Here is a 57671-nt window from a genome sequence, read left to right on the forward strand (position 1 = left end):
GAGTTTTTCTTTTTCCTACTCATAGCTATAAGCTTTCCGGAACCACAGGTAAAACCTGTGGTATTCTAAAATAAAAATAATTAAATATACCTTCAATAAAAGTATATTTCATATACAGCATATTAATGCCTTTCATAGTAAACCCAAGAAGTGGATGGATACGTTTAATGGTGTTGCAACTAAATATCTTTCTAACTATATGTATTGGTTTAAGTGGCTTGAAATCTTTAATACGGAAAAAGATACTGTTAAAAGTAACAACTTATTAGTTCAATCACATACATCCCATACAGATACAAAATTAAAGGATTTTACAGTAAGAATTAGATGTTAAGACAGGGTGGAACAGATGAAAGGGCTTCGCATAATTTATATTCTGATACCTTTAATTATTATTGTGTTATTAGTAGTTATTGATTTAGGAATAACTCGTGATAAATTTGGAAATATTCAAAGCATAGATTTAGGTAGTGAACATATTAATGGAGTTTCGCTAATGGAGAAACCCGATTTAAATTTGATTAAGAAGGCTTTTGGGAAAAGTAAACAAGTAACCTTAAAAGATACGAATACAAAAGGTTACTCATTTAATTCTGAAAAATGTGTTGGTGTAATTGCTTTAGATAAGAATGATAAGGTTATTTCTATTGCACTTTCTACATTAAAAAATACTTTAAATACTGGGAAAGGCATAATATCAAACAAGAGTTCATTTAATGATATTATAAAAGCATATGGACCTAACTATCTAAAAACAGTTACAAAAGATACTGAAAATGGAAATAGAGAAGTTGGATATTCGGTAACATATACTGATAAACAAAATAACTTCAAATTGGAGTTTGATATACTGAAACTCCAATCAAAAGAAGAAATTCAATATATTAGGTTATGGAAATACAAATAATCTGTTTATAATCACTAGAATATAAATAAAGGGAATTCACAAAGAGTTTCATTTTAAATTTATAACATTATCAATACTATTCTTTAGCATAGCCTAAAAAAAAGAAAAAACAAAGCAAATTATATTATTTAATAACTTCGTTTTTATTTTATATAATTATTGGTATAATAATTCACATTCATAAAGAGGCATATGATATTTAAAACTATAACTCCTCTTAATTAATTTAAATGTTGAATTTGGGGGCAATGAAAACTCTTGTTCATTTAATGCATTTTTACCAACACTCACATAAACTCCTTTTGTTCCTTTAGGCAAATATAGTTTTAGTATACAGTCACACTTACGACTTTTGAAAAATTCTTTAAGCAAGCCAGGAATTAGTGTTGTACTCATAAACATTTTATTAGTAAATGTTTCTCCCTTTTCTATTTTTAAAGATTCAAATCCCTTTTCTAATGTTTTTTTATAAGTATACCGATATGCAATAATATTTTCCTGTAGTTCGAATTTACAAATTTCTTTTGGTATGATTGATATTTCTTTAAGATAGTTTTCAATTTCTTCTCCTCCAAGCTCCTTAGCACATCCCCATAAAATTTTCCTATATATATTATTTTTATTACCTGTATAACAGCATAGTAAATTTGCCATATCACTTTTATCTGAGCTATTTTCATATATTTCAATATATCTTGTCCCCCCTCCAAAGTTATCTGTTACCCATTCATAAACTTCTTCCTCATTTTTAAATTGTCGAAATACTTTTTTATTAAACAATATAACTTCAACTCCTAATTCTATAAATAAATTTATTTTGGGGGATTGCAAACGCCGCAAGGCCCATATCTCTGTGATTGAGCATCTTCCAAACTTATGGGGATCTAGTTTCTAGCCAAATATCTACAATCTGCGGTATGATATTTATATTCTTTACTTCCTTTAATAAACTTTCACACTACATATATTCCCAAAATCCTCCTTAAAATAATAAAAAACTATTTATTAGGAATATATTACTGATGAATAATGTGAATTATAATGTTCTTAAAAAGAATATGATATAATCCTTTTAAGAACATTAATATATTCAATTTATCCACATTAAATAGTTTAAAAAATATTACATAGTAATGTACGTCTAAAGTTAACAGTTTAGGGGATTAAAATTTCACTATAGTGTTGAGTTGAGGTATTTTTATGAATTGAATATACTAATAGAGGTAGTCTATACGAGGTATTACAGAATCTTTGTCTATGTCTACACTAACACCTACAGGCACTTCTAAATTTTCAATTAATGATCCCTTTACTTCTATAAAAGATACAATGAAAATGAGTATTACAATAATAAGCAATAAAGCTTTAAACCTTTTCATAAGCATCACCTTTTTTTAAATGAGTTGCAATTGCTACTGTAGAAACATATATTAAATTAAATACTACATAAATAATAATTATTTTAGCATTAATGGTTCCAACACATCTCTAAAATATATCTAGAATATAGTATAATATTTATCAAGAGAATAAATTGTACTACTTTAAAGCCGGTGAAAAAGATGACTAAAGAAGATTTAAAAGCTATATGGGAGTTATTAAAGGAAGAACTAGAGCCTATTAAAAGCCAATTAAAAGAGAATACACAAATCCTAAAAGCTTTGAAGCATAAATCCACAAAATCCAGATTATACTAAATTATAGAAGGGAATGAATATAATATCTGATACAGATAAAATATTAAAACAAATCCTAAAAGGCCAGGAACAATTTCAAAAATCTCAAGAGAAAATGCAAAATAACATAAATGAAATTCAGGAAGATCTAAGTTTAATCAAGACTCAACAAAAAGAGCATGGTCAAATATTGTCTACTCTTAAATCTGCTTCCGAAGTACATAAAGCCGAAGTTGATAAATTGAATCATCAATTTGAAGAGATGCAAGGCATAATCAAAAATTTATCTAACAAAATGGATGAAAATTTTTCTGAACTAAAGGAAACAAACAAATCTCTATTGGAGATGTACGGCTCTCATGAAGCTGAAATAAGAACTTTACGCCGCAAACCAGTTTAAAATATTTAAGGGATTGGAGAAGAATACATATGGAAAACGATAAAATATTTGAACTCATGACTAAAATGTATACCGAAATGAAAGAAGGCTTTAACAAAATTGATGAATTAGAGGAAAAGGTTAATAAAAACACTTTAATGCTTGAAAAACAAGGGAAGGATATACAATTGTTAGCCGAAGGTCATAAAAATTTATCCGAACAAATGGATCGCAAATTTGAAGAACTTAATAAAACCATAGACAGAAATTATTCTCTTCACGACAGGGCAATTAAAGAAATTTCTAAAACATCATCTAAAGGTGAAAAAGCTTATGATTTTATAAAAGAATTATCTGATAAAAACTTTGGAAATTAACGTTTATTTTAATTTCGTTTTTGTATACAACTATTCAGCCTTAGTATATTTGAAATATTGTGAAAATATATTAATTAGCCCAAATTATAAATCGTTTTTCCAAGACACAATACAATATCTTCTATATAGGGCTGAATAGTTATAACTCATAGTTTAATTAAAGCCAATAATGACTAAACTCTCAATTATTATCTTATAAGTAAGCTATGTTTTTCGCTAGCGATTATATTGTTTGGTAAATATATCATTTCTCAATAAATATTATTTTTTGGAGCTTTTTACTGTTTCTTTGCATCCTGAACTATTGTGATTTTGTTTAAACGCTGAACCATTGTGATCTTCTTTACGTGTTGGACCATTGTGATTTACTGTAGATACTGGTTTGTTATGATTCTGTGTAGGTGCTGAAATATCGTGTTTTTCTACAGGTACTGGCTTGTTGTGTCTATATTTCTCAGGAGGTGCTGACAGTTTCCAGTTATGGCCCCAACCATCAAATACTTTTATTATTGCTATTTTATGATTCTTTGCTATAGTTCCTTGTGCTATTAACATATCTAGTTGAGTATTAAAATCGGATGTTGTTGTTATATCACCATTATAATACAGATTCAATATTACTGTTTCTTGATCCTGAGTTATAACTTCATCTGCTACTAGGGCATCTAGTTTGTCTTTAAAATTTTCACAAGAATAAGTTGTAGTAGTAGACGTTACAGTAGTAGTTGTTGTTGATACAACTGTATTAACATTACTTACGCTCTGTGCATGAACTATTGTGCCAATTCCTGCATTTACCAATAGCGGTGCTGCAATAACTAAAGCAGAAATTAATTTGTACTTCATTCTTAACATTTTTACTACCTCCTAAATCTTTTACTATAAATGATTTTTCAAGTCCAATTTTCCATCTCTAGAAACTATAATTAGAGAATTTTTTAATTTTTGACATTACAAGTATTTTTAATGAGTACAATTAGGCTTAAAATGAACATATCAAGGTAGATTTAAGTCTGTTCCAAGTAAATTTATGTAAAAAATACAAATAATGATTGTAAATATCCTCCTAATTTGGCTTATGGAAATTTAGGCTTGTCTTATATTTGAAATGTTATCAGTGTTTTCAAAGCTTTTCATTATTAAATTAATGTCTAAATTGGAACACAAATCATCTTATAGTTAATTGGAGGATGATATTCAATTTAATGTAATAAAAATTTTATTTCATAAATGCTCAGTATTCTGTGAAATTTCTTTGAATAATATATTACATATACTGTAAATAAATATAAACTTTAAACCTTATAACTATAATATTTGGGAATAGTTGTGAACTAATAGTTAAGAGTTCATTAGGTAAATAAAGTATTTTATACTAGAAAAAAAATATAATTTTTCCATAAGTTCACTTGATTTATTTTGTATAAAATTTCATTCATAGCACTAATTTTTAACTAGATTTAATCTAATGTTATATATTCAATCTTATTTTTTACTATACAGTTCTATCAAGGAGATGAAAATTTATGAAGATAGCAATATACTCAAGGAAATCGAAATTTACTGGAAAAGGTGACAGTATAGAAAATCAAATACAAATGTGTCAGGAATATTGCACCAGGCTTTATGATGAAACTGTGGAATTTATAATATATGAAGATGAAGGATTCAGTGGTGGAAATACAAACAGACCTAAGTTTCAGGAATTAATAAAAGATGCATCGAATAAGAAATTTAACGTTTTAATATGCTATAGATTGGATAGAATTTCTCGTAATGTTGCTGATTTTTCTACTACATTGGAATTATTACAGAAACACAATATTGCTTTTATAAGCATAAAAGAGCAATTTGATACAAGCACTCCTATGGGTAAAGCCATGGTATATATAGCCTCTGTATTCGCTCAATTAGAAAGAGAAACTATCGCAGAAAGAGTCCGAGACAATATGCTGGAACTTGCAAAAAGTGGACGCTGGTTAGGAGGTCAAACTCCATTGGGGTTTAAATCTGAAGAAATAATCTACTTTGATCAAGATTTTAAAGAACGCAAAATGTATAAACTAACTCCTGTCTCCGATGAAATGAAAACCGTAAGGCTAATATATAATAAGTACTTAGAATTAAAATCTCTAAGTCAAGTTACTAAATATTTAGATCAAAACTTTATTAAGACTAAAACTGGTAAGGATACTTGGAATAAGAGTGGTGTTCAAGATATACTTATAAATCCTGTTTACGTCAGAGCTGACAAAGATGCTATTATATATTTGAGTAATCTTGGAATGACTGTAGTTGGAAATCCCGACGGTAAACATGGTATTCTAACTTATAATAAGAAACGTGGTAGAACTATATATAGAGACATAGGAGAATGGATCGCTGCTATGGCTAAACATGAAGGTATAATGGATGCTAAAGACTGGCTAATGGTTCAAAAACTATTACAAGAAAACAAAGAAAAGGCTCCAAGATTAGGGAGAACCCATAATGCCTTGCTTACAGGAATTCTAAAATGTGCGAAATGCGGCAGCAACATGAAGGTTATACATGGTAGAAATAAATCTGGAAAAGTATTTTATTATAAATGTACACTAAAAAATTCTAGTGGGAACGTCAGGTGCGATAATGCTAATGTTAGAACTGACCATATAGAAGAAATTCTAAAAGAGAAACTAAAAGAATATTCACTTAACAAAGGCTTACTTAGAAAAGAAGTAGAAGAATATAAACAGGAGCTACTTAATGCTAAGTCCCATGAATTTAGGAATATTGATAATATAAAAAAAGATATAAACAATAAAAAGAAACAAATTGAAAATCTGGTAAATCAAATGTCACTTAGTCCTGTTGCTGCTAAATACATGGTTCCACAAATAGAAAACCTTAATAGGGAAATAGAAGATTACCAAAAGAAGCTAATTGAGATTGAAACTTCTACCAATTTAATTTCCCAGGCAGATCTAAGTCTAGAAATGATATTTAGATGTTTAGATAAAATGCAGATAATAGATGAACTGCAGGACGAAGAAATAAAACTTATATATAATGTTATGTTAGATAGTGTTTTGTGGAATGGAGATACCGGGAATCTCACTATAAAGTTCTGGGGAGATAAAAAAAAATTACTTCTTTAGAGGCACAAGGCCACTTGCACTTTGGTACAGCGAGCAGAAGCCATATGCACAGGCTCCTTGGCTGGACACAATGCTGTAAGATGCGCACTCCAAATGCCTACTCTAATTCTTCCAAAGGATACTGCTATTGGAGATATAATAAATTATGCTAACTATAAAATACGTACTAAGGAAGGAAGAAAAAACAGATATACCTTTGCTGGATCAGAATATTTTAATAGAATGAAAAAAATAGGACTGTATACTATAAATACAGCAGACGTACAAAATAGAATATCTATCTTAGGGTTATCAGATATATTTAACAAAAAACTCCTTTAGAATTACCATATACTATACATTAAGTCACACGTAAAATATATTTACGTGTGACTTATTACTTTGGAATATTATGATGAAAATCCACCTAAGCCCAAGAATCACTTGATAATTTTTTAATAATTATCACACGATTTTAACATAATTATGTGATAATTATGCCACATTTTTTTGATACTATTTAAATAAATAATCAATTAAAGAGGTGGAATACATGAATGCTGTTAAAAATATTTACAATACTTTTATAAATGATAAAAAATTTACACATATTATAAGATTCGGTTGTGTAGGGTGTCTAAATACTATGTTCGATTTTGTGATTTTCTGTGTACTAAATAGTTTATTTGGTATTAATTATATTATAAGCCAGATATTGTCTTATTCTGGTGGCACCTTGAATAGCTATATTTTGAACAAGTTTTGGACTTTTAATGACAGGAAAACTAATAAGAAAACAGCACAGGAAATAGTTCAATTTATTGTTGTTAATTCGATTTCTTTAAGTGTGAGCCTAATAGGCCTAAGTATATTAATAGATAGTTCTATAAATTCTTTTTTTGCTAAAATTATTTCAATGGTGTTAGCTCAAGTAGTTAATTTTTTAGGATACAGATTTTGGGTTTTTGGTAGAATTGTAAAATCCCTGCATCTCACTAAAAAAGCAGCATAGGTATAAACAGAAATGCTCTTTTCTATTTTAAAATAACGTAATTGTACAAATAATAAAATTATATTTAGCCTCTGGTATATAGTTGGAAAAGAGCCTTTATAGGAGGCTCTTAATATTTTTTACATTTAACTGATTATATGCTTCCTATCATAATTCCCATATATCATATGGAATTAACGGTAAACTTCCTAAATCACTTCCTCGATTAGTATCTGGTTTTGTAGTTATAAATTCTTTTAATATAATTTCTGCTCCCTTTCTCAATTTGTCATCATCATCACTAATTAATGTTACATATTTATGACCATTTTTTATATTTTGTATAACATCTTCTATTAGGTGCTCCTCATAATTATTGCTAAATTTACCCTCGCCCATTATTTCATAAGCTCTAACTTTTGTGATATGTGCATCACCTTTATTACAATTATAATCTTCGTATTCTACTTTAAAAATTCCATATTCCATACTACCATCTCCTTTCATCATATTATTATATCATTTCTACAAAAATAGCCAATATCCTCTAAGCCGCTATTTACTTTAATTATTTAAATCTGTATAATATATTCTTATAAAGTAATTCTTATATCCATGTAGAGTTTACCTATGAGAAATGCTCTTATTCATGGGATAAATTATATTTAAGGAGTGATTTTATGCCAGTTATAACAATAGAAGGTCCAAAAATTACAAAGGAACAAAAAGAACAACTTGTAAGTGAATTTGTAACCTCTGCAAGTAAAATTCTTAATATTCCTCATCAAGCTTTTGTTACCATCATAAAAGAAAATGAACCAGACAATATTGGTACAGGGACTCAACTATTATCTAACAAATAAAAATAGACTTTCTAAATGCTAGGTATATACCCTAGCATTTTTAATATATCACATTTTTTCTAAATATAGATACTTTACATTCGGTTTTATGCAATTTGATGAAAAATAGCTTAATTAAGATCAAGCTCATCAGCTAATAAGAAAGCTACTTGAATAATTTCATCATATAAACCAACAGATTTCTGTCAAATCTACATAAAACATTAACTTTCAACGCAATATAATTAGGAGAAAATAAGTTCTTATTTTATGTAAGTTTAATATTTTTACAAACTCTTTATAATTAAAGGAGTGATCAAGCAGTAACCTTCGCTAAAGTTCCATTATGATTATTCTAGCATTAGGAATTCCTTTAATAAATAATAGATTAAAACAGTATAGAGCAGAAAGTATAAGAATCAGCAATATTGAATTGGGAGAATCCCCACTAGAAAAATTTAGATGCTTTCTTAATCTATACAAAATATAAAAAATAAATAAGTCTATAGCAGTTATTTAACTGACTATAAACTTATTATACGAGGTGTGATATTTGTTATGATTAAAAACATACTTATTATTTCTTCCAATTACACAGGACATGGCCATAAAAGCATAACAGAATCTCTATGTGAAATTTTTTCTGAGAATAATGGTGTTAAAATTCATGTTATAGATGGATTTTCACTTGGCGGCAATATGATGCTGAAAATAGGTAAATCTTATGGTCCAATAACAAGGAATTCACAAAATTTATGGGAATTGGTGTGGAATATGTCCATTATAAGACCATCATTGGTTAATGAATTCGTGGAATTAATAATAAAGGATAATTTAATAGAATTATTAAAAAACGTGAATCCCGATTTAATTTTATCTGTGCACCCCAATTTTAACGGTTCTGTTATAAATGTACTGGAAAAGAATAAAATTAAAATACCATTTATCACTTTAATAGCAGATCTAGTGAGCATATATCCTCTTTGGGCAGAAACTAGAGCTGATTACATTATAAGCCCAACACAAGAAGCAAAAGATAAGTGTATAAGATTCGGCGTTTCAGAAGAAAAAATAAAAACTTTAGGTTTTCCAGTACGTTCAAAGTTTAATAATCATGGAAAACACAGCGATTATACACCAGATATGCCTTTAAAATGCTTAATTATGAGCGGTGGGGAAGGTGTAGGGAATATGAGAAAAATAGCTGAAATTCTCCTTGATAATTTTAATTGTACCATCAGAATTATTGCAGGTAGAAATATGAGATTGAAAAAATCATTGGAAAAATCATTAGTAGAAAAATACCCTGATAAAGTTGAGATTTATGGTTTTATGGAAAATATACAAGAATTAATGTTTTCTTCTGATATCGCATTTACCAGAGGAAGCCCAAATGTTATGATGGAAGCCATAGCATGTAATGTACCCTTAGTGATTACTGGTGCTTTACCAGGTCAAGAAGAAGGCAATCCAAAATTTGCTGAAAAATATAATTTGGGAGTAATATGTACCGACACTAAAAAAATAAAGCATACTATAGATGCTCTGATTCAAAATAGTGCACAAGGTTTAAATAAAATTAAAGAATCACAAAGTTACTACAATAATCCCAACGCTTCTAGGGACATCGCAAATTTTATTTTAAATATTAATACTAACATTTAATTTGCAGGTTCAAATTATCTTATTGCTAAAGTACATCCCTTATAATATTGAAAAAATAAGATGTAATAAAAGCCTGCACCCTTATTTTTAAGAAATAGGTATAAAAACAAGTTAAATTAGTTATAATATTAATGCATAATTAAAATCCCTTAAAATATCTTAGCTGGTCATGTGCCAGCTACTTTTATCTATAAAAACCTCCTCTTCACCACGTTGTTTCCAAAAGACAATATAAGTTTAATTGATAATTTATAGTTGTTTATTTTTAAATTTAAAATAAATTCCTTAAACTTATTATTGAATAAAATTAATTTTAATGATATTATTTATTTGCAAGACTATATTAATCATACTAAATATAGTTAAAACCTGCACTGTAACCACAGTGCAGGTTTTTATCTTAGACTCAATATAACATCAATATTAATAATTTTCCACAAGTATTTCAAAATATGATTGAGGATGAGCACAGGCAGGACAAACTTCAGGAGCAGAATCCCCTTCATGAATATATCCACAATTATCACATTTCCATTTATATACTTTTTCCTTCTTAAATACAGTACCATTTTCTACATTTTTAAGTAACGCTAAATATCTTTCCTCATGGTGCTTTTCAACTTCACCTATTTTTCTAAAAACCGTTGCTATAGCAGGAAATCCTTCTTTATCCGCTACATCTGCAAATTCTGGATAGAGCTGAGACCATTCTTCATTTTCACCATCTGCCGCAGCTTTAAGAACTGTTTTAGTATCTCCTAGAGCAACCGGGTAAGAGGCATTTATTTCTACAGATTCCCCTTTTAAATCATTATTTAAAAATTTAAAAAATCTCTTTGCATGTTCTTTCTCATTTTCTGCAGTTTCTAAAAATATATTAGAAATTTGAACATATCCTTCTTTTTTTGCAATGGATGAATAATAAGTATATCTGTTCCTTGCCTGAGATTCTCCTGCAAAAGCTTTCATTAAATTTTCAGCAGTTTTTGTACCTTTTAAAGATGCCATAAAAGTTACCTCCTAAAATAAGTATTAATTTGTTATTTAGTCTTACAAATAAGTAGCTAACTTGATGTTTACAAATAGTTTATTTACTTAATTTTAATAAATATTTATTTGAAATTTTATCACCATATATTATTTAATGCTAACTTGAATAATTTAGAAATAACTATTTATAAAACCATATTACGTAATTTTTTCTTATTTGTAGCTATATTAATATCTTATAATATGTTTACCATATATTCAACTATTATAATATCTTAATTACATATTAAAACATTTCTTTATTCAGATACAAATCTATTATATTGTATAAAATTTCTGCATATTTATTTTAAATATATAACTTATATAAAAATTTTATCAAAAAAATAGGAAACACCTTTCAATAGTTATAATAAAACTAACTACAGGGTGTTTCAAAGTGACATATATGTTACGTATATATTACTACATAATTAAAAATAATTCTACAAAAAATATTATTTTTAATAAAAATAATGATGGAACCAATCACAGATAATAGAAATAAAAATACATGTACTTATAAAGTTATTATAAGATTTAAGCGCCGTTTACTCATAAAGAATATTTTTTCCATTACAACCTTCTATAAATATGTATTAAATACAAAATATATTTATTATTCCAACAATATTTATACATTTTCTTCAAAAATGTATGTTTCTTCATTTACGGTAAAATTTAGGTTTTACTACTAATATGTAATTATTTGTATTCTATCAGCCATAGTATACATTTTTTATCTGTATTACTGCCTAATCACTAAGGTTCTATAGTCTCATTAGATAAAATACCTACCAATGCACTATTCCATACATTGCATATATTTCAAGAAAAATATCTGACTATACTTGATATATATGGAACCAATCTTTCTTACATCTTATTATATATGATGATGAAATTTGTTATATAGCCTTTTCATACCATTAAATCCATTAATTTAATAATGATATAACATAAAAATACTGTTAATATAACAAACATAGATAAACCTAAATTTCCAAAAATGAAATGGGTCACTATTTATAAATCACTAATTACAATTTTTCTATATATTACACATATAGAAAAAATATTTAAATTCACTTAAAGATATTCATTTACACCTATAAATTTAGATAGAAATATTTTTTAGTGGATAAGGCTAAAAGTTCCCTAAGTAACTTTAAACACCCATTTCTGAAGGTGAAAATGAACTAAAAAATCATATACTACTAAAAATTAGGAGGAATTGAAAATGTTAAAACTTAAACACAAATTACTTTCAGCTTTAATACTTGCAGCACCATTATTATTAAATACGGGAATTGCTACAACAGTTCATGCATCTGGCGTAAACAACAATATAGCATCTGTACTCTGTAAATCTTCTTGTCCTTCAACAAAAGCAGTTAATTGCACAAATTTTGCTAACTGTAAAAACTCTAATAGCTGTACAGATCCTGCTAGCTGTAAAAATTCTAATTGCAAAAACTCCAATAGTTGTGTAGATCCTGCTAGCTGTAAAAGCTCTAATAGTTGTACAAACTCTTCTAATTGCATAACACTTAATGGAGTAAAATACAATTGCTCAGGCCTTGATTCTTCAATACTTAGCGGTCTAAGAACAAACTGTGGAAAATAAAATCAGCTTAAAATTAATATTTACAAAATTAAGGGAACTATAGAATATCTACACTAGGTTTATCAAATATATTCAATAAAACCTTAGTTTAACATTATACATCAATGTCACACGTAAACATAATTACGTGTGACATAATTTAATATCCTAAATTTTCATTAAGTATAAATACATAGATTCTTGAATCATCAATTTGTTTTTTTATGAGGGTATATTCGTTACATATTCTGCTCTTACTGCTGCAATCCACACAATATCCCGTTTTAGCACAGGGTGTATTACAATTTAACCTCCTGGCATTTGCCGGAGCACATACCCTTTTATTTCTCTCTATAGCTTCCTCTAAGTTCTTAACAATTTTATTTACACCACAGACTACTATAACTTTATCAGGACCAAAGAGCATAGCTGCAACCCTGTTGCCTCTGCCATCTACATTGAATAATTCTCCTTCCTCAGTTAACGCATTAGTGCTGGTAAAAAATACATCTGCAAAAAATGTTTTTCTATGTATTTCCTTCTTCTCATCTGGAGTAATCCCCTCAGCCGCCCTATCTAAAAACTTATACTTGCCGCTCCTTAAATATTCTAATAGGCCTATTTGTTGTAAAGTAGCAGAACCTCCACAGCTTACTACAGAATCTTTCTTAACTAATTGTTCTATTTTATTAAAAAGTTCCTGTCTATCTTTTATGTAAAAACCATTCATATTATTCTTTTTTAATGCCTCAATAGTCCTCTCTATTCTTTTTTCGTTTGTCCAAAGCACATTCATATCCATTATATATCTACCTCCAAAATTTATTTCAAATTATAAACCACATATTAGTGTAATAATTGAAATACTACATATTATGTATTATAATTATTATATAATAATTAAATACTTAATGCTAGGGGTGCCTTTATAGGCTGAGAAACAACATTTTGTTAACCCTTCTACCTGATCTGGATAACACCAGCGTAGGGAAGCGGATTCTAAAAAATCAAGTCGTATTCCTATGGAATACGACTTTTGGGCACCTTAGCTAAGTAAGGAGGTTTTATATGTCTTTAATAAAAAATATTACAGAGATTTCATCTCACCCAGCTTCTATTTTCGCATTAATTGCCCTAATTATTTTTATTCTATTTTGGGCCAAAGTTAAAAATGTTAAATTCACTACACAGCTTATAACTCAAATAGGCATAGCACTGGCACTGGCTGCTATACTTCAAATATTTAAAATATACCACCTTCCACAAGGAGGGAGTATAACTTTGGGGAGTATGATACCTATACTACTTATGGCTTTACTTTACGGGCCTGAAGTAGGCTTTATTACTGGATTTTTATATGGAATCATAACCTTAATACTAGATCCATACATACTCCATCCTGTACAAGTTATATTTGATTATCCACTACCATTTATGGCTTTAGGTATTGCTGGTTATTTTAGAGATAGAAAAATTATAGGTACACTGCTGGCTCTTTTAGGGAGATTTATATGTCATTTTATATCTGGAGTAATTTTTTTTGGAAGTTTTGCCCCTAAAGGAATGTCTCCGGCAGTTTATTCTCTTATGGTAAATGGTATATTTATGTCCATTGAAGGTGCCATATGTATTGCAATAATGTCAGTATTACCAGTAAAACATTTAGCCACAATTTTAAACAAAAAAATAGCACATAATTAAACTTTAAAAAGAAGGCTAGCAGCTGTACCACTCTAGCCTTCTTTTTAACTTGATTTATTATTTCCCCTTGTATCTTTGTATGGTTTTTTTTTTCTTTTCAATTAGTTCTTTAGAAAATTCCGTAAAAAAACTGGCGTTATGTCTTTTTACATTAAATTGATTACCTGATATGCCATATGTCTTAATCTTTATATAATACTTCATACACATATATACTACTGAATAAAAAGCAATAATTATCAGACCCGCTATAAGACCTGATGCCTGACCTGGAATAAAAGGCATACTAGCAATAACAATAATAAGACTTATAAGAGTAATCCATGAAACATATATATGATGCCTTCCTTCCGCACCATAGGTATGTTTTTTACGTAATCGGATTTGTGAAGCAACGATAGTTACATATGTAAAAAGCAGTGCAAAACCACCACAGCTTACCAAGAATAAATAGACTCTAGGAAATAAAAGTCCAAGCATTAGTCCCAAAAACATAACAAAACCCGAAAATACCATGCCTCTATAAGGTACTTTTGTTCTATCCTTTAACCACCTTGGAGCATAGGATTCATCTGCAAGAGAACGAATCATTCTTCCAATACCAAACATAGCTGCCAACATTGTAGAAAGTATAGCTGTGACCATTACTATATTTATTACATTTCCAGCCCAATTCATACCCCATCTGTTAAGTGCTGCTACCATAGGGCTAAAATTCTCACTAAGAACTCCAGTAGGAATCAATAACAAAAGTGCAGATATGGAAGCTATATAAAGTCCAACAAGGCTTATTACAGTATAGCTGATAGCTTTTGGAATTATTTTTTTGGGATTATCCGTTTCTGAAGCTGCCAAACCAATTATTTCAAACCCTGCATAGGCGAACATCACTGTAAGCATACTTCCTGCAATACTTTTTACGCCTCCTAAAAGTAAAGGTTCCCCAGTTACTTTGGCAGTTCCGGTCCTTGGAGATACACCTAAAAAACCACTAATTAAAAGTAATGCAATAATTATAAAAGATATTATTGTCAATAACTTAACAGCCGCAAGGCCACTTTCAAGTTTACTCAATTTGTTGGCACCTAACAAATTAAGTAATGTAACTGCAAGGATAGTCATACTTCCAAATAAAGATATGGATATGCCAGGAAACCATTTACGCAGTAAAATGGATACTGCTGCCGCTTCACTGGACATAGCTAGAACCATTCCAGTCCAGTAAACCCATCCAACAATAAATCCAGCTCCTGGTCCAAAGGCTTTTCCGGCAAAAGTACGGAACGAACCAGGTGCCGGATCTGCCACTGTCATTTCTGAAAGAGCAGAAAGAATAAAATAAACTAAAATTCCTCCTAATACATATGAAATAATTATAAGAGGTCCTACGGCATGAATAGCTACAGATGATCCTAGAAAAAAAGATCCACCAATTACAGTTCCTAGTGCCATCATTGTAAGTTCCCATACAGATAATCCCCTATGCTTCTTTTCCACCATTAATCACCCCAAATTCATATGATTCTAAAAATAGTATGTCTTAAAGCTGAAAAAAAATTCTATAAATAAAGTAAGAAGCATATTATAAAATTCATATTTTTTATGGAAACTATTATATAAATGATGTACTTTTTCATGTATATTTACATAAAATGTACCATAATTAATTTTATGGAGAAGTTATGAATTATAAAGATAATTCCTCATACCTTAGAACAAATGCAGTAAACTATGCTATAAATTATGCCATAGTGCCAAACCCTGCTTATAGATACTTTTCTGTGTATGGCAATGATGGAGGTGATTGTACAAATTTTACCTCTCAATGTTTGAAAGCAGGAGGGGCTCCTATGGTGTTCACAGATAAAAATCCATGGTGGTATAAAAATAATCTCAAATCATCGGGTGATAGTTGGTCAGTTTCATGGTCTGTAGCTGGTTCTCTTTATTGGTATTTAAAAATTAATGCTGAAGAAAAATCACAGGGCCTTAAAGGTATGGAAGTACCCTCTGTATCTATGTTAGAATTAGGTGATATAATATTTTATGAAAATGCTAGAGGTAGAATTGCACATTCAGCAATCATTACTTCTTTTTATAATGATCATCCTCTAATATCCCAGCATACTCCTAACAGTTTAAATATATCCCATATAAAAAAATGGGCAGCTAAAACCCATTTTATAAAAATATATTTATAATTTTATATTTATAGTATGCAGGTTAATTTTAACCTACATACCATACAATTATGATAAAAAAATAAAAAACTTTAATAACTGCAAAGAAATTATTTAATTTGATTTTGCTTTCTAATTTCTCTATTTAAATTGAATCCCTGACCCAAAACTTCATAGGTATCACTAATTATTATAAACGCACTTGTATCAATACTTTTTATTAAACTCTTAAATATATTTACCTCAGATTGATTCATAACCACCATTAAAATTGTACGCTCTTCCCCAGTATATCCTCCAAATCCAGAAATTTTTGTAATTCCTCTATTTAAATCTTTTATAATGACATCTTTTATAACTTCTGATTTACTGGAAACTATAAACGCTACCTTGGACCCACTAAATCCTAATTGTATTAAGTCAATAGCCTTACTGGTTATGAATAAAGATATAATTGCATAAAGAGCTTTTTCTGCATCGAATACAAATGCAGCAGCAACAATTACAGCTCCATCTATTATTCCTTGGGAATTACCAATGGTTATACCAGCATATTTATTTATAATACTAGCTACTATAGAAGTACCTCCCGTAGATGCATCACTTTTGAAAACCAAACCAAGACCAATACCCGAAAGTAATCCTCCATATATGCTGCCTAAAAGTGGATTCAGGGTAACTGGGTGCAAATTAGTGGTTAAAAATATAAATAAAGGTAACACTAAAGAACCAAAAACAGTTCTCATCATAAATTTTTTACTCAATAAAAATAAACCTATAAAAAATAATATTATATTTCCCAGCCATTGGGTAATTGCAGGTTCTATATAATCTACATGCTTTATTAATAAAGATATTCCTGCTATTCCGCCAGAAGCTATTTGATTAGGTGCAAGAAATAAGTTAAATCCTAATGCTGTTATTCCACATCCAATTATTAGCTGCAAATATTGTATAATATAATAGCATTTAATGCCTTTATTTATAATAAATCTATTTTGATTCATCTAAAATCTCCTTTTTTCACAAAATATACTAATAATAAATATCTATTTTATATTTTGAAAAATAAGTAAATAAATACTACTAATTTATATTTTTGAATTTGCCATTTCATTTAGAGTATCTGCCATTGTGGAAACTTCTTGAACATTAGATGAAATTTCTTGTATTGCTGCTGTCTGCTGCTCTGTAGTTTGAAGAGTAGCATTAGAAGTTTCAGTGGTCTTATCAACAGATTCCTGTATTTTTCTAGTAAGATCTACGATGGTAGAAGCTGTAGCTTTTGAATCTTCAGATAATTTTCTTATTTCACTGGCAACAACTCCAAAACCCCTGCCTAATTCCCCCGCTCTGGCAGCTTCTATAGCCGCATTCAAACCAAGCATTTTTGTCTGTTCTGCTATATTTTTTATAGAATTTAATACAGTATTTATCTCTAAAGATATACTTTTAACCCTATTTATTTCCTCATTTAAAACTTGTTGATTATTACTAACATTTAAGGACGATGCAGCCAATTCTTCCATGGTAGCTGAAATCTGTTCAAAATTTTCGGAAAGATTTCTAGCAACTGTTCCAACTAAAATTGATTCATAACCTATTTTACAAAGAGCATTGGCAACTACATATAATACTTCAGATGCCGCCTTTACATTTTGCTCACTTACTTTATATACATGATTTGAAGCATCTACATATTTATCAGCATCCACACCTATTTCAGCAGCAGTATCTCTAAAACGAGTTTCTCCAGGATGGGAATACATAACTTGTCCACCCAATATTGTACCTATGGTTTTGCCTTTTATCATTATAGGTGCAGCAAAATCAATTAAGCCTGCATGACAGGTATACACATACGGTTTGCCAAGTTTTGTTGCTTCATTTCCCCCTTTTTTATGGGACTCTGCACATCTGGCCACTCCTTTAACAGTAGACTGTGTAAGATTTAAACAAAAATTAGTATAGGAACTAGGTTTTGTTACAGGTTTTCCATGTTTGTCCACCGTCACACTGGCTATATTCATGCTTTCGGCAAAATTATCTTGAAATTTTTGCAGTATATTTATATCTATAACATCCTCCACTTCCAATAAATCTAAATCTAATTCTCCACCTTCCAATATTTTTATCATTGTATTACCTCCCCATATATAACTAAAATTTAATTTTTTTATTACAACATATATATTATATATTATATACAAACAAAATTCTTACCTTCAGATGAAGTTTTTATTATTTCTAAAAGCCTAAAATCTTCACTAATTAATTTAATATTTCAAATTTTGATTTACTTAATTAAAGTTATACTTGAATTAAAATGAAATTTATAAAAATATATAGATATAGGTAAAAATTTTAACCTATTTAGTCTTTAATGCATATTTTCCCCTTTGTATTTATAAAAATTTTCAATTATAATGTAAATTATACTAAAGGTTAAGATGAAAAAATAAACATAACACAATAGCAAAATGGTTTGTAACCTGTCTATGTGGTATCACCATTAATTCGTCCCTTAACCGGGGCGTTCTTTTATTTAATTTTATATCATTGTATAATATCTGTCTATTTTATATTCGTATAACTTGTGAAAATCATTACATTATAGTTTATAGGCAGTGATTTTATAAGATATAGGATTTCTGAGTTTAAACTTAATTTATACATAAAATTTTAACTAATAAATGCTATGTATACGTATAACTTAGGTTTTAAATGAGAAATCCTATAAATTTCAGCATTTACTTTAATGCTTTAAAGGGGGGAAGATAAGAGTATATTTACTTGAATAGTATTTTAAATTTTTAATGCGGATTCTTTTTACTATAATTAAAAAATTGTGTTCTATGAATCATTAACTAAAATGAAGGGGTGGTTTAAAAAATGAATGTATCATTACTAATAATTATACTCTATATAGCAATGCTTTTTGTAATAAGTTCTTTCGCCAAAAAAAGGGTATCAGAGGGCGGAGAAGGTTATACTTTAGCCGGAAGACAACTTTCAACTCCATTGATAGCTTGTTCACTTATAGGCCTTGCCATTGGAGGAGCTTCAACTATAGGCGTTGCTGAACAAGCCTATGATATAGGTCTTGCAGCAGGCTGGTATACTGTAGCCTGGGGATTTGCAGCTATAGTTATGGGACTTGTCACTGCTGAAAAATATAGAAAATTTAATGTATCCACCGTACCAGAGCTCTTTGGAAAATTCTACGATGAAAAAGGAAGGTTTGTTTGCGTTATATGTCAGATGATTATTCTCATTGTAGTTGTATCCCTGCAATACATTGCAGGCGGTTCTATTCTGTCCTCACTTTTACCTGGAATATTTACACTAAAATCCGGTATGATAGTAAGTGCCTGCGTATTCATAGGAATAACTTTTATGGGTGGAATGTGGTCTGCAGGATTATGTAATTTATTTAATGTACCTTTAAAATATGCAGGAATTATATTATGTACTATATTGGCTGTAATATCAACTGGAGGACTTGAACATATAAAATTGACTCTGCCTCAAAACGTACCTTATTTCAGCTTTACTCAGGGAACTGGCATATGGATAATTTTAAGCTGGTTTCTAGTTATGATAACACAGGTTATGTCTATGCAGGGACCTGTACAAATAGCTTTTGCAGCTACGGATTCTAAAACAGCAAAAAAAGGCTTCATAATAGGCGGTTTATGTATGATTCCTATAGGATTTTTGTGTGCCTTAATAGGTATGGCAGCCAAAGTTTCTTTCCCAAATGTAAGTGCTACTATGGCACTACCTAAAATGATATTATCATTAAATCCTGTAGCAGCTGGTATAACTCTGGCAGCACTCTGGGCGGCAGATGTATCCACTGCTTGTAACTTATTACTAGGAGCTTCTACACTATTTTCACAGGATATATATAAAAAATCTATAAATCCAAAAGTAGATGATAGGAAATATCTTATAATTAATAAAGTATCAGTTATTCTACTTGGTATATTTACTTTCGTATTAGCTCTATCTATGTCAGGTATATTAAAAACTATATCCATAGGCTTAAGTCTCTGTACTGCCTTTACTATAGTATTTCTATTTACCATATTTTGTCCTAAATTATGCAGAAAGAGTTCTGCTTTTTACACTACTTTAGTAAGTATAATAGTTTTATTTTTATGGCAGATAATACCATCATTTAGAATATTTCCTCATGTGATATTTATGGAATGGCTAGTATGTTTGTGTACTTTTCTATTAATAGCAGTATTGGACAAACAAAATATCTTTACAAATGAGCAACTTGATTCTATTGAAAAAGTTACCTAAATTCAGCATAATTTCAAAAGTATACATATCAATTATTTAAGTATAAGTAAAGGGTCAAATATAGGCTTATTTTTTATGAAACCTGCTTTGACCCTGTTGTATTATTAATGATCTCTAACACTTTTTGAATTATATTTTTCCCACAAAATTTTAATCTGATTTAGGTGATGCAAAATATTTAAAATATAATCTGCTTTCTTCTGAGAACCCATAATTAATGTTTCAAATTGATTTTTATCCTTATTGGATTTTTTAATAATATTAGTTAATTCATGATTTATCTTTTCAACATCACCCATGTTATTTTTCTGAGAATTTTTAACATTACCAAAATGTTTTAAAAACTCTCCCTGTGATAAGACAATATCGTCCATTAATACGTCCGATTTTTTGATACTCTGAACGGCATTAGAAACTGTATGCATTCCCTCCATGGACTTATTATTTAGCTTTTTAATAATTTCTGTCATACCTTTTAAAGAATTTACTATATCTTTTACATTATCCTGTGAATCAACAGACAGTTTTTTTATTTCGCCTGCAACAATAGAAAAACCCCTTCCATATTCTCCTGCCCTGGAGGATTCTATAGCAGCATTAAGTGCAAGTAGGTTTGTTTGTTTTGCTATATTGGAAATAACATTTGTAAACTTTTCAATACTTTCATACTGTGTTTTTAATTTATCACATAAAGATATAAATTCTCCAAACATTTTTTCTACATTATTCATTTCTTCATCCATATAGGCATTTTGTGTCTTTGCATTGTTGACCTTTTCTGACTCTTTAACAGAATTTTGAAAAAGCTGTTCTATTAAATTATTAGTATCTTTACTGCTTTCAGCTAAATCCTGCAGGTGCTCCTTAACTTTTCCTATCTGCTCTTCTGCATATCCTGATTCCTTTGGGTAGTATATGGAAACACATACTCTGTATTATTTTCATCAATATCTTTATGATGAATTCTTTTATTAAAATTTTTTGACATATTTTCATCCCTCTATTCCACCATCAACATTACCATAGTTTGATTTAAATGCTTCTTATAATATTGTTCCCCATAACTTACAAACCCGGTTGTATTCTTGCAAAATGAAATCATTTCCTTGTCAAAATTTTCCCATATTTTATCTTTTACAAACAACAGCTTTCTAAATATGCAATTTATTGACAAAACAAAAGATGGTTTAAAGGATACATCTCTTAATGTTTCTTTCAATACACCAATAGGCTCTGCGGGCTTTAAAAGATATACAAAAGTATTCACCATTAATTCACTATAAAATGTAATGGATTTATCTTCATTTACTTTCATAGGTGATGCAATAAGTATATCATTTTCATATAATTTCCCCAGTGGATTGCTCATAAAATACTCTGGAAGCTTATTTTCGCTTACTCCAACTGCATATGCATATTCGGTACTTGCAGGTTTGTTATTAAAAGTCTTTACCTTTCTGCTTACTACGTCAGCTTCAGTAACCCTGAGTATTTTTTCGGTTTTTACATATATATTTTCTTTAATAATACTTGTCCTTCTTTTTAAGTTAAAAAACAACGCAACATTCATAACTCTTCTATTACCTACATATATATAAGTTTCTTCAAATCTCTCATTATCTCCAGCACTGCCACCTATAATTTTGAAACTTGAATCTATGAAATAAAAAGTGCTTAAAATACTTTCTTCAATCCCTTTTAACCCATCACACAACAGCAGCATAAAAGCATTTTTATTGTTCTTCACATTCCCATAAGCCTTTTTGAGTTCATTCACACTTAATATAGGTGGATATGAAATTTCCACAATTTCAGCTTCTTTTCTATCGTATTCAAAACCGGTAATTACCCCATCTTTATATCCTGCATATGTATATTCTCCTGCAGTTGAACAAAGTACAATGTCTTTATCATTATTCTTAGACAACTCTTTTACATTGTCTGCTGAACAAAATAAAACTACTCCCCTACTCTCATCAGTTCCCCTAATAAAACTAATGGCTTCTTGAACTTTAGAAAAATATAAAGCCTTCATATCAAATCTCCCTGTTCTAATAATTTATATTAAATCATATTGAATATTATATCACAATTTGATACTCATTCATCATTACAACTTAAATTTATTTTTTTATCCAGTGACACAGAGGATTTTTAGATACAATATTTATAGCTAATGCTATTTCTTTCACTATATTTGTATTAAATTGTTCTGAAAGTTCATTCATTTTAGTATATAATAATCCCTTTTCACTAGATACATACTTAGGGGGAAGATTATTTAATACTATAGCTTTTATATCTTCAATACACTTAGGACATTTACAAATATTATCGTAATTCTCTAAAACTTTAGGCACTAATCTATCTACCATGTCTTCCATATAGTTTTTAATCAATTACTTCACCTTCTTAAAGCTTAACTAACTCGATTCTTTCTTACATTTTATCACATTACCTAGAATTTAAACATTTAAAAAATGCCAGTGCTGAGCCTAACATTTCCTCTATTGTATTTTATTTAACAACAAAAAGCCTCTGACCACAGTCAAAGACTTTTTACAATTTAATTATGCAATTGAAACTAACTCTTCCATATTTTCACTGATGTTTATAGATATAATAAATACTTTAATTAACTGGTTTCTTAAATTTGTTTTTACATTAATTAAAAGTCCTTCTATTTGCTTATAAATCAATTTATCATGCCTCTTTACTTGATTTTGAAGATTATTCTTATGCAATACCTTTTTACCAGAAATTATTTTGTCACATAGATTATTTATCATTATGTCAGGACACAACATATCGAATATAGATGAAATTGCAAAATCTACGATTCTTTCACTGACTTTTGTTACTATTTGAGTAGTTGTAAAATTCTTAATAGTATTCTCAAGGAAAGTATTGTACTTATTGAAATCAAATGAATTTACATATTCATAATTTATTTGTAAATCATTTGCATTATTATTAAATTGCTCATTAACTTTCAATATAATATTTTCTAAAAAATTTTCAATTGTTTTAGAAGATAATACTAGTTGCTCAAATATCTCTTTATTATGTAATGAGGGCTTATTGGCTATAATTGCTGAATAAGTTTCAGCTGATTTTAAGCATGTAGAAAAAAAAACATCTAATTCTTTTTCTATTAATGAAATATAAACTTTTTCAAATTCACTTACATAATATCCAAAATAAATACTTGGATCTATCATGATTATCTCCTTTTGCTTTAATAATTTCATATCAAGTGATTTTTAGGTCTAGGCGAAATTTGAATATCAGGTTTTATTTTATGCTAATAAGGTAAAGACAATATAAAATATATGTTAAAATCTTTTAACATATATTTTACACAACCACGAACTATATATAGTAATCCTATGTTACATTTACATTATGAATATTTATCTATGTCACACTTTATTTTAAAATTATAGTCAAGTTGGAGGCATGTGTAATGGTATGTAAATCATTAAATAATCCTAGTGGTGAAGAACTTTATGAGCTTCTGGAAATAATTAAAAATGATGATATTTCTACTGTATATCAACCTATTGTATCCTTAACAAACGGCAATATTATCGGATATGAAGCACTAAGCAGAGGACCTGAAGACTCTTCGTTACAAAGTCCTGATAAGCTGTTCTCTGCAGCTAAGCTTTACAATAGAACTTGGGATTTAGAACTTCTATGCAGAACAAAAGCTATTGAGAGAGCATCCAATATACCGGATGACAAATTTCTTTTTATTAATGTGGATCCATATATCTTTAAGGATGAAAAATTCAAGCGTGGATTTACAAAAGAATTTCTTGCTAAACATAATATATCTTCTGAAGTAGTAATATTTGAAATAACTGAAAAAACTTCCATAGAGGATTATAAAAACTTCAGAGCCGTACTTAATAATTATATAGATCAAGGATACAAGATTGCCATTGATGATACTGGTTCAGGTTATTCCGGACTTAAAATGCTCACGGAAATAAAACCACACTATGTAAAAATCGACATGGATTTAATTAGAAATATTAATAAAGATGCTTTTAAGCAGTCATTAATAGAATGCTTTGTAAGGCTTTCCGAAGTAACTAATATGAAACTCATTGCTGAAGGTATAGAAACAAAAGAAGAGCTTAAAACATTAATTAATCTTGGAGTTTATGCTGGACAAGGATATTTTATTAATCCACCTGCAGGAACATTTTTAGATATACCCAATCATGTAAAAAATGCTATCTTGTCCTGTAATAAAATGAAAAATAATAAATTTGTTTCTTGCTCAAATAATTACATAGGTAAAATTGCACGTTTAGACAAAGCATTTAATACAAATACCCCATGTAAAATTATAAAGGAATATTTTTATGACAATGATATTACAGGTGCATGTATTGTAAATGATGAATTTCCTGTGGGGCTTATAATGAAACACTCATTAAATTCAGTACTTGCCACTCAATATGGCGTTGCCGTTTTTACAAAACGTCCTATATCCTTAGTTATGGATGTTAACCCTATAATAGTGGATTATTACACACCTGTAAGTCAAGTCTCTAACATAGCTATGGAGCGAAAAACCGATAATATATACGATTATATCATTATAACTAAAAATAACAAATATTACGGTATTGTTACAGTAAAGGCACTTCTTAATTATACTACAATGCTGGAATGTAATTATGCAAGGCAGCTTAATCCCCTAACTGGATTACCGGGTAACTCAATTATAGAAAATAAACTTAAGGACATTCTTGCATTAGAGCAGAAATGCTGCGTTTTATATTTTGATTTAGATAATTTTAAGGTATATAATGATACATATGGATTTGAGAATGGAGATAAGGTAATTAAATTTACCTCTCAATTAATAAAACTTGAAACAAAAAAACTATTTCCATATAACAGCTTTATAGGTCATATTGGCGGAGATGATTTTTTTGGTATAATAGAAGATTCTCTAGAGAGTTGTTCAATGCTGTGCGAAAACATTATTAAGAAATTTGATATAGGTATACTAAATTTCTTCAATGAAAAAGATAAAACTAAGGGATATATTGAACATATAGACAGGAAAGGAAACAAAGATATATTTACTCTCACCTCATTATCTATTGCCGGTATCTATGGTAATATAGGAACCTTCTCTAATATTGAATATGTTGGGCAAAAGGCAGCCTCTATTAAAAAAGAGGCCAAACATATAAAAAAAAGTTGTTATATAATAAAAGAATGTTAGGAAATACTAAAATTTATAGAGGAGGTAACAGGATGAAATTGAAAAAATTTATATCTTATTTTTTCATGGCTGCTTTTTGTATTAGTTTTATTACGTCTTGTTCTATTAGTGCAAATCAACAGCCAGCTACAAGAGAAATGTTTGCATTGGACACCATAATAAATTTAAAATATTATGGCAAAAATGCTGATAAGGCCCTTGATGAATCAGTTAATAGAATTTCTGATATTGAAAAGAAAATGTCTATATTTCTCTCAACCAGTGAAATATCACAGATTAATGCAAATTCAGGAAAAAAGCCTGTGAGGATAAGTGCTGATACATTTTATGTAGTTGAAAAAGCATATCAACAAGCTAAACTTTCCAATGGTGCCTTTGATCCAACTGTGGAGCCACTTACTTACTTATGGGGTATAGGAACGCCTCACCAGAAAATTCCAAGTCAAAGTGAAATTGACAAAGTAAAACCTCTAATAAATTATCATGATATTATCATGGATAAAAACACCTTAACTGTTGAATTGAGACAAAGAAGTCAGGGATTGGATTTTGGAGGAATAGCTAAAGGATACTCTGCTGATGAGTTAAAAAAAATATGCCGCAAATACAACATAAACTCTGCACTTATTGATTTGGGCGGAAACGTATATGCTGTTGGCAACAATCCCGATGGAACGGCCTGGAAAATTGGAGTACAAAATCCACTGGCAGATACGGGACAATATCTAGGAATTGTGGCTGCTACAGATAAATCATTAGTGTCAGCTGGTGACTATCAAAGATTTTTTGTACAAAATGGAAAAACCTATGGACAAATTTTTGATCCATCTACTGGTTACCCATCTGCAAATGGAATAATAGGTACAACAATTTTATCAGACTATTCCATTGACGGTGATGCATTATCAAACAGTCTTTATGTCCTTGGTGTTGATAAGGGACTAAAGCTTATTGAATCTTTAAAAGGTACTGATGCATTATGCATAACATCTGATAAAAAGATATATTTGACACCTGGAATGAAAAAAGTATTTCAACTCACTGATACCAGCTATAAAATTGCAAACTGATATAATCTATTTAAACATCCTCTTTTGAATATTATTGAATTTTTTACATTATATGTATATAATTAATGTATAAAATCAATATTGTAAGGAGGGATCATCTTGAAAAAAAAATTTGCTTGTATATTAGTTCTAATATTTTTTCTTATGGTACCTATATATGTTCACAGCAAAGAATTAACACAATTGCAAAGAAGCAATTCTAATTCTATTAGAGCAAAAGTTGACCATAATAAATTTAAAGTAATGGTTAGTATATCTAATCAGAAAGTATTTATATATAAAAATGGCATACTGATTAAATCAATTATTTGCTCTACTGGCCTTCCAGGAGATGACACTAAAACACCCTATGGACATTTCAAAATAGACAATGATTATGGACTAAATTTTTACAATGACAAATATAAAGAAGGTGCTAAGTATTGGGTTGGCTTTATTGGATCTGAGTATTTATTTCATTCTGTGCCAACAAATAAAGATGGACAAATAATCCAAGGCGAAGCACATAAGCTAGGAACTGAAGCATCCCATGGGTGCATAAGGATGTCTGTGGATAATTCCTATTGGTTCTATCGTACAATTCCCCAAGGAACAGATGTAATCATAGGTAAATGCTACTCAGGACATGCCTTATATTACTAGCCAATTTGCCTGTGGTAACTCCCCTAGTCATACTCACCACTAAGAACATTTACTATTTTTTGCTTAAACCAAATAAATAATAACATGCTATTAAGATAGCAAACCAAATAGGTGCAACAATAATAGCCATTAAGGTATCTCTATTAAAAAACATGATTATTATTACAAATACTAAAAATGCTAGACTAATCCAATTAATATATGGATACCCGGGCATTGGAAATTTCAACTCTTTTACTTGATGAGGAGTAAGCCCCTTTCTAAAGTTCATTTGAACTATTAAAATTATTGCCCAAACCCAAATAGCACCAAAAGTTGCCACACTGGTTACATAGGTAAATACCTTAGAAGGAATTATGTAGTTAAGTAAAACTCCAATCAGCAGAAAACCTGAGGAAACTATAATCCCAGCAGTTGGAACATGTGTTTTTCCAAGTTTGTTAAATATTTTTGGAGCTGTACCCTGAAGAGAAAGATTATAAAGCATACGACCGGTACTGAAAATACCACTGTTACAGGAAGATAACGCTGCAGTTAATACTACAAAATTTATAATTCCCGCAGCTACTGCAATTCTAAGTTTACTAAAAGTTAGAACAAAAGGACTGCCTATTGTACCTAGACTATTCCAAGGATAAAGAGACATAATTACAAGAAGTGCTCCCACATAAAACACTAATATTCTCCAAAAAACTTTATTGATAGCTGATGGTAAAGTTTTTTGTGGATCCTTTGCTTCTCCTGCCGTAACACCTATAAGTTCCATTCCAAGATATGAGAACATAACCATTACTATTGACATAACAGCTCCCCATACGCCTTTGGGGAAGAAGCCTCCATGTCTCCATAAGTTTGAAAATCCAATTGGCCTCCCGCCATTTCCAAAGCCAAATACAATCATAAGTAATCCCAATATAATCATTGCAATAATTGTAACAATTTTAATTAGTGCAAACCAAAATTCAAATTCCCCATAAGCTTTTACAGCAATTAAATTTACACAAGTCATTATAATTACCGCTATAAGAGCTGGTATCCATTGTGGTATGGTAGGTATCCAAAATCTAACATATACTCCTACTGCGGTGACTTCAGCCATACAGGTTACAACCCACATAAACCAATAGGTCCAACCAGTTAAATAACCGGCAAGAGGTCCTATAAATTCGTTAGCATAGGCACTGAAAGATCCAGAAACCGGATATGCTGTTGCCAGCTCCCCCAATGCTCTCATAATGAAAAACATTATAAGTCCAGCAAGTGTATATACTAATAAAATAATTGGGCCAGCCATTTGAATAGCAGTAGCAGAACCTAGAAATAATCCCACGCCTATTGCCCCACCAAGTGCTATTAATTGAATATGACGTTCTTGCAAACCACGTTCAAGGTTCTCATCTAATGCATTTTGTTTAGCCATTTCTACCTCCTAAGTAATTAAACTTCATATACATTAGCAATATACAATTTACACATTTAATATTCATAAATTTTAATTTTAAGATTAACTTTTACCTGACAGTTCAACTGATAAATGCTGCTAAGTTAAATATTTATGTATAGACAAAGTATAAAAGTTTAATAATACACTTATGGTAATTTATTTACAATCTTTATACAATCTTTATACAGGTTATAGTAATCTTAATCCAATCTTTATGTGATAAATGATATTATTAGCCATATAGAAGAATAATTAGGAGGCGAATTATAATGTTGGATATTTTATTTATTGCATTGCTCTCATCTGGATTTATATCTATTAAGTTATTTGCCAAATGGTGCGAGAAGCAAGTGGACAAAAAACAATAATAAATGGGGGAATATGTATGTGGATTCTAATTACAGTTATTATTTTACTTTTTATATATCTAAGCTATGCATTGTTTAATCCTGAAAAATTTTAGTGTGAAATTTAGAATTGGAGGAAATCTTTTATGGAATGGTTGCAGATAATAATACCCTTAGTGTTATTTATAATTTTAGTAGTACCCATGGGTAAATATTTATACTATGTAGGTACTGGTGATACCGCATTTGGGGATAGATTTTTTAATAAAATAGACAATTTTATATACAAGATATGTGGAATAAACAAAAATGAGGAAATGAAATGGAAAGAATATGTACTTTCAATTATTGCAGTTAATGCAGTTATGATATTTATAGGATATATAATACTGAGAATACAGAGTTTACCTATATTGAATCCTAATAAAATAGGAGGAATGGAACAAAGTTTGTCATTTAATACTATCATAAGTTTTATGACAAATACAAATTTACAGGACTACAGTGGAGAATCTGGACTTTCCCATCTCAGCCAAATGATTGTTATTATATTTATGATGTTTACATCATCAGCAACCGGTTTTGCTGCAGCCCTTGCTTTTATGAGAGGTATTATTGGACATAAAAAAACTATGGGCAATTTTTTTGTAGATTTAACTAGAGTAATCACAAGAGTTCTATTGCCACTTTCAATAATTGTAGGAATTTTCTTAGTAGCTCAGGGAGTTCCACAAACTCTTTCAGGAACTCATACAGTAACCACAATAGAAGGTAAAATGCAGGATATAACACTTGGACCTGTAGCAGCCCTTGAATCTATAAAACATGTTGGAACCAATGGAGGAGGTTTTTTCGGCGCAAACTCATCACATCCTTTTGAAAATCCCACACCTATATCAAATTTAATAGAACTTTTATCGATGATGCTGCTGCCGGGTGCGTTAGTTTATACATTTGGATTAATGCTTAAAAATAAAAAGCAGGGGTGGGCAATATTTGCTGCTATGGCAGTATTATTCCTCATAGGGTTACCAATATGTTATTTTGCAGAAAAATCAGGTAATCCAGCTCTTGCACATATTGGATTGAATCAATTGATGGGTAACATGGAAGGTAAAGAAGTCCGGTTTGGAGTAGGGCAATCTTCATTATTTACTGCGGTGACTACAGCCTTTACCACAGGTACAGTTAATAATATGCACGATTCACTAACCCCTCTTGGAGGAGCTATAGCACTTATAAATATGATGCTTAACGTAATCTTTGGTGGAAAAGGCGTAGGATTTATGAATATGATAATGTACTCAATACTTACAGTTTTTCTGTGCGGACTTATGGTGGGAAGAACTCCAGAGTTTTTATCAAAGAAAATTGAAGGTAAGGAGATTAAGCTTATAGCACTGGCTATAATTATTCATCCATTTTTAATATTAATGTTTTCGGCACTGGCTTTAATAATGCCTCAAGGATTAGCTGGTATATCAAACCCTGGATTCCACGGGCTATCACAAATTGTATATCAATTTACATCTTCAGCTGCCAATAATGGTTCTGGATTTGAAGGATTAGCCGACAATACTATGTTCTGGAATACTACTACTGGTATAGTAATGTTTTATGGAAGATATTTATCTATTATAATTCTTCTTGCAGTAGCAGGATCACTTGCTTCGAAAAAAGCAATACCAGTTTCTGCTGGAACTTTTAGAACAGATAATTCAATGTTTACAATAACCTTAATATTTATAGTTTTAATAATAGGTGCTTTAACATTCCTGCCGTCTCTGGCACTTGGACCTATTGCAGAGCATTTAACCTTATGGCACTAAAAGACCATAACTATCATGAAATATAAAAATGAGGAGAATAACGCTATGAGTGATAATAAAAGAAAATCTAAATTTATTACAAAAGAAATATTACGTGAAGCTATTGTAGACTCTTTTAAAAAGCTTAACCCAAAATATATGATAAAAAACCCAGTAATGTTTGTGGTAGAAGTAGGGTTTATCATATCATTATTGCTTACATTTTTACCTAATCTATTTGGAGATCAAGGTAATAATTTAAAGGTTTATAATTTTATAGTAGCAGTAATATTGTTCATAACAGTACTTTTCGCAAATTTTGCAGAAGCAGTAGCTGAAGGACGTGGAAAAGCACAAGCTGAAAATTTAAAGAAAACAAAAAAAGATACTATTGCAAAACTTTTAGATTCTAATGGAAATGTTAAAACCATTAATGCAAATGAATTAAAAAAAGGTAATATAGTTTTAGTTGAAAATGGAGATATAATTCCAAACGATGGAGAAGTAATAGAAGGTATTGCATCTGTAGATGAATCGGCTATAACTGGAGAATCAGCTCCAGTTATGAAGGAAAGAGGTGGAGATTTTGCTTCTGTTACAGGGGGAACAAAGGTTGTAAGTGACTGGCTAAAAGTTGAAATAACTGCAACGCCCGGAGAATCATTTTTGGACAAAATGATAGCTCTTGTAGAAGGTGCATCAAGACAGAAGACACCAAATGAAATTGCACTTAATACCTTACTTGTCAGTTTAACTCTCATATTTCTTATAGTCATAGTATCACTTTATCCTATGGCCGGTTATTCAGGAGTTAAAATCCAGGTTTCTACTCTTATTGCACTTCTTGTATGTTTAATACCTACAACCATAGGCGGGCTTTTATCTGCTATTGGTATTGCAGGTATGGATAGGGTTACAAGATTTAATGTTATAGCTATGTCTGGAAAAGCTGTTGAAGCCTGTGGCGATGTAAATACCATGATACTTGATAAAACTGGAACAATAACATTTGGTAACAGACTTGCATCAGAATTTATCCCTGTTGAAAATTCAAGCATGGAAGAACTTATAAAGTATTCAGTTATTTGTTCATTAAAAGATGATACTCCAGAAGGTAAGTCTATAGCTGAGCTTGGTAATAAATCAGGGGCAACAATTAATTCCACGGAATATGAAAAGTTTAATTTTATAGAATTTACTGCGCAGACAAGAATGAGTGGAATAGATTTAAGTGACGGCTCTACCATAAGAAAGGGTTCTTATGACGCTATAAAAAATAGAGTAAAAGAAATGGGAGGTACTATTCCAAAAGATTTGGAAGACATAGTTAACAGAGTGGCAAAACTAGGAGGAACTCCCCTTGTAGTTTGTGTTAATAATAAAATATATGGTGTAATTTATCTTAAAGATACAGTTAAACCTGGTCTAGTTGAGAGATTTGAAAGACTCAGAGGAATAGGAATAAAAACAATAATGTGTACAGGAGATAATCCATTAACTGCCGCAACTATTGCCAAAGAAGCAGGAGTAGATGGTTTCATAGCCGAATGTAAACCTGAAGATAAAATTGAAGCTATTAAAAAGGAACAATCAGAAGGTAAACTTGTTGCAATGACCGGTGATGGAACCAATGATGCCCCTGCACTGGCACAGGCAGATGTAGGCCTTGCCATGAACAGTGGTACTACTGCTGCCAAAGAAGCTGCTAATATGGTAGATTTGGATTCAGACCCAACAAAAATCCTTGAAGTGGTTGAAATTGGGAAACAGTTACTCATAACCAGGGGAGCCTTAACCACTTTCAGTATAGCAAATGATGTAGCAAAATATTTTGCTATAATACCAGCTGTTTTTGCTGCAGCTATACCCCAAATGCAGGCTATGAATATAATGAAACTTTCAACACCTTATAGCGCTATACTCTCAGCCCTAATATTTAATGCCATAATAATACCACTGCTTATACCAATTGCAATGAGAGGCGTAAAATATAAACCCATGAAATCAGAAGCACTGCTGCTTAGAAACATGCTTGTTTTTGGATTAGGAGGTATAATTGTACCTTTCATAGGAATTAAAGTTATAGATTTAATTATTACACCACTAGTTAGAATTTTTAATTTAGGTTAGTTTAAAATATCTAAATAACTGGAGAAAGAGGAGATTTTGTTATGAAAATAATAAAGAAAGCCATTTCCGTAAGTATTGTTTTTATGGTACTTTGCGGGTTCATATATCCTATTTTTATGACGGGAATAAGTCAATTACTTTTTAATAAGCAGGCTAATGGAAGTATGGCTGTAGTTGATGGCAAAAAAGTAGGTTCAGAACTTATAGGCCAAAATTTTACAGATGCCAGGTTTTTTAGAGGGAGAGTTTCATCTGTAAATTATAATACTTATACCCAAGCAGACACTAAACCTGATAAATACGGTAAAATAACTTATAGAGGAGCAGCCTCAGGTTCACAAAATCTGGCACCCTCCAATAAAGCACTTCAGGAAAGAGTTGAAAAAGATATACAAGATTTTTTGAAGTCACATCCTGGAGTTAAAAAAGAAGATATTCCAACAGATTTACTTACAAGTTCAGGTTCAGGACTTGACCCGGATATAAGCCCTGAATCTGCAAATATCCAGATACCAGCAGTTTCAAAAGCCTCAGGCATAAGTCAGACTGACCTTAAGAAAATAGTGGATAAATATACTGAAGGAAGAAGTCTGGGTATATTTGGAGAACCAAGAGTAAATGTACTAAAGGTAAATCTTGAAATAGCTTCGATGCTAAATTTAAGGGGTGATTGAAATAGATACTGATAAAAGACCCGATCCAGAATATTTTTTAAATCAAATAAAAAAAGAAAAGGAAGAAAATGAATCTGTAAGAGGAAAACTAAAAATATTTTTTGGTTATGCAGCTGGAGTGGGCAAAAGCTATACCATGCTTATGGAAGCCCATGATATGAAAAAAATAGGTAAAGATGTAGTTATCGGATATATTGAGCCCCATGCAAGACCAGAGACTATGGCTTTATTAAATGGAATTGAAGATATAGGCCCTAAGATAATTGAGTATAAAGGCACAACTTTAAGAGAATTTGATTTAGACAAGGCACTGCTTAGAAAACCTGAAATAATATTAGTGGATGAACTTGCTCATACCAATGCCAAGGCTAAGAGGCATAGAAAAAGGTGGCAGGACATTGAAGAGCTTCTTGATGCAGGAATAGATGTATATACTACTTTGAATGTTCAGCATATTGAGAGTTTAAACGACATAGTTGAAAGTATAACTCATATTTCAGTAAGAGAAACTATTCCTGACAAAGTATTTGATAAGGCAGACAAGGTAGAACTTATAGACATTGAGCCTACAGAGCTTTTAATCCGTTTTAGCGAGGGTAAAATATATAGCAAAGAACAGACTAAAAAGGCTTTCAATAATTTTTTTACTAAAAATAATTTATTTGCTCTGAGAGAAATTGCTCTTAGAAGAACAGCAGATAGAGTAAACTATGAAGTTGAAAATGCAAGATTATCAAAAGGACAAATAACTGTAATGCCTACATCAGAGCCAATATTAGCCTGTATTGGCCCTTCTCCTTCATCTGCAAGAGTTATACGTACCGCCGCAAGAATGGCAGAAGCACATCATTCTAAATGGATAGCTTTATATATTGAGACAACAAAATCACAAAAATTGAGCAAAGAGGATAAAGAAAGGATACAGTCTCATTTTAATTTAGTAGACCAGTTGGGAGGAGAAATAGTTACTGTATATGATGAAAATATAGTAGAACAAATAATTCAATATGCAAAATTTAGAAATATTACTAAAATAATAATAGGCAAAAACCATAGAAAACCCAACAATCTATTTCATATTTATGCAAAAGATATAGTTGATAAGCTTATGGATTCTAATTCTCATATAGATGTTTATGTTATACCTAATTCAACATTTCATAAACAAAAGAATAATAACTTCATGGCAAAGTACAGCAAAAATTTTCAAATATCATTTAAAGAAGTTTTGATGTCAGGAGTTACAGTACTTACGGCTACAATACTCTCTATAATTTTTAATTATTTTGGCTTTAGTGAAATAATTGTTATTATGATTTTTATTTTAGGTGTTATAATTGTAAATATAAAAACAACAGGTTATATATTAGGGTTTATATCTTCTATAATTAGCGTAACTTTATTCGATTATTTTTTTACAGAACCTAGGTATTCACTGCAAGTTTATAATAAAAGTTATTTAGCAACTTTTGCTATAATGTTAACAGTAACTTTTATTATAGGAACACTTACAAACAAACTCCAAAAGGAAGTCCGTAATTCTTCAGCAAAGGAAAACAGAACTCAAATTTTATATAGGGTAAATGAAAAATTATTAAGTGCAACGGGCACAGCAGATGTTGTAGCTATAGGGATAAAGTATATTTCCAGACTTTTAGAGAGAACCGTGGTTTGCTATTTATCAAAGGAAAATAAACTTTTAAATCCATTTGTGTACAATCAAGATAAAGGAGAGAAAGACAACGAGCTTCTGAGCAGAAATGAAGAAACTGTTGCTTATTGGACATTCTTAAATGACAAAGAATCAGGAGCAGGAACAAATACATTTTATGGTTCAAAAGGATATTATATGCCTTTAAAAAGCCAGAGAAAGATATTAGGTGTAGTAGGGATTTCCTGCAGTAATGGAATTCTTGAACCCGAACAAAAATTTATTTTTAAAACAGTTATAAGTCAGATATCTATTGCATTAGATAGAGAAATTCTTTCTGAGATACAAAAAAATTCTAAATTAGAAATAGAAAGCGAGCGCTTAAGAAGTAATCTGATTAGAGCAATCTCTCATGATTTAAGAAGTCCCCTGGCAGGTATTAAAGGCGCAGTAAGTACTATTATTGAAAATGGCAAGCTTATTTCTGAGGAAACAAAAGAAGAGCTTCTCCAAGGTATTTATGATGATACTGAATGGCTTATAAGGTTGGTGGAAAATTTACTTAGTATGACAAGATTTGATAAAGGAAAAATGGAAATAAAGAAAAACATGGAACTAGTAGAAGAAGTAGTGTATGAAGCAGTTCAGAGAACATCAAAACGCTTTAAAGAACATAAGATTGAGGTAACAGTTCCTAAAGATATAATAATGGCCCCCATGCATGGAAGTTTAATTGAGCAGGTAATTATAAATTTGATTGACAATTCTTTGAAATTTACACCAAAAGGATCTTTAATAGAAGTAAAAGCTTACGAGAAAAAACAGCAAGTTTTTTTTCAAGTTAGTGATAATGGTATGGGAATACCAAAAGAAATATTGCCCCACATATTTGATAGATTTTTTACAAACGGAAGCAAAATATCTGATTCAAGGCGCGGCGTGGGATTAGGCCTTGCCATTTGTAAATCTATAGTTGAAGCTCACGGCGGAACGATTGAGGCCTATAATAAAAAAGACGGAGGAGCTGTTTTCAGATTTAATATTCCTAAGGAGGCAAATTGAGATGGACAATAAACCATGTATCCTTGTAGTTGAGGATGATAAACCTATAAGAAAGTTTATCACAGCATCTTTAGCCGCTCAGGCATTCAAGTATATTGAAGCGGATAAAGGAACTGAAGCCATTGCACTTTTTCTATCATATAGTCCTGATTTAATAATACTGGATTTAGGACTTCCCGATATAGACGGAATTGAAATTATTACCAAAATAAGAGAATGGTCTAAAACCCCTATCATAATTGTTTCAGCAAGAGAAAATGAAAGACAAAAGGTAGAAGCCTTAGATAAGGGGGCTGACGACTATTTAACCAAGCCCTTTGGCATAGGAGAATTGCTGGCAAGAGTTCGGGTAGCTCTAAGGCATGGAATAACTAATAAAAACCCATATAAAAACAAAGACATTTTTGAAATCAAAGATTTAGTTATTGATTTTAATAAAAGACGGGTAATAATAAATGATGAGCATATACATTTAACGCCCATAGAATATAAAATAATGGCACTTCTCTGTAAATACCCTGGAAAGGTATTAACCCACAATTTTATTATTGGTGAGATATGGGGACCTTCAACTGGTAATGAAACTAAATCCCTTAGGGTTTTTATGGCAAGTTTAAGAAGAAAAATAGAAAAGAACCCTGCACAGCCAGAATATATTTATACAGAGGTAGGGGTAGGATACAGGCTGGTAGATGAATAATTATATGCGTTAATTCCACATAATAGATACCACCTTCTATATTTCCATTTTTAAGATGGCATCCTGTGGAAATATTGGTCTGCCCCTATATATTCTAAACTATATGCTTGAAATTTAAACCTGCTCTCCATCTCCATTTAAAAGACTGGAAGCTGCCGCACTAATTTCTTGACTATTTGCAGATATCTCCTCCGTAGCAGAAGAAATATCATTTATTGAATTGCTGACGCTCTCCATTTTTGTTACCAGAACTTTTGCAACTTCATATATCTGTTTTATAAGCTTAAGCATTGAAGCCTGATCACTTTGGGTTGATGCAGCTACGTCCCTTGACTCATAAGATAGTTTTTTTACCTCATCAGCAACTACAGAAAAACCCCTGCCCAATTCCCCCGTTCTTGCAGCTTCAATAGCTGCATTTAAAGCTAAAAGATTAGTTTGACTTGCTATATCTACAATTTGTTCTGAAGCATTAGAAAATCTATCTAGTTTGTCCTGCATTTCATTAACACTATCCTTAAGAACATTTGTTGTATTTAAAACATCCTCTATATTACTAGATATTTTATTAATGGCTGCTGCACTTTCTTCACTTCCTCTTGAAACTTCTTCAACTGAAAATATTATATCTGAAACTCTTTTCTTTAACACTTCAGCATTCCTGAGTTTTTCCTCAGACAACTGATTCAATTCTTCCAGTGCTTCCATCTGATGATTTTTATCATTTAAAAGTTGATGTTCATTGCTTACTTCTTGCCTATTGTAATCAATACAATTGTAGAGGACATTTAATCCATTATGTATGGCTTTAACCATATTATTGCATGTACCATATCCGCATGCAGAGCAATTAATATTTTTTTGCGTATCAGTATGCTTATTTAAACGTTTAAATATCTCATTGTACTGCAGCTCAGTTGGTTCTTTTATATCAGATATAGCTTCATTTTTACTGTATACTCTTATAAAGTCATCTAATTTAAAAGTTTTATCAAACATTTTAAAAAGGTCATCTTTCTTTTTTTTCATAAAGGCTTTATTATTTTTGTTAAGTTTAGCATTTTTCAGACTATTAAATTTATCATCACAATCATCAATTGATATTTCATCTTCATTTACTACGGCACTGCCAAAATTACATCCGCTAGAGCAATTTAAAATATCTACAATCATGGGAACTTTAGCCCCTTCATCAATACGCTTTCTATACTCATCTAAATATTTATAAGCACTATGCTGACCTTCAATTTGACGCAGCCATACCCCTGGTGCTCTAATTTCAATGTTCTCTCTTAAACCGCCAGGTCTGCTAAATAAAAATCCCAATTCACATTTTACATCGTCAAAATCATATTCCTGGTAGCTATCAATATTTATATCATTTTTGTCCAAATAATCACACAGCTGTCTAAAAGTTACGTTGTAATTCACATACCCCCCGGTATTTTTATCATGAATTTCATCTGATTTGGCTATACAAGGAGATATAAACGCAATATTATCTGTAATATCTTTGTATTTTTTCATATAAACAGCACTGCACATCATTGGACTTTGAATTGGTGCTAGATAATCTATTAACATAGTATTATACTTTTCTATGTAATTGACTATAGCTGGACAGGGTTGTGCAACAACAGATGACAATTTTTTATCTCTTATGGCTTTTAAATATGCCCAAACAGTTATATCAGCTCCAAAAGAAACATCGTATATAAAATTAATACCTACTGACTTAAAATATCCGAATAATTTTTTATAGTTATATATATTAACCACAATTGATGGCGCTACTATTAATGATATTTTCTTTCCTGAAGATAGATCCCTGAAAAAATCCTCAGTATCGTCATTAAAGTCCCTGGCAAAGTGATCACATACTTTTATACACTCTCCACAATGTATGCACTTTTTTCCATTTATTCTAACTTTATTTTTTCCTTCTACTATATATGCTATGTTGGCACCAATAACCGGACAATTGCTTATACATTTATTGCATCCAACACACTTTTCTTCCTTTAAATAAATCAATTTATCATATTCATACATTTTAACACCGTCCTTGCATGAGATTCTGACATTAAATATATTTAAATAACTAATGAACAGAATGTATAGCTTTTCAAGTAAATTGTACCATACTTTCAAGTACTTTAGCAAACTACTTAAAAAGCCTATATTAAGGATTTGGAGACAAAACATAATAATTTTACTAATTTTTAATTAATTGTTCTACAGCATTTTTTTCTTCAAATTCCTCCTTAAATGCTTTTTGCATAAAGTAAATTGAAGTTAATATTACTACTCCATCAGTTATTGGGTATGCAATAATTGCACCTTTCATGCCAAAAGTTTTTGCAAGAAATACGGCAAGAGGTATAAATATTATCATCTCCCTATATATGGACAATAAAAAACTTTTTTTTGCCTCTCCTATTGCCTGATAATAATACATGGTTACATAATATATTCCAAGCAGAGGAAGCATTGAAACACATATTTTAAAGGCACCCACAGTTTCATGAAGTAAAACTTCATCTTTTAAAAAGAATCCTATTATTTCATAGGAAAAATACATAAAACCACACCAAAATACCATAGAAATCACAATTACAACTTTAATGGAACTTTTTAAAGTCTCTTTAACTCTTTTATACCTTTCAGCCCCAAAATTATATCCTACTATGGGCTGCATTCCAGAACTTACACCTACAATTGCAATATAAAGAAACATAGATACTTTGCTAATTACTCCTACAATAATTATGGCAGAATCACCGCCGCTATTATAAAGTACATTATTTAATACTGCAGAAACCACTGCATCTGAGATTTCTACTACAAAAGTTGAAAATCCACAAATAATTATTTCATTTAAAATATCTATATTAAAAGATCTTAAAATAAATTCATCTGAAAGTTTAATATGCAGTTTTTTAACTACATCAATAAATTTAGAAAATGCAAATATGCACGAAATAATTTGAGCAATTACAGAAGCAATGGCACTGCCTTCTATTCCCATTCCCATTTTTACAATAAGCATATAATTAATTAGTATATTAAACAATACCCCTATTAAATTGGTATAAACCATAACTTTAGTTTGGTTAAAAGATATCATTATATAACAAATTACGGCGGATAGTGCCTGGAAAACAACTCCAATTAACGCTATAGATACATATTTGTCTGCCAGAGGATAGGTATTATTGCTGGCGCCAAGTGCATGAAGGATAGGATTTTTAAAGATAAATACTAAGAAAGAAATTGAAATTAAAAAAGTTAAAGTTAGAATAAAAGAATTTACTATTATTTTTTTTAACTCAACAGTATTTTTTTCACCTATTATCCTGGCGGCATAGGTTGACGTTCCCACCGCTATAAAAAGCCCTAATGCAATAAAAAATCTCTGTATAGGAAATTCTACTGTAAGTGCACCTATGGCATCTATACCTATATACCTTCCTGCAAATACCGTAGCAACTATATTGTAAAGCTCACCTACCAATAAAGAAAAAATTGCAGGAACAGCAAATCTAAAAAGTAATTTATTTATTTTTTCATTTAAAAAGCTTTTATCATCTGCTCCCATAAAACCACCTCAATTCTTAAAGCCTAAAATATACTTAAGCCTCTTGGTTAAATTATAATATTTTAACCTGGTGAATTTCATCAACTAAAATGCTCATATAAAAGTATCAATATGCTATATTGATAAAATGCATTTTTTATTATAAAAGCAGAAAAAGCCCATTTTTTTATTTATTCATACCTCTTTTATTATTATAAGTGAAGCACCATAACCTTGAATTTTAGCCTGTATATTAAATACCGTACTTTTCTTTATACTTGTAAAATGTATTCTTGGAAAAGATGACTTATACAATATTTCCTTTTCTTCTTTACTTAATCGCTTGGGTTTACCCATATCTACCCAGTAATTATAAGAAGAGCCGATTTTTTCATTTATATCATAAGTTATCACCCTTACAGATGAAGATATGCCTACAATATTTAATGAAAACTTTTTTTCAGTAATGTTTTTGCTACCTTTAAATTTAGAAAAATTCTCAAAAAAGTTAAGGTTATCTATATCTTCATGATAACTATAAAGTAAAATTTGATATTCTCTATAACTTTTAGTAACTATATACCCTTTATCCTTTGCCACTAAAGTATCTCCCAGCTTATTCATTAAAAAATATGCATAATATGAAGGCTTTTTTATACCTTTATCATTAATTAAACCTGGATACCCAAAGAACACTTCATTGGTAAGATCTATTTGTCTATCCAAAACATCAAAAGCCCTTAAAATATCAATATTACTTTTTTTATTTATTATACTGTTAATTGTAAAAGGAATCATGTATGCTGTATCATAAATAAAATTTACACTATCTCCATATGTGGCTCTATCTTTCAAGACTTTAAATTCATAATTTTCACACAATAATTCAGTTATTTCTTTTACATACTCTCTATCCACTTTGGATACAAACTGAAACTTAAAAGAATTAAAATCTATGGTATCCAGCTCACTGAAATAATCCAAGAATGATTTTAATACTTTTTTAAATTCTTCTCCTGTAAAACCTTCATTATCAAGCACTACAAGAACTCCTACTCCAATATTATGCAAAAATTCAAAAACATCACCACAACGATTCCAGTTATAAAACTTAGCTCCTGGAAATATGCCCATATCTTCACTGAATACATTTAAAGTTCTTGCATATTTAAATCCAACTTCATCCTGAAGCATTTCAAGCATATCTTTATTATCCTCAATAAGAAGATCAAAAGCATCCCCTACATTAATTATATCTTTAAAATTTTTGTAAAATTTCTCAGTATTCTGTGACATATTTAGAGCTATTTTAATTATTTTCTCTTCATAGTTAAATCTATCATAGTCTTCAAGATAATAGGTTATAAATTGAAGACTCTTTGAAAGAGGCATAAAAGTTATTTTTTTTTGTTTCTTAAAAGTTTCTTCATCCCCCTTAAATTTTTTTCTGTATTGAGAAGGTGAACATTTGAACCGAATTTTAAAATGTTTATTAAAATATCTTGTATGTGAAAATCCCACTTCTTCTGATATTTCGGATATGTTTTTGTCAGTATCCAAAAGAATTTTCAATGCCTCATCCACTCTAGTCAAATTAAGTAAATCTGTAAAACTGTATCCCGTGGTATCTTTAATTCCATGGGATAAATAATGTGTACTCAAAAACTCTTTTTTAGCTATATCTTGAAGTGTTATATTGTCATTATAATTGTTGAATATATATTTAGTAATTCTATGATATCTTTCAAGCAATTCTTCATTTTCCCTTAAGTCTTCCATTTCGTTTGTAAGATAATGAAAATTATTTATAAGGTGATATAAAATCTTTACCAGTATATCTTTAATTACCTCATCATAGTTATCCTGTTTCTGTACAGCTTCACAGGTTATCCGTGAAAGGAATACTCTAAGTTCATCATATTCCTCTCCCTCCTGACCATTATCATCGGTAATATTTGTATAAAAAAACATATTTTCAATATCCGTATAATATTTTTCAAAAAAATTAGGATCTATGTGAAATACGAGCATTTTATTATCTTTGTGGCTGCTATAAATGCTATGGGCTTCATCTATGTTTATTATTTCTATATCCTTTTCCACAAGTTCATACTTATCTGAATCTATAGTTACATAAAATTTACCTTTAAGCACATAAAGTATTTCTATAGAATTATGCCAGTGTATGGGATATTCAATTATATTGGCACAGGAAACCAAAACAGGTACATCCTGTGGGTAATTTATATATTCTCTTCTCATAAAACAACACCTCTGGTTAACTTATCCGAAATATACCCATTAATTAAATAACTTATTTCCTTTTTCTCTGCTTCTTTCTAGAAGCCTCTACCTGCTTTCTTTTTTTCTTCTTTTTATCCAAGCTTTTCTTATCAACTTCTGTTGATTTTGTATATTGTGATTTTAGTTCACTGTCCTCTTTGGTAAAACATGGCCAGTATTTTAAATCATTAATTGTATCCTTAATAAACTCATATCCAAAATTTTTTAGATTTAAAATTTTCTCAGTATCATCTACATTAAGTTCCTTATTTACTCCCTCTAATGATATGTAAAAAGTTTCTACCAATTCATCATCATAGGCTTTTTTTATCTCTTCATATAATTCATCAGGACATATTTTACAACAGTTGCTTACAAGACTTCCCCAAATGGTAGAGCACTGCCTTTTTAATTTTTCTTTAAATAAAATTCTATAATACTCAACAATCTCATCTTTAAATATAATACCTTCTACCCAAAGTACAGGAAATGTTTTAATAGCAGCAATTCTAACATACTCATTAATATCTTCATTTTCTAATAATTTTTTTATAGGTTCAGTATTTCCATCACAAACAGATGCTAAAATTCTATGCAAATCTTCTGTAATAACATCACCAAAAACACCATATGTAATTTCATCAGGCAGACTGACTAAATCTATAATTAGGGGAAATCCTCGATTTTCCTTAAACTGTGATAACAAATAGCTGGCATATATATGCACAAAATAATTTGGTTCTTCTAAAATTTCTTTATAATTATCTTTTGTACTTTTTAATATGTTGAGTAATTCAGGAATAAACTCCTCCTTATTATTTATTATTTGTCTCAATTGTTCTTCTGGAAATTTGCCATTAATGTATTTTATTTGTTCAAGTAATTCATTCATAAAATAAACTCCCTCTGCAATCCGTAATTTTTGTTAAGTTTTTATTATTTTACATTGTTAACACTATTATAATACAAATTTTAATTCATCTCTATAAATCTGCAAATAACTATCATTTATAATGTGAAGTAATTCTTAGGTTAAGATGGAATTTTTATTATATCGTAAACCATTAAATATTTTCATGTTGACAATACATCGTATAATCATTATAATCAAATTGTCAGTGTTTTTTATAATCTAGTTGACAATACTTAAAAAGGAGTAAAAAAATGAATCTGAAGATAAGAGATATTACTATTACAGCCATTTTTACAGCTTTAACAGCTATTTTAGCTCAAATTTCCCTGCCCCTTCCTTTTAGTCCGGTGCCAATTACCTTTCAAGTAATGGCAGTTTACATATCTGCAATAATCTTAGGAAGTAGACTTGGAGCACTATCTCAAATTATATATGTACTTTTAGGAGCAGTAGGAATACCTATTTTCGTGAATTTTCAGGGAGGATTAAATGTGGTACTTGGTCCATCAGGGGGATATTTAATATCTTATCCTATTATAGCTTTTATCATAGGAAAAATATCAGATAAAAATTTATCTTTTATATCATCAATTGCATTACTGGCTGCCTCTCTCCTGCTTTGCTACGGAATGGGAGTAGTTCAGCTTTCACTTATAACAAATATCAGCATTAAAAAAGCTGTGGTATTAGGTGCCCTTCCCTTCATACCTCTGGACATAATAAAGATTATATTAGCTTATTTATTAGGAGGCAAAATAAGGTCAGCCCTTGTGAAGACCCATCTTATAAAATGTTAACATTAAGAGCCCATCATCTATTATGTATTCAGGGGTACAGAGGTTATGGCTATAACAAAAAATTTACTGAAAATATGGACAAGATAATCGGCCAATTAAAAAAAGATACTTCCATTAAAATAAAAATTGCAGCAAAGACAGATGAAATTTGTTCCTGTTGTCCTAATAATACAACAAAAAAACTATGCCAATATGAATTTAAGGTTCAATCTCTTGATAAAAAAGTATTAGATTTATTAGAAATAAATACAAATGAAATTTATACCTACAAATTTATTCTAAATACTATATACGAAAGAATAACTTATGACAACTTTAAAAATATATGCAGTACCTGCCAATGGTTCGGATACGGATATTGCAAAGAAGGACTGTCAGTATGATAGTAAAGGTGTATCCCATTAATATGATATCTTTAACGGAATACACCTAAAATTTTATTATTAGTTACTTTGACATACCGGACAGGACTTTAGTTTTCCCTTATTGTTTTGTATATTTTTTCAGTTAGCCGATTTTAAATTTATTTACCATGGAAGTAAGTTTTTCTGCAAGTTCCGCCTGGCTCTGTGAAGACGCCGATATATCTTCAATTGCTTTAGTTACCTCATTTATACTGCTTAATATTTCCTGAGATTCAGAGGAAGATTGTTCCGCTGTTGAAGTTACACTTTGAATAGCACTATTCACCTTGGATACCAGTTGCTTCATTTGATTAGAAGAGATATTAATTTCTTCTGATATATTATTTATAAATTCTGCATCTTTTTCATATTGAATCCCTGTGTCCATAAGAAATTGATAACTTGGCTTTACACTATTTACCATGTAATCTAAGATATCTTTTCCACTTTCAGACAGGTTTTTAAATGCAGCTTCTACTGAAAATACCATTTTATTGATGCTCTCTATGGTATTAGAAGATTGTTCGGCAAGCTTTCTCACTTCATCTGCAACAACAGCAAACCCCCTTCCATGTTCACCAGCTCTTGCAGCTTCAATAGCTGCATTTAATGCCAGAAGGTTTGTTTGTTCGGCTATACTGGAAATAGAAGCAGCCATAAGCTTAACTTCCGATACCACTCTTCCATCCTCAATTGCTTTTATAATATTGTTCTTCTTCTCATTATATATACTTTCTCCTTCTTCTATGTTTTTGGAAGCTGTTTGTTTTATATTTTCGGCCCTTTTCCTTATTTCCAGTGAAGATTTTGCGGATTCTTCCACTTTATTTGAAAGCTCATGTATACTAGTTTCCATTTTCTCTGATGATTGGCTGATCTCTCCTGTAATATTACTTAAATTTTGTGCTCCTTTTGCTATATAATCCGTAGCTTCATTTACAGACAGCATCATAGATGAAATCTCCTCACTAGTAGCAGAAAGTTCCTCACTAGAAGCACTCATATCTTCGGTACCCCGTATTATTTCCCCAATTAAATCTCTCATATTTTTATTTGCGCTACTTAACTCTTCGGCTATTAATCCTATTTCATTCTTACTGGACAATTTTAATGTTTCACTTAGATCACCTTTACTTAATAGTTCTGTGAAAGATAAAATTTTAGCTACTTCTGATGAAATTGAAGAAGAAATTTTTACACCTAAAGCCAGTGCCATAATCAAACCTAATACAGATATCAAAGTTATCATATAAAAGGAAGTATTATATAAAGAAATATTTTTTGTATTACTATTTTTAGCCCTTTCATCTACAATCTGCACTAGTTGTTCAATGGTCTTTGTCAATTTGTCCCTATAACTAGCTGCTTCTTTATTCACAGTCATTGCTTCATCATATTTACCATCAGCCATCAAATTTATAATTTTATCACAAATATTTCTCCAGTCAGTTAATTCACTTTCTAATTTAGTTAATATATTTTTCTCTTCAGGACTTAAATTTTTCTTTTTATATTCACTCAATATACTGTCATTTTCATTTCTCAGACTGTCTACAGAATTTATTGTATCCGAAATTTTACTATTATCTCTACTTTCCACTAAATTTATTATAGCTAGACGTAGATGCAAAGTATTAGCATCAAATTTATCAAGACTCCTAAGGGTTTTTAAATTATCATTATAAAGTTCATTGGAGCCTGTATTTATTTTACCCATATTGATTATACTGATTATACCCACTATTACAATAAATAGAGATATAGTCAAAAAACTCATTAGTAGTTTACTTCTTATCTTTACATTATTAAACCATCCCATAGTCATTCCTCCTAAAATATAGCACAATTAATATGTATCCATTTTAACAATATTTATTAATTAATATAAATTATTAAACAATATTCTTATTATATCATATATTTTTATATTTACAATACCATTTAATATAATATTAAATTATAAAGCCTATATAACTAAATTCTCACAATTTAATCTCCATGACCTGGGCAAAAACAGTAAGATCTTTAATTGATGTTAGATCAATCTTAAATCTTACTGTCCTATCAAATTGAATAATCTATTCAATAAAAATTAATTGTATGAAAAATTATCGTTAGAAAACACAGGAATAAATCCTTCTTCTAACCACTTATTAGTGAAAATATAACTATTCATATATTCATTATTGTCAAGTGGATAATTGCAGAAAAATTTTTGACTATCAATAAGTTCCTTTCCCCTTTTATCAATACGAACATAATAACCATCTGAGTTTAAAATTCTAGCTTTCACTGTATCCAATAAAGAAATATCGAGGATTTGCTTTATTTTTTGTTTTACTAAAATATCCTCAATAGGAAATAATGATTCCACTCTTCTATCTAAGTTCCTATTCATTAGATCCGCACTTGATAAGTAAATAGCTTCTTCCCCATCATTATAAAAATAATAAATACGACTGTGTTCTAAAAACCTTCCAACTATACTCCTTACAGAAATTTTCTCACTTATACCTGGAATTCCTGGTCTTAAACAGCATATTCCTCTCACAATTAAGTCTATATATACCCCTGAACAGGATGCTTTGTATAATGACTCTATAATTTGCTGATCAACTAAAGAATTTATTTTAATTATGATTCTAGCTTTTTTGCCATTTTGAGCATTTTCTATTTCTTGATTAATTAAGTATAAAAAACTATCCCGCAAATGTAAGGGAGCTAAGCTCATCTTAAACAGTTTTGTTGGCCTGGAATAGCCAGATAGCATATTAAATAGTGTGGAAGCATCTGCACCAAAGTAAGGATTTGCTGTAAACAAGCCTAAGTCAGTATATAGCCTTGCAGTTATATCATTATAGTTTCCTGTGGCCATATGAACATATCTTTTTATTCCATCTGCTTCTTTTCGGACAACAAGTAATATTTTACAATGAGTTTTAAGTCCTACAAGTCCATAAATCACATGACACCCAGCTTTCTCTAGATGTTTTGCCCAATGAATATTATTTTTTTCATCAAACCTTGCCTTTAACTCAACTAAAACTGTAACTTGTTTACCATTTTCAGCTGCTTCTATTAAGGCGTCAATGATGGGAGAGTTCCCACTTACACGATATAATGTCTGCTTTATTGCCAGAACCCTTGAATCAGAAGCAGCTTCCTTTACTAAATTGATAACAGGATCAAAACCTTCATAGGGATGGTGCAGCAGAATATCTCCTTTTGAAATGGAAGAAAATATACTTTCATCGTTTGAAAATTGTTCAGGAATATGGGGTTTAATAGGGGTATATTTTAAATGTTCATAATTTTTTATATTACTTAACTTCATTAAAAATGTTAAATCAATAGGTCCATTTATTTCATATTCCCTATCTTTTGAAATTTCCAATTCGCTTTCCAAAATTTCAAGCAGTGACTTATGAATACCATTTTCGATTTCAAGTCGAACTGCACTGCCCCATTTACGCTGTTTTAAAGATTCCTCAATGGTTTCAAGTAAATCCTCCGCTCCTTCTTCATCCAAAGTCAAGTCAGCATTTCTTGTAATACGATAGCAGCTGCAATCTAAAATAGGATATCCGCTAAAAAGATCATTTAGATTCATCTTGATTATATCTTCTAAAAACATAAATGTCTTTTCATTTGTATTCTCGCTGTCAGAAGGGATTTCAACAAAACGTTCAAGTACAGAGGGAACCTGAATTGTTGCAAAAATGCTTCCACTACCCTTTTTATCATTTTGTAAAAGTAATGCAATATTTAGACTTCTATTTAATATAAGTGGAAATGGCCTGCTTTGATCAACTACCATAGGCGTTAGTACAGGATAAATGTTTTTCAAATAATATTCTTTTAGATATTTTAACTGTTTTTCACTAAGTTCCTTAGATTTTAAGAAAACAATGTTTTCTTTTTTTAAGGAAACTTTCAAAGAACGATTATAACAATTTATTTGATCGTGGACTAACTTATGTACTCTAATTGAAATTTTCTCTATTTGTTCTAATGGAGTTAATCCAGATGGGTCAGGTTTATTAAATCCAGCTTCAATTTGAGCTGATAAAGAACCTACACGAACCATAAAGAATTCATCTAAATTTGAACTTACAATGGATGCAAATTTAAGTCTTTCAAAAAGGGGATTACTATTATCCTTTGCCTCATCTAATACCCGCTCATTAAATTCTAACCAACTCAATTCTCTGTTAATAAAATTCTTTGGTGAATTATAGATACTCATTTTAGTATATTCCTCCTTTGATTATATAATAGGTTTCACACCAACAACCTCTTCAAAGAAATCTACATTTTTCGTAAAATTCCATTCTTCTAAAATTATTTCATCTTCCGCATTTAAATTGAAAAGCAGAGTTTCTCCTGCTAATGTCAATTTTAATTTTTTTATTTTTTGTAAATGAGAGGAATCCAGTGATTCGGCTAACTTTAAAATTGCAGATAAAGTAGATACAATTATTTTAGATTTATCACCTAATATTTGATAATTATTATGAGATTTCATGGGAATTTCATAAGAGTGATATCTAGCTATATTGGCAATTAAAGATATTTCCTCATCAGAAAATCCCAAAATACTTTGATTTCTTATAATATTGTAAGAATGAATATGGTGATGGGTGTTATTTATTATATTCCCTGAATCATGAAGAATAGATGCTATTTGTAAATACATTCGTTCTCTGTTTCCTAATTTATGAAGCTTATGGGTTTGATCAAATATAGATAAAGATATTTTTTCAACAAAAGCAGCATGCTGCTTATTTATTCCATATTTCTCCCCAATATACCAAACTGAACTTATAATATCATTGAAAGATTCTTTTCTTCCTGGCATATCCATAAGTTCATCTGCTAAATTATATAAAACACCCTGCCATAATGATATTTTAGGAACATATATTCCATCAGTATTAGTAATTTTAAAAAAACAATAAAATATTGAAATTGAAGGTAACAAAAGTTCCGTTTCCTTTTTAGATAAATTATATGTGAATTGTATTTGGTCATTATTTATGTTTTTAATTTCATTATATAATTCCAAAAAATTCTCTTTTGTTATATAATCATTATTAAAATTTTTATCTCTTAGTTTTTGTCTGTTTTTTACCATTTTAATAATAGTCTTTAATTCTCCACCCAATCCAACAAAATATTCTGTTTTATATTTTACTATGATATCTTTTAATGAATAAATTTTACTTTCAATGTGTTGTTCCATAACTTTTGAAAAATCCAATGTCTTTTTTTCTAAATCTGATAAATTTTCCTTAAGTCTTAAAGATCCTAATTTTTCATATCCAGCAAATTTAAGTTCATCTTTTTCATAAATTAATACTTCTAATCCACCAGAAGTAACATTTATAATTAATGCACTTTTTAAAATCTTTAAATTAGATTTGAAGAAATGTTTTCTAATTGCTTTAAGCATAAAAAAGCGTTCCTCTGCAGAAGTAATTGACTGTACATCCAAACCAACTCTAAGTCTAATTTTTTCTAAAACATATTGTTTATTTTCAGCTTCTCTAATGCCACTAGTAGAAACAGCCTTATAATATTTAACATTATAATCACTCATCAAATGTACAAAGCCTCTTAGTGTGGCACAAGTTTCATTAATAGTACTTATAGAAATTCTTCCAGATATAAAAGTATCTTTTCCATTTTCAGTGGATTTAATTACATTTTCCAGAACTTTTATGTCACCTTGTTTGTCAATTTCTGCAATGATCATTCTTAAATAATTAGAACCTACGTCAATAGCCGCAATAAGTTCATTTAAACTCTTTGTTATCATGTAAAATCCCCTTCATATAACAATTTTATACAAAAATAGACTTATTATTCTTTAATACTATATATACAATGTTAAATAAGTATTTACTTTAGGTTAATAAAATTTAACTAATATAAAGCGAATATGGTGTTATTACCATATTAATGTTATTTAACGCTTTAAAAAGATTAATAAATACTTTATGGTTAAAAATTGAGGTGTTATCTTGTTATTCTTTATATGATATACTTTATATTAACGTAAAAAAGTTATATACGAAAAGGAGATAAAATTAATGATTAGAATAGGAATCGTTGATATAGGATCAAATTCTATACGTTTAGTAATTGCACAAATTCACGGAAATAATTCCTTTAGCATAATAGATGAAGTAAAAGAAACCATCCGTCTTGGAAAAGACATGAATTTAAAAGGACAACTTAACCCTATGAGAATTGATAAAACAATAAGTGTTTTGTCTTTTTTTAAACGCCTATGTACATCTCAAAATGTAAAACATACTATAATAGTTGCAACAGAAGCAGTACGTAAAGCGGCTAATCAAACTGAATTTTTAAATCGGGTTAGAAATGAACTGAATATGGAAATACGTGTGTTATCCGGCAAAGAAGAGGCTTATTATGACTATTTTGGTACCATAAATAGTATAGATTTTTCTGATGCACTTTTATTGGATATTGGAGGAAGCAGCACAGAACTTATTTGGGTACAAGGACGGCAGCTAAGAGAATCTATTAGCTTACCAATAGGAGCATTAACCCTCACCGAAAAATTTTCTTTGTCACATCCTATTGATGAAAATACAGAAGCTGAATTAATAGATTTTTTACTTTCCTACTATGATGATATACCATGGTTAAAAAATTTAAAAAATATAAAATTAATCGGAATAGGTGGAAGTATAAGAAATATAGCCAGAATTAATCAAAAAGCTCAGGACTATCCTTTAGATAATCTTCATAATTATGAGATGACCTCAAATGAAGTTAAAAATATATACGAAAGTGTAAAACACAAAAATTATAGTCAGCGAAAGAAAATTAAAGGACTTTCAAAAGATAGAGCAGATATATTTTTAGGACCTATGGCTTCTGTAGTAACTTTACAGAAGTTCGTTAATTCAGATGAACTTTGTATAAGTTCAAGCGGTATAAGAGACGGCTTGCTTTACGAATATATTCTGCACAAAGAAATTCCTTTAAATGATGTATTAGATTTTTCTTTAAATAATCATATTCTAAATTTTGAATTAGATAAAATCCATGCTCTAAAAGTATGGAGTCTTACAGAAATATTATATAACGATTTAAAGTTACTAATTGATATACTACCATCAGAAAGCATATATAAAATTTTAAAAACATCTTCATTATTGCATGACTGCGGTATACGTATAAGCTATTATGATCATCATAAACATTCTTTTTACATAATTTTAAATTCTAAGATTAATGGCTTATCTCACAAAGAACAAATTATTTCTTCATATGTGGCAGCTTCTCATAGAAAAAATACTTTAAAAATAAACAGTGAGCACTATGCCAAGATAATTAACAAAAATGATATTGAAATAATTGAAAAACTTTCCATACTACTTAGAATTTCTGAAAATCTTGATAGAGCTATGAATGGCAATATTCATAAAATTAACTGCAGTATATCCGAAAAGGAAGTAGTAATAGATATTACATCAAAAAATGATGCATTATTAGAAATAAATTCTGTATTAGAAGCTGCACCTGCCTTTGAAAAAATTTTCAATAAGAAACTGGTAATCAAATAATTCTTAACTTCAACTAAAATTTACTTATAAGGAATATTTTTTCCTCATATTTCATATAATTTAAGATAAAATTATAGTTATATGTGGAGAAAAGCATGGCAGGTATTGAGAGTTATTTAAGTGAAACAGAACAAATTGTAGTTTTAAATAAATATAATATACATGATATTGCCTTACACCAAAAGAAAGTGGCACACTATGCTGTAAAATTGTTTGATTCAATGAAAGAATATTATAAATTTGCAGAAAAAGATAGAGATATATTATACTATAGTGCACTTTTACATGATATAGGATATTTTATTAATAAACAGGGACATCACAAACATACAAAATATCTTATTTTAACGGAACCAATGCTGAATAAAATACCTAAAGACATAAAAATTCTTATTGCTTTTATTGCAGGTGGACATCGCAAATCAATTGACCATGGTATAAAAATTTATCCTGATGAAATTCAACTAAAAATATTACAATTAATTGCCTTGTTAAGAATTAGTGATGCATTAGATCATACCCACAAATTAAAAATATCATTAGAAAAAATTGAACTTAAAAATAAAACCTTGAAACTTTCAATTAATGGAGAAAAGACTATTAAAATTATAAATAAATTTGAGAAAAAGTCTACTTTGTTTAGAAAAGTATTTAATATACCAATAGAACTGGAGCATAACCATCTCCTATTTTAATTCCAGTTCAAATTTTACCTTAATTTTATATCTGGCTATAATAGTCTGTGTACTTTAAAAAATTACACAGACTACTTTATTAATAATTCTTAACAGAAACAGTTTTCAGTTATTTACTTGATATTTTACCATAATGTTTTATATCAGAAGCTGAAGTTTTTACATAATTCAATACAGTTTTATGAGCTTTAGGAATATATTTTTGCACGTAATGATAATAAACTATATTAGCAATCGCATCAGGATGTTTAGTAAAACTTAAAAAAGTACTAAAGCTGCTGCTGGATACAACCTCACCAGTTTTAGGATCTACATAGTTAAAGAAATCAAATACTCCATTATGGGTACCAGAGCTTTCAGTACCTTCTCTCTTTCCATAATAGGAAAATACGTTTTTATTATTCGTTATACCTATATCTATAAATGCATATGCATGGGAATGATTGATTTTATGAGTACGGAAATACTTTTCATTATAAAAATAAAATCTACTATATTTAAAAGGTTTACCCTTACTTGCATCTGAACAGTATCTTACTATATAACCTGAATCATCACAATCTATTATCCTTCCATTATATGTCTTTACAGCACCTCGATGTTGGTATAATACACCTATACCTTTACCTCTATTTGAAGCTCTACACGCACTATTGTAATTTCCATCTCCAACTAAAATACTTTCTAATTCTTCAGATATATCCTCTGCACCTTCTGGCTGTTCTTCACTAACATCCACATCTTCTGGCTGTTTCTCATCAACATCTACATACTCTACTTCTTCTACATTAATATCATTTTCTTCATATGTCATCATCTTCTCCTCCTTCTTTAACCATTCATTTAATAAACTCATCTGAAAATATATTAATGAACCTTATTTTGTTTTCTAATTAATAATATTCATGCACCCTTTGTTTGTTACAAATTAATTTAAATCCTAATATTTAATTACAATAGAAAATATTAATTTATTTATGTATGATATAATTGTTAGCAGTACAAAATAACATTTAGTAACTGGTAACAATTTTATAATAAAAGAAATGGTGAGAATATGAGAATTTTACTTATGAAAATTACCTTAAGGGCATCATGGGTACATTCATTAAAGGAAAAAAGAATGATCGTAAAAAGCATAATTCAAAAATTAAGAAATAAATTTAACATATCAGTATCAGAAATAGATAGTCAAGATATTCATAAAACAATCGTTATAGGTATTGCTGGAATATGCGCCAATACATCACAGGTGCATTCCACAATGGAAAATATCATAACTTTTGTAGAATGTAATACTGATGCAGAAATACTTAATATTGAAAAAGAAGACATTAAAAGTTAGCAGTCATCTCTATAACTGCTAACTTCTATCTTAAGTACATCTTATATAACATTGCTCCATATATTAGTCAGCTTTTTCCCATTACTTTCATAATATATATACGCTGGCTGCCAGTAGTTCCCTATATATTCACGTTGGCGAGTATTTACAGATACAAGTATTTTATTTGGTATATCTATTTTAGATATTTTTATTACATTATATCTTCCAGGAACACCTGGCCATAAACCATTTTTGCCAACACTTAAAGCTCCTGCCCCAATCATAATCATATTAGGATTTATATTTTGAGGATTTAAATAGTCTAAGCTTATACTTCTATGAACATGACCATGCAGATAAATTTTAAAATTCTCATTTTGCAGTATATTGGCAAAAGGAATATTATTTCCATAGCCACTTATAATATTTACCGGGTGATGCCCTACTGCTATTTTTATTATATTATTTTGTGGCAGTTGTCTTGAAGCCTTTATTAAACCCTCCGTATCAAAATAAGTTATTTTACGATTAAAGTGATCAATTTGAGCTGAGGTATTTAGCATGAAAAATGCTAATTTTTTATTATCTATAAAATCTCCTAGTACAACTTGAAGCTGCTGCCTGGGATTGTCCGGAAAAGGTACTTTATATAATCTTTGGTATAGATATTTACTATAGTTCGTGAATTTTTTATACCATTCTCCGCTGTTTCTTTTTAAGTAAAACAGGTCAGTTCCCACATTAGTAACTACTTTATCTTCAATCCTTGGAGTACCAATGGCTAAATGATAGCTGTTCATAGTAATAGTCCAACTCAAGTCATGGTTTCCAGGTACTATGATTATATTTTTATATGGTACATTAAGCTGTTCGCTTAATATATTTATAAAATGGAATGCCTTCTCAAAAGATACTTCTGAATCACCACGTTCAACAAAATCTCCACTAATTACTATATAGTCAATATCATTTAAACTTAAGCTGTTTTCAGGATTATCAAAATAGACTTTCTTTAAGTCAGTAAGTAAAAGATATGCCTCATTTTTTTCATCAAGATCCAATATATAGTGTAAATCACTTAGGTCTAGTATAATTCCTTCTCTTTTAGCTTCTCTACTGATTTCCTTCTGTAATGGAGCTTTTACTTTTCCTTTTAATTTATAATCCATAGCCTCATCCCCAAATTTAATAGTATTTAATTATCTAAAATTTCTATATTACTACTATATAATACTCATCAATAAGGACAAGGTTCTAATGACTTATAAGAAGTCAAAAAGATTCTATTTAAATATTTGTACAGTTCCCTTTCCACCATCAACTATAACTTTATCTCCGGTTTTGAGCTTTGTAGTAGCATTGCCACATCCTACAACAGCAGGAATACCAAGTTCTCTAGCCACTATAGCAGCATGTGATAAAGGTGCTCCTATATCAGTGATTATGGCTGCAACTTTAGGAAAAATAGGTGTCCAGCCTATATTAGTAGTTGATGTAACCAATATTTCACCCGGAAGTAAATTTTCACCCTCCTCAGGATTAGCTAAAACACGAACATTCCCTTCTATCCTACCTGTTGCTCCAGCAAAACCTTTAAGCTCTTCAGAACTATTTGGTACAATAGCTAATGAAGGATCATAATAATCCACCCTTCTATTTGGATCTTTGACCCATTGGAAAGGGTTAAAACGTCCTCTTATAATTGATGGATATATGGGTAATTCTTTATATTTTCCGTAGTTTAGTTTTCTTGCGGCAATATTCTTTAAAGCTCTTTCATCTCCAGAAAGCAAATTTAAAACTTCATCAATATAAAGATAAAATATATCCTCACCTATTCCTGTAAGTTCTCCTGCCCTTCTCACAAAAACACGATTAATCCTATATACTCTTACATACTCTGCACGAGTTGCCTCTCTAATACGTGCGGCTTCCCATGCTTTTTTCATCCTTTTTTCAATTGACTTTACTTTTGAAGGAAATCGACTTTTAAGCCTCTTCCATGCCTCTTCATATTGAAGCCGTTGTTTCTTAAGAAGCTCTTCCACATCTATATTAAATTTTTTAAAATCCTCTACCTGCTTTTCAATCAGGCCTTCCTCTTCTGCAGTATCAGGTATAGATAATTCAAGTTCATGAGGTCCACGATGGCCATACTTTGAAAGATATTCTTCAACACTCATTTTCCCTTTAACCATATTTGATATACCCAAAACAGGTCCAAGACTTGCAAATTCTAAGTTTCCTCTTAGGTTAGATAGAAGCACACTAGCATCTTCAGTACCTGTTAACTTTTTTAGTTCATTACTGAGTTTATTGACTACAGCCACCATTTTTTGCCCACCCTTAACAGAAACCCATAACATTCTAGAACTATATAGTTGAATTTCTCTTTTCCATAAATCAAGCAGTTCATTCTCCGTTCTTGCTAATCTAATTGATAATGCTGTCCTTTTACACCAACTTGGTGTATTATGAAGAAATTCAGCCATGTTCTTTGATGCTTTTCTGG

The 57671-nt window shown here is 29.9% G+C and carries 51 protein-coding genes, 1 pseudogene and 1 riboswitch (1 of these 53 running past the window's edge); of the genes and pseudogenes, 28 read left to right on the forward strand and 24 right to left on the reverse strand.

What is annotated here, in order from left to right; all coding sequences use genetic code 11:
• Positions 1 to 97 precede the first annotated feature (97 nt).
• Positions 98 to 334 (forward strand): annotated as a pseudogene (locus tag ACJDU8_RS16390) (IS1595 family transposase); the annotation flags it as partial.
• Between the two features lie 15 nt (positions 335 to 349).
• The gene (locus ACJDU8_RS16395) at positions 350 to 907 is read left to right on the forward strand and encodes a hypothetical protein (protein ID WP_406793231.1); all 558 of its coding nucleotides are present in this window, start codon (positions 350 to 352) and stop codon (positions 905 to 907) included.
• A gap of 156 nt (positions 908 to 1063) precedes the next feature.
• Here ACJDU8_RS16395 and ACJDU8_RS16400 read toward each other — a convergent pair whose 3' ends face one another.
• Both ACJDU8_RS16400 and ACJDU8_RS16405 read right to left on the reverse strand, forming a co-directional pair.
• Positions 1064 to 1687: an ADP-ribosyltransferase gene (locus ACJDU8_RS16400; RefSeq protein ID WP_406793232.1), complete on the reverse strand. Its 624-nt coding sequence runs from the start codon at positions 1685 to 1687 to the stop codon at positions 1064 to 1066.
• Positions 1688 to 2121: 434 nt separating this feature from the next.
• Positions 2122 to 2286: a hypothetical protein gene (locus ACJDU8_RS16405; protein ID WP_406793233.1), complete on the reverse strand. Its 165-nt coding sequence runs from the start codon at positions 2284 to 2286 to the stop codon at positions 2122 to 2124.
• Between the two features lie 183 nt (positions 2287 to 2469).
• On the opposite strand from ACJDU8_RS16405, the gene ACJDU8_RS16410 reads away from it, so the two are divergent.
• From ACJDU8_RS16410 to ACJDU8_RS16420, 3 genes are read left to right on the forward strand one after another with little or no spacing between them, the layout of a single operon-like run.
• On the forward strand, positions 2470 to 2604 hold the full coding sequence (locus ACJDU8_RS16410; RefSeq protein WP_406793234.1) for a hypothetical protein: 135 nt from the start codon (positions 2470 to 2472) through the stop codon (positions 2602 to 2604).
• Positions 2605 to 2617: 13 nt separating this feature from the next.
• The gene (locus tag ACJDU8_RS16415) at positions 2618 to 2983 is read left to right on the forward strand and encodes a hypothetical protein (RefSeq protein WP_406793235.1); all 366 of its coding nucleotides are present in this window, start codon (positions 2618 to 2620) and stop codon (positions 2981 to 2983) included.
• 29 nt (positions 2984 to 3012) lie between these two features.
• Positions 3013 to 3339, forward strand: a complete 327-nt coding sequence (locus ACJDU8_RS16420) for a hypothetical protein (protein ID WP_406793236.1) — start codon at positions 3013 to 3015, stop codon at positions 3337 to 3339.
• Positions 3340 to 3600: 261 nt separating this feature from the next.
• Here ACJDU8_RS16420 and ACJDU8_RS16425 read toward each other — a convergent pair whose 3' ends face one another.
• Positions 3601 to 4194, reverse strand: coding sequence for a hypothetical protein (locus ACJDU8_RS16425; RefSeq protein ID WP_406793237.1), 594 nt, complete (start codon positions 4192 to 4194; stop codon positions 3601 to 3603).
• A gap of 671 nt (positions 4195 to 4865) precedes the next feature.
• Between ACJDU8_RS16425 and ACJDU8_RS16430 the strand changes: the two genes are divergently transcribed.
• The 3 genes from ACJDU8_RS16430 to ACJDU8_RS16440 all read left to right on the forward strand — a co-directional run bounded on the left by ACJDU8_RS16430 (position 4866) and on the right by ACJDU8_RS16440 (position 7467).
• On the forward strand, positions 4866 to 6476 hold the full coding sequence (locus tag ACJDU8_RS16430; RefSeq protein WP_406793238.1) for a recombinase family protein: 1611 nt from the start codon (positions 4866 to 4868) through the stop codon (positions 6474 to 6476).
• 21 nt (positions 6477 to 6497) lie between these two features.
• Complete coding sequence (locus ACJDU8_RS16435; RefSeq protein WP_406793239.1) at positions 6498 to 6797, forward strand: hypothetical protein; 300 nt, start codon at positions 6498 to 6500, stop codon at positions 6795 to 6797.
• Positions 6798 to 7008: 211 nt separating this feature from the next.
• On the forward strand, positions 7009 to 7467 hold the full coding sequence (locus ACJDU8_RS16440) for a GtrA family protein (protein WP_406793240.1): 459 nt from the start codon (positions 7009 to 7011) through the stop codon (positions 7465 to 7467).
• Between the two features lie 147 nt (positions 7468 to 7614).
• Here ACJDU8_RS16440 and ACJDU8_RS16445 read toward each other — a convergent pair whose 3' ends face one another.
• Positions 7615 to 7935 (reverse strand): DUF3892 domain-containing protein, encoded by a 321-nt coding sequence (locus ACJDU8_RS16445; RefSeq protein WP_406793241.1) that lies wholly within the window; start codon positions 7933 to 7935, stop codon positions 7615 to 7617.
• A gap of 191 nt (positions 7936 to 8126) precedes the next feature.
• Between ACJDU8_RS16445 and dmpI the strand changes: the two genes are divergently transcribed.
• Both dmpI and ACJDU8_RS16455 read left to right on the forward strand, forming a co-directional pair.
• The gene (gene dmpI, locus ACJDU8_RS16450) at positions 8127 to 8309 is read left to right on the forward strand and encodes a 4-oxalocrotonate tautomerase DmpI (protein WP_406793242.1); all 183 of its coding nucleotides are present in this window, start codon (positions 8127 to 8129) and stop codon (positions 8307 to 8309) included.
• 537 nt (positions 8310 to 8846) lie between these two features.
• Entirely contained in the window at positions 8847 to 9953 is a 1107-nt protein-coding gene (locus ACJDU8_RS16455; RefSeq protein WP_406793243.1) for an MGDG synthase family glycosyltransferase, read from the forward strand.
• A gap of 423 nt (positions 9954 to 10376) precedes the next feature.
• On the opposite strand, the gene rbr is transcribed toward ACJDU8_RS16455, so the two are convergent.
• Entirely contained in the window at positions 10377 to 10961 is a 585-nt protein-coding gene (gene rbr, locus ACJDU8_RS16460; RefSeq protein WP_406793244.1) for a rubrerythrin, read from the reverse strand.
• Positions 10962 to 12222: 1261 nt separating this feature from the next.
• Here rbr and ACJDU8_RS16465 point away from each other — a divergent pair.
• The gene (locus ACJDU8_RS16465; RefSeq protein WP_406793245.1) at positions 12223 to 12609 is read left to right on the forward strand and encodes a hypothetical protein; all 387 of its coding nucleotides are present in this window, start codon (positions 12223 to 12225) and stop codon (positions 12607 to 12609) included.
• A 139-nt stretch (positions 12610 to 12748) separates the two neighbouring features.
• Here ACJDU8_RS16465 and ACJDU8_RS16470 read toward each other — a convergent pair whose 3' ends face one another.
• Positions 12749 to 13390, reverse strand: a complete 642-nt coding sequence (locus tag ACJDU8_RS16470; RefSeq protein WP_406793246.1) for a lactate utilization protein — start codon at positions 13388 to 13390, stop codon at positions 12749 to 12751.
• Between the two features lie 104 nt (positions 13391 to 13494).
• Positions 13495 to 13596, forward strand: a riboswitch (TPP riboswitch).
• 60 nt (positions 13597 to 13656) lie between these two features.
• On the opposite strand from ACJDU8_RS16470, the gene thiT reads away from it, so the two are divergent.
• The gene (gene thiT / locus ACJDU8_RS16475) at positions 13657 to 14289 is read left to right on the forward strand and encodes an energy-coupled thiamine transporter ThiT (RefSeq protein ID WP_406793247.1); all 633 of its coding nucleotides are present in this window, start codon (positions 13657 to 13659) and stop codon (positions 14287 to 14289) included.
• Positions 14290 to 14346: 57 nt separating this feature from the next.
• Here the strand turns inward: thiT and ACJDU8_RS16480 are convergent, their stop codons facing one another.
• Positions 14347 to 15786 carry an amino acid permease gene (locus ACJDU8_RS16480; RefSeq protein WP_406793248.1) on the reverse strand — a complete coding sequence of 480 codons (1440 nt, stop codon included), beginning with the start codon at positions 15784 to 15786 and terminating at the stop codon, positions 14347 to 14349.
• 185 nt (positions 15787 to 15971) lie between these two features.
• Here ACJDU8_RS16480 and ACJDU8_RS16485 point away from each other — a divergent pair, with 185 nt between their 5' ends.
• Positions 15972 to 16490 carry an amidase domain-containing protein gene (locus ACJDU8_RS16485; RefSeq protein ID WP_406793249.1) on the forward strand — a complete coding sequence of 173 codons (519 nt, stop codon included), beginning with the start codon at positions 15972 to 15974 and terminating at the stop codon, positions 16488 to 16490.
• Between the two features lie 89 nt (positions 16491 to 16579).
• On the opposite strand, the gene ACJDU8_RS16490 is transcribed toward ACJDU8_RS16485, so the two are convergent.
• On the reverse strand, positions 16580 to 17476 hold the full coding sequence (locus tag ACJDU8_RS16490) for a YitT family protein (protein ID WP_406793250.1): 897 nt from the start codon (positions 17474 to 17476) through the stop codon (positions 16580 to 16582).
• A gap of 84 nt (positions 17477 to 17560) precedes the next feature.
• Positions 17561 to 18607 (reverse strand): PocR ligand-binding domain-containing protein, encoded by a 1047-nt coding sequence (locus ACJDU8_RS16495; RefSeq protein WP_406793251.1) that lies wholly within the window; start codon positions 18605 to 18607, stop codon positions 17561 to 17563.
• Positions 18608 to 19361: 754 nt separating this feature from the next.
• Here ACJDU8_RS16495 and ACJDU8_RS16500 point away from each other — a divergent pair.
• Entirely contained in the window at positions 19362 to 20783 is a 1422-nt protein-coding gene (locus ACJDU8_RS16500; RefSeq protein ID WP_406793252.1) for a sodium:solute symporter family protein, read from the forward strand.
• A gap of 104 nt (positions 20784 to 20887) precedes the next feature.
• Here ACJDU8_RS16500 and ACJDU8_RS16505 read toward each other — a convergent pair whose 3' ends face one another.
• From ACJDU8_RS16505 to ACJDU8_RS16520, 4 genes are all read right to left on the reverse strand, one after another.
• Positions 20888 to 21514: a methyl-accepting chemotaxis protein gene (locus tag ACJDU8_RS16505; protein WP_406793253.1), complete on the reverse strand. Its 627-nt coding sequence runs from the start codon at positions 21512 to 21514 to the stop codon at positions 20888 to 20890.
• A gap of 269 nt (positions 21515 to 21783) precedes the next feature.
• Complete coding sequence (locus tag ACJDU8_RS16510; RefSeq protein ID WP_406793254.1) at positions 21784 to 22818, reverse strand: FIST signal transduction protein; 1035 nt, start codon at positions 22816 to 22818, stop codon at positions 21784 to 21786.
• Positions 22819 to 22906: 88 nt separating this feature from the next.
• The gene (locus ACJDU8_RS16515; RefSeq protein WP_406793255.1) at positions 22907 to 23182 is read right to left on the reverse strand and encodes a late competence development ComFB family protein; all 276 of its coding nucleotides are present in this window, start codon (positions 23180 to 23182) and stop codon (positions 22907 to 22909) included.
• A gap of 171 nt (positions 23183 to 23353) precedes the next feature.
• Positions 23354 to 24004, reverse strand: a complete 651-nt coding sequence (locus ACJDU8_RS16520; RefSeq protein ID WP_406793256.1) for a hypothetical protein — start codon at positions 24002 to 24004, stop codon at positions 23354 to 23356.
• A gap of 245 nt (positions 24005 to 24249) precedes the next feature.
• Here ACJDU8_RS16520 and ACJDU8_RS16525 point away from each other — a divergent pair, with 245 nt between their 5' ends.
• The 3 genes from ACJDU8_RS16525 to ACJDU8_RS16535 all read left to right on the forward strand — a co-directional run bounded on the left by ACJDU8_RS16525 (position 24250) and on the right by ACJDU8_RS16535 (position 27746).
• Positions 24250 to 26034 (forward strand): GGDEF domain-containing protein, encoded by a 1785-nt coding sequence (locus ACJDU8_RS16525; protein ID WP_406793257.1) that lies wholly within the window; start codon positions 24250 to 24252, stop codon positions 26032 to 26034.
• Between the two features lie 32 nt (positions 26035 to 26066).
• The gene (locus tag ACJDU8_RS16530) at positions 26067 to 27104 is read left to right on the forward strand and encodes an FAD:protein FMN transferase (RefSeq protein WP_406793258.1); all 1038 of its coding nucleotides are present in this window, start codon (positions 26067 to 26069) and stop codon (positions 27102 to 27104) included.
• Between the two features lie 99 nt (positions 27105 to 27203).
• Entirely contained in the window at positions 27204 to 27746 is a 543-nt protein-coding gene (locus ACJDU8_RS16535) for a L,D-transpeptidase (protein WP_406793259.1), read from the forward strand.
• A 52-nt stretch (positions 27747 to 27798) separates the two neighbouring features.
• Here ACJDU8_RS16535 and ACJDU8_RS16540 read toward each other — a convergent pair whose 3' ends face one another.
• On the reverse strand, positions 27799 to 29166 hold the full coding sequence (locus tag ACJDU8_RS16540) for an amino acid permease (protein ID WP_406793260.1): 1368 nt from the start codon (positions 29164 to 29166) through the stop codon (positions 27799 to 27801).
• A gap of 409 nt (positions 29167 to 29575) precedes the next feature.
• Here ACJDU8_RS16540 and kdpF point away from each other — a divergent pair, with 409 nt between their 5' ends.
• From kdpF to ACJDU8_RS16570, 6 genes are read left to right on the forward strand one after another with little or no spacing between them, the layout of a single operon-like run.
• Positions 29576 to 29653, forward strand: a complete 78-nt coding sequence (gene kdpF / locus ACJDU8_RS16545; protein ID WP_406793291.1) for a K(+)-transporting ATPase subunit F — start codon at positions 29576 to 29578, stop codon at positions 29651 to 29653.
• A 30-nt stretch (positions 29654 to 29683) separates the two neighbouring features.
• Positions 29684 to 31366: a potassium-transporting ATPase subunit KdpA gene (gene kdpA / locus ACJDU8_RS16550; RefSeq protein ID WP_406793261.1), complete on the forward strand. Its 1683-nt coding sequence runs from the start codon at positions 29684 to 29686 to the stop codon at positions 31364 to 31366.
• Positions 31367 to 31411: 45 nt separating this feature from the next.
• A complete protein-coding gene (gene kdpB, locus ACJDU8_RS16555; RefSeq protein WP_406793262.1) occupies positions 31412 to 33475 on the forward strand; it encodes a potassium-transporting ATPase subunit KdpB in 2064 nt (687 codons plus the stop codon).
• 41 nt (positions 33476 to 33516) lie between these two features.
• A complete protein-coding gene (locus ACJDU8_RS16560; protein WP_406793263.1) occupies positions 33517 to 34149 on the forward strand; it encodes a K(+)-transporting ATPase subunit C in 633 nt (210 codons plus the stop codon).
• Positions 34142 to 36862, forward strand: a complete 2721-nt coding sequence (locus ACJDU8_RS16565; RefSeq protein WP_406793264.1) for an ATP-binding protein — start codon at positions 34142 to 34144, stop codon at positions 36860 to 36862. Before ACJDU8_RS16560 ends, ACJDU8_RS16565 begins: the two co-directional genes overlap by 8 nt.
• A gap of 1 nt (position 36863) precedes the next feature.
• Positions 36864 to 37562: a response regulator gene (locus tag ACJDU8_RS16570; RefSeq protein ID WP_406793265.1), complete on the forward strand. Its 699-nt coding sequence runs from the start codon at positions 36864 to 36866 to the stop codon at positions 37560 to 37562.
• A gap of 114 nt (positions 37563 to 37676) precedes the next feature.
• On the opposite strand, the gene ACJDU8_RS16575 is transcribed toward ACJDU8_RS16570, so the two are convergent.
• The 4 genes from ACJDU8_RS16575 to ACJDU8_RS16590 all read right to left on the reverse strand — a co-directional run bounded on the left by ACJDU8_RS16575 (position 37677) and on the right by ACJDU8_RS16590 (position 44314).
• Positions 37677 to 39614, reverse strand: a complete 1938-nt coding sequence (locus ACJDU8_RS16575; RefSeq protein WP_406793266.1) for a [Fe-Fe] hydrogenase large subunit C-terminal domain-containing protein — start codon at positions 39612 to 39614, stop codon at positions 37677 to 37679.
• A 163-nt stretch (positions 39615 to 39777) separates the two neighbouring features.
• Complete coding sequence (locus ACJDU8_RS16580) at positions 39778 to 41160, reverse strand: MATE family efflux transporter (RefSeq protein ID WP_406793267.1); 1383 nt, start codon at positions 41158 to 41160, stop codon at positions 39778 to 39780.
• Positions 41161 to 41334: 174 nt separating this feature from the next.
• Positions 41335 to 43401 (reverse strand): helix-turn-helix domain-containing protein, encoded by a 2067-nt coding sequence (locus tag ACJDU8_RS16585; RefSeq protein WP_406793268.1) that lies wholly within the window; start codon positions 43399 to 43401, stop codon positions 41335 to 41337.
• 52 nt (positions 43402 to 43453) lie between these two features.
• On the reverse strand, positions 43454 to 44314 hold the full coding sequence (locus tag ACJDU8_RS16590; protein WP_406793269.1) for a DUF1186 domain-containing protein: 861 nt from the start codon (positions 44312 to 44314) through the stop codon (positions 43454 to 43456).
• Positions 44315 to 44586: 272 nt separating this feature from the next.
• On the opposite strand from ACJDU8_RS16590, the gene ACJDU8_RS16595 reads away from it, so the two are divergent.
• Complete coding sequence (locus tag ACJDU8_RS16595) at positions 44587 to 45132, forward strand: biotin transporter BioY (protein WP_406793270.1); 546 nt, start codon at positions 44587 to 44589, stop codon at positions 45130 to 45132.
• Entirely contained in the window at positions 45126 to 45515 is a 390-nt protein-coding gene (locus tag ACJDU8_RS16600; RefSeq protein WP_406793271.1) for a DUF1284 domain-containing protein, read from the forward strand. Before ACJDU8_RS16595 ends, ACJDU8_RS16600 begins: the two co-directional genes overlap by 7 nt.
• A gap of 124 nt (positions 45516 to 45639) precedes the next feature.
• On the opposite strand, the gene ACJDU8_RS16605 is transcribed toward ACJDU8_RS16600, so the two are convergent.
• The 3 genes from ACJDU8_RS16605 to ACJDU8_RS16615 form a co-directional block, all read right to left on the reverse strand.
• Positions 45640 to 47355 carry a methyl-accepting chemotaxis protein gene (locus ACJDU8_RS16605; RefSeq protein WP_406793272.1) on the reverse strand — a complete coding sequence of 572 codons (1716 nt, stop codon included), beginning with the start codon at positions 47353 to 47355 and terminating at the stop codon, positions 45640 to 45642.
• 273 nt (positions 47356 to 47628) lie between these two features.
• Positions 47629 to 49782: an RNA degradosome polyphosphate kinase gene (locus ACJDU8_RS16610; protein ID WP_406793273.1), complete on the reverse strand. Its 2154-nt coding sequence runs from the start codon at positions 49780 to 49782 to the stop codon at positions 47629 to 47631.
• A 21-nt stretch (positions 49783 to 49803) separates the two neighbouring features.
• Positions 49804 to 51354 carry a Ppx/GppA phosphatase family protein gene (locus ACJDU8_RS16615; RefSeq protein WP_406793274.1) on the reverse strand — a complete coding sequence of 517 codons (1551 nt, stop codon included), beginning with the start codon at positions 51352 to 51354 and terminating at the stop codon, positions 49804 to 49806.
• Between the two features lie 274 nt (positions 51355 to 51628).
• Here ACJDU8_RS16615 and ppx point away from each other — a divergent pair, with 274 nt between their 5' ends.
• Together ppx and ACJDU8_RS16625 are read left to right on the forward strand one after the other, a co-directional pair.
• Complete coding sequence (gene ppx, locus ACJDU8_RS16620; protein WP_406793275.1) at positions 51629 to 53137, forward strand: exopolyphosphatase; 1509 nt, start codon at positions 51629 to 51631, stop codon at positions 53135 to 53137.
• A gap of 95 nt (positions 53138 to 53232) precedes the next feature.
• Positions 53233 to 53832, forward strand: coding sequence for an HD domain-containing protein (locus ACJDU8_RS16625; protein ID WP_406793276.1), 600 nt, complete (start codon positions 53233 to 53235; stop codon positions 53830 to 53832).
• Positions 53833 to 53941: 109 nt separating this feature from the next.
• Here ACJDU8_RS16625 and ACJDU8_RS16630 read toward each other — a convergent pair whose 3' ends face one another.
• Positions 53942 to 54649 (reverse strand): hypothetical protein, encoded by a 708-nt coding sequence (locus tag ACJDU8_RS16630; RefSeq protein WP_406793277.1) that lies wholly within the window; start codon positions 54647 to 54649, stop codon positions 53942 to 53944.
• Between the two features lie 240 nt (positions 54650 to 54889).
• Here ACJDU8_RS16630 and ACJDU8_RS16635 point away from each other — a divergent pair, with 240 nt between their 5' ends.
• Positions 54890 to 55177: a DUF503 domain-containing protein gene (locus ACJDU8_RS16635; RefSeq protein WP_406793278.1), complete on the forward strand. Its 288-nt coding sequence runs from the start codon at positions 54890 to 54892 to the stop codon at positions 55175 to 55177.
• Between the two features lie 41 nt (positions 55178 to 55218).
• On the opposite strand, the gene ACJDU8_RS16640 is transcribed toward ACJDU8_RS16635, so the two are convergent.
• Positions 55219 to 56328 (reverse strand): metallophosphoesterase family protein, encoded by a 1110-nt coding sequence (locus tag ACJDU8_RS16640; protein WP_406793279.1) that lies wholly within the window; start codon positions 56326 to 56328, stop codon positions 55219 to 55221.
• 114 nt (positions 56329 to 56442) lie between these two features.
• On the reverse strand, positions 56443 to 57671 hold the 3' portion of the coding sequence (locus ACJDU8_RS16645; protein ID WP_406793280.1) for a PEP/pyruvate-binding domain-containing protein. It continues 1117 nt past the right edge of the window; only the last 1229 of its 2346 coding nucleotides appear in the window; its start codon lies beyond the right edge, outside the window — the gene reads right to left on this strand; it ends in the stop codon at positions 56443 to 56445.

The organism is Candidatus Clostridium eludens, assembly GCF_045310515.1.
In the GTDB taxonomy this organism is placed as follows: domain Bacteria; phylum Bacillota; class Clostridia; order Clostridiales; family Clostridiaceae; genus Clostridium_B; species Clostridium_B eludens.

What these genes read in the sequence shown, in the direction of transcription:
- kdpF (WP_406793291.1), top strand. Translation starts at nt 29,576, where the DNA reads ATGTGGATTCTAATTACAGTTATTATTTTACTTTTTATATATCTAAGC.
- ACJDU8_RS16615 (WP_406793274.1), bottom strand. Translation starts at nt 51,354, where the DNA reads ATGATAACAAAGAGTTTAAATGAACTTATTGCGGCTATTGACGTAGGT.
- ACJDU8_RS16410 (WP_406793234.1), top strand. Translation starts at nt 2,470, where the DNA reads ATGACTAAAGAAGATTTAAAAGCTATATGGGAGTTATTAAAGGAAGAA.
- ACJDU8_RS16505 (WP_406793253.1), bottom strand. Translation starts at nt 21,514, where the DNA reads ATGAATAATGTAGAAAAAATGTTTGGAGAATTTATATCTTTATGTGAT.
- ACJDU8_RS16415 (WP_406793235.1), top strand. Translation starts at nt 2,618, where the DNA reads ATGAATATAATATCTGATACAGATAAAATATTAAAACAAATCCTAAAA.
- ACJDU8_RS16580 (WP_406793267.1), bottom strand. Translation starts at nt 41,160, where the DNA reads ATGGGAGCAGATGATAAAAGCTTTTTAAATGAAAAAATAAATAAATTA.
- ACJDU8_RS16490 (WP_406793250.1), bottom strand. Translation starts at nt 17,476, where the DNA reads ATGAATCAAAATAGATTTATTATAAATAAAGGCATTAAATGCTATTAT.
- ppx (WP_406793275.1), top strand. Translation starts at nt 51,629, where the DNA reads ATGATTAGAATAGGAATCGTTGATATAGGATCAAATTCTATACGTTTA.
- ACJDU8_RS16560 (WP_406793263.1), top strand. Translation starts at nt 33,517, where the DNA reads ATGAAAATAATAAAGAAAGCCATTTCCGTAAGTATTGTTTTTATGGTA.
- ACJDU8_RS16525 (WP_406793257.1), top strand. Translation starts at nt 24,250, where the DNA reads ATGGTATGTAAATCATTAAATAATCCTAGTGGTGAAGAACTTTATGAG.
- ACJDU8_RS16445 (WP_406793241.1), bottom strand. Translation starts at nt 7,935, where the DNA reads ATGGAATATGGAATTTTTAAAGTAGAATACGAAGATTATAATTGTAAT.
- ACJDU8_RS16600 (WP_406793271.1), top strand. Translation starts at nt 45,126, where the DNA reads ATGTTAACATTAAGAGCCCATCATCTATTATGTATTCAGGGGTACAGA.
- ACJDU8_RS16640 (WP_406793279.1), bottom strand. Translation starts at nt 56,328, where the DNA reads ATGGATTATAAATTAAAAGGAAAAGTAAAAGCTCCATTACAGAAGGAA.
- thiT (WP_406793247.1), top strand. Translation starts at nt 13,657, where the DNA reads ATGTCTTTAATAAAAAATATTACAGAGATTTCATCTCACCCAGCTTCT.
- ACJDU8_RS16485 (WP_406793249.1), top strand. Translation starts at nt 15,972, where the DNA reads ATGAATTATAAAGATAATTCCTCATACCTTAGAACAAATGCAGTAAAC.
- dmpI (WP_406793242.1), top strand. Translation starts at nt 8,127, where the DNA reads ATGCCAGTTATAACAATAGAAGGTCCAAAAATTACAAAGGAACAAAAA.
- ACJDU8_RS16395 (WP_406793231.1), top strand. Translation starts at nt 350, where the DNA reads ATGAAAGGGCTTCGCATAATTTATATTCTGATACCTTTAATTATTATT.
- ACJDU8_RS16425 (WP_406793237.1), bottom strand. Translation starts at nt 4,194, where the DNA reads ATGTTAAGAATGAAGTACAAATTAATTTCTGCTTTAGTTATTGCAGCA.
- ACJDU8_RS16595 (WP_406793270.1), top strand. Translation starts at nt 44,587, where the DNA reads ATGAATCTGAAGATAAGAGATATTACTATTACAGCCATTTTTACAGCT.
- ACJDU8_RS16510 (WP_406793254.1), bottom strand. Translation starts at nt 22,818, where the DNA reads ATGAAGGCTTTATATTTTTCTAAAGTTCAAGAAGCCATTAGTTTTATT.
- ACJDU8_RS16610 (WP_406793273.1), bottom strand. Translation starts at nt 49,782, where the DNA reads ATGAGTATCTATAATTCACCAAAGAATTTTATTAACAGAGAATTGAGT.
- ACJDU8_RS16420 (WP_406793236.1), top strand. Translation starts at nt 3,013, where the DNA reads ATGGAAAACGATAAAATATTTGAACTCATGACTAAAATGTATACCGAA.
- kdpA (WP_406793261.1), top strand. Translation starts at nt 29,684, where the DNA reads ATGGAATGGTTGCAGATAATAATACCCTTAGTGTTATTTATAATTTTA.
- kdpB (WP_406793262.1), top strand. Translation starts at nt 31,412, where the DNA reads ATGAGTGATAATAAAAGAAAATCTAAATTTATTACAAAAGAAATATTA.
- ACJDU8_RS16635 (WP_406793278.1), top strand. Translation starts at nt 54,890, where the DNA reads ATGAGAATTTTACTTATGAAAATTACCTTAAGGGCATCATGGGTACAT.
- rbr (WP_406793244.1), bottom strand. Translation starts at nt 10,961, where the DNA reads ATGGCATCTTTAAAAGGTACAAAAACTGCTGAAAATTTAATGAAAGCT.
- ACJDU8_RS16585 (WP_406793268.1), bottom strand. Translation starts at nt 43,401, where the DNA reads ATGAGAAGAGAATATATAAATTACCCACAGGATGTACCTGTTTTGGTT.
- ACJDU8_RS16495 (WP_406793251.1), bottom strand. Translation starts at nt 18,607, where the DNA reads ATGATAAAAATATTGGAAGGTGGAGAATTAGATTTAGATTTATTGGAA.
- ACJDU8_RS16630 (WP_406793277.1), bottom strand. Translation starts at nt 54,649, where the DNA reads ATGATGACATATGAAGAAAATGATATTAATGTAGAAGAAGTAGAGTAT.
- ACJDU8_RS16440 (WP_406793240.1), top strand. Translation starts at nt 7,009, where the DNA reads ATGAATGCTGTTAAAAATATTTACAATACTTTTATAAATGATAAAAAA.
- ACJDU8_RS16500 (WP_406793252.1), top strand. Translation starts at nt 19,362, where the DNA reads ATGAATGTATCATTACTAATAATTATACTCTATATAGCAATGCTTTTT.
- ACJDU8_RS16570 (WP_406793265.1), top strand. Translation starts at nt 36,864, where the DNA reads ATGGACAATAAACCATGTATCCTTGTAGTTGAGGATGATAAACCTATA.
- ACJDU8_RS16430 (WP_406793238.1), top strand. Translation starts at nt 4,866, where the DNA reads ATGAAGATAGCAATATACTCAAGGAAATCGAAATTTACTGGAAAAGGT.
- ACJDU8_RS16605 (WP_406793272.1), bottom strand. Translation starts at nt 47,355, where the DNA reads ATGGGATGGTTTAATAATGTAAAGATAAGAAGTAAACTACTAATGAGT.
- ACJDU8_RS16465 (WP_406793245.1), top strand. Translation starts at nt 12,223, where the DNA reads ATGTTAAAACTTAAACACAAATTACTTTCAGCTTTAATACTTGCAGCA.
- ACJDU8_RS16520 (WP_406793256.1), bottom strand. Translation starts at nt 24,004, where the DNA reads ATGATAGATCCAAGTATTTATTTTGGATATTATGTAAGTGAATTTGAA.
- ACJDU8_RS16590 (WP_406793269.1), bottom strand. Translation starts at nt 44,314, where the DNA reads ATGAATGAATTACTTGAACAAATAAAATACATTAATGGCAAATTTCCA.
- ACJDU8_RS16470 (WP_406793246.1), bottom strand. Translation starts at nt 13,390, where the DNA reads ATGGATATGAATGTGCTTTGGACAAACGAAAAAAGAATAGAGAGGACT.
- ACJDU8_RS16540 (WP_406793260.1), bottom strand. Translation starts at nt 29,166, where the DNA reads ATGGCTAAACAAAATGCATTAGATGAGAACCTTGAACGTGGTTTGCAA.
- ACJDU8_RS16530 (WP_406793258.1), top strand. Translation starts at nt 26,067, where the DNA reads ATGAAATTGAAAAAATTTATATCTTATTTTTTCATGGCTGCTTTTTGT.
- ACJDU8_RS16575 (WP_406793266.1), bottom strand. Translation starts at nt 39,614, where the DNA reads ATGTATGAATATGATAAATTGATTTATTTAAAGGAAGAAAAGTGTGTT.
- ACJDU8_RS16625 (WP_406793276.1), top strand. Translation starts at nt 53,233, where the DNA reads ATGGCAGGTATTGAGAGTTATTTAAGTGAAACAGAACAAATTGTAGTT.
- ACJDU8_RS16455 (WP_406793243.1), top strand. Translation starts at nt 8,847, where the DNA reads ATGATTAAAAACATACTTATTATTTCTTCCAATTACACAGGACATGGC.
- ACJDU8_RS16405 (WP_406793233.1), bottom strand. Translation starts at nt 2,286, where the DNA reads ATGAAAAGGTTTAAAGCTTTATTGCTTATTATTGTAATACTCATTTTC.